Consider the following 54,028-nt stretch of genomic DNA (forward strand, 5'->3'; position numbering starts at 1 on the left):
CTGCCGATCGCCTGCGTGGAGGGGTGGTCGACGGAGAACCAGGACTGGTCCGGGGTCCGCCTCGCCGACCTCGCCGACCTGGTCGGGGTCCCAGGACCGACCGCGGTGTTCGTGGAGTCCCTCCAGCGCCGGGGCAGCTTCACCAGCGTCGGCCTGCGCGCGAACCAGGTCGGCGACCCCCGGTCGCTGCTGGCCCTGCGCGTCAACGGCGCGGACCTCTCCCTCGACCACGGCTATCCGGCCCGCGTCATCGTCCCGGCCAGCCCTGGCGTGCACAACACGAAGTGGGTCGGCCGGCTCACCTTCGGGGAGCTCCCATGACCGCACTGCGACGGTGGTACGGAGCCTCGGCCCTTCATCTCCTGCTCATGGTCGGCGCCTTCGCCCTCATCGGCTACGCGGGCGTGCGCCTCCTGGGCGGCGACGTCGTCGGCGTCGTCGTGTGGTTCGTCGGCGCCGCCGTCCTCCACGACCTGGTGTTCCTCCCGGGTTACAGCCTGGTCGACCGCGGCTGGCGGTCGGTGGCCGGGCGCCTGACGGGGCGGAGGCGCGGCGCCGGGGGAGACGACCGGGCCCGGGTCCGGCTGATCAACCACGTGCGCGTCCCCGCGGTCGTCTCCGCACTGCTGTTCCTCGTCTACTTCCCGCTGATCCTCGGCCCCTCCGAGTCCTACCTGTCCAAGAGCGGGCTCCCCGGGCACCCGTTCGCCGGACGGTGGCTGCTGGTCTGCGCGGTCCTGTTCGCCGCCTCCGCGGCGGTCGGGGCAGTCCGTTACCTGCGCGTGACCTCGGGCGGCCGCCCGGTCTGAGGCGTCACCGCGTCCGGTCCGGTGGAGCGCAGTGCCGTGAAGGGGCGTCCCCCGGCCTCCCACGACTCCGCGTGCGACCACCCCGACCGCTCCGCCAGCCGCAGGAGCGCGCACGGCCCGAGTCGGGCCCACGGAAAGGGCGCGCCGATCAGACCCCACCCGTCGGTGACGCGCACGGTCATCCGTTCGCAGACGTCCTCCCGGGAGGTCTCGACGATCAGCAGTCCGCCGGGCCGCACCAGGTCCCGCACCCGGGCGAGGAGCCTCTCGGGGGCTCCGCCGATACCGATGTTGCCGTCCACCAGCAGCGCGGTGCCCCAACGGCCCTCGTCGGGCAGGGGATCGAACGCGGACTGGCACAGCGCGCTGCCGCCCGCCGCTTGGGCGCGCGCCACGGCCAACGGGTTCAGGTCCACGCCCAGGGCGGGACGACCGCGTTCGGCCAGCGCCGCGACCAGACGACCCGGCCCGCATCCCAGGTCGAGCGTGCTGCCCTCGCAGCGGTCCAGGGCGGCGGCGTCGACCGCGTCGACGCCCCCGCACCAGCGTTGGACGTCCAACGACAGCAGCGACCCGTCGGGCCGACGCATGAACAGGGGGCCGTACCCCCTGGCCAGGGCCTCGGTGTACGGGTCGCACCGCCAGGCCGTCACGTCCGCGGGGGCGACCCCGAGTTCGGCCGCGCTCATCGCGCGCACCCGTCGGCCAGGGCCCGGACGGTCCGCGCGAACCGGCTCCAGGGCGCCTGCCGGGCGACCCGGGCGGCGTCCGCGGCGGTGTCCACGTCGACCAGGAGCGGCAGGTCGCCCACCCGAAGACCCGCGTCGGTCAGGCGTCCGCGCTGCACCCGACCGGTCCGATCCGTCGACATGGGCACACCGAGCAGGAGGGCGGGGTCGGGGTCCGCGAGGCCGAGCGCCCAGAACCCGCCGTCCTCGGACGGACCGAACCACGCGTCCGCGCGCCGCCAGGCGTCGGCCGCCAGGGCGGGCGCCAGGACGTCCGCGGTGACCTGCGGCGTGTCCATGCCGAGCAGCAGGGTGGGCCCCGAACACCCGGCGAACGCGGCGGCCAGGCGCTCGTCCAGCCCGCCCCCGGACTGTGCGACCACGTCGAACCCGCCGTCCGGCAGCCACGGACCCGGCCGCCCGTCCAGGGCCAGCACCCTCCTGCGCGCCGGAATCGACAGCACGGTGTGCAGTGTGTCCTCCAGAGCGGCGGCGGCCACACGCGCCGCCTCCCGCGGCGTGTACTCGGGAACCAGCCGGGTCTTGACCCGGCCGGGGACGGGCTCCTTGGCGATCACCAGGAGCGTCGCCGCCCCGCCCTCCCCGCGGCCGTTCACCGGTTCCCTCCCGCGGAGCGCGCCCGTGTTCGGGTGGCCGGCTCGCGCAGCACGGACGCCATGTCCCGCACGGCCGTCCACGTCCCCCGCCACGTTCCGGTCACCTTGGAGGCGCCGACGCGCGGGCGGTAGGGGACGTCCACCTCGTCGATCCGCCACCCCGCGGCCGCGGCGCGCACGACCATCTCCAGGGGGTAGCCGGAGCGGCGATCGGTCAGCCCGAGTCCGAGGAGGTCCTCCCTCCGCCCGCTGCGCATGGGTCCGATGTCGCGGATCCGCACCCCGGTGCGCCCGCGCAGCATCCCCGCGACCACCGCGTTGCCCCACCGGGCGTGGGCGGGCCAGGCGCCCCCGCCGTCGGGGCGACGACGCCCCAGGACCAGGTCGGACGTGCCCTCGCGCACGGCGTCCACCAGGTGCGGGAGCAGGGACGGGTCCAGTGAGGCGTCGCAGTCGCAAAAGCACACGATGTCGGCGGTGGCCGCGAGGAGTCCCGCGTGGCAGGCCGCCCCGAACCCCCGGCGCGGCTCGCTGACGACCAGGGCCCCCAACCGTTCGGCGAGGGCCGCGGACCCGTCCGTGGACCCGTTGTCGACCACGATCGCCCGCCACCCGGAGGGAACGCGCTCGATGACCCACGGCAGTGCCGCGGCCTCGTCGAGGCACGGCAGGATCACGTCCACCGGCGGTCGCCGGTGCTCGCGCGCCGGATCTCCGGGATCTTCCGAGGGGCGGTCCTGACACGTGGTGGAGTCATCGCTCTCACGTCGCTCATCGATCACGGTGATCACGCTACGAAGCGAAACGACTCCGATGGGGGAGGTGTGCTCCGCGACACGCGGGCGCCCCGTCACCGCGCCTGCGCGTCCGCCCCGGACCGGGCGCGCAGGCCCGCCCGCGCGAACTCCTCCACGCCCTCGGTGAAGCCGACGCGCGGACGCCAGTCGAACTCCTCGGCCAGGCGCGCGGAACAGGCCGTGATGTGCCGGACGTCGCCCAGCCGGTACTCGCCGGTGACCTCGGGATACGGCCCCCCGTGCGCCTCCGCCAGGGCCCACGCCATCTCACCGACCGTGTGCGGTGTCCCGCTGCCGGTGTTGAACGCGGACAGGACCCCCTCCGGCCGCGCGGAGAGCGCTTCCAGCACCGCCACGTTGGCGTCGGCCACGTCGCGGACGTGCACGAAGTCGCGCCGCTGGCGGCCGTCCTCGAACACGCGCGGGGCCTCGCCCCGGGCCAGGGCCGACCGGAAGAAGGACGCGACACCGGCGTACGGGGTGTCGCGCGGCATGCCGGGGCCGTAGACGTTGTGGTAGCGCAGCGACACCGCGCGCCCGCCGACGGCCCGCGCCCACGCCGCGCACAGGTGTTCCTGGGCCAGCTTGGTGGCGGCGTAGACGTTGCGCGGATCGGTCGGGGCGTCCTCGCCCACCAGTCCGGGCTCCAGCGGCGCCCCGCAGAGGGGGCACGGGGGATCGAAGCGGCGGGCGGCCAGATCGGACTCCCGACGCGGCCCGGGCCGGACGCGACCGTGCTCGGCGCAGGTGTAGGCCCCCTCGCCGTAGACCACCATGGACCCGGCCACCACGATGCGGCGGACCCCTCGGCGGGCCATCGCGGCCAGCAGCGTCGCGGTGCCCAGGTCGTTGCAGCCGACGTAGTCCGGCGCGTCGTCGAAGTCCGACCCCAGACCCACCATCGCCGCCTGGTGGCACACCGCGTCCACGCCGTCCAGCGCCCGTTCCACGGCCCGGCCGTCGCGGACGTCGCACACCAGGTCGACCCCCGTGTCCCCGCGCGGTCGCCCCGCGTGCGCCTGCGGAAGGAGGACGTCGAGCGTCACCGCCGTGTGCCCGGCGGCGCGGAGGGCCTCCGCGACGTGCGAACCGATGAACCCAGCCCCACCAGTGACGAGTACGCGCATGCGGCCAACGTTAGGCTCCGGACGCCGCGCGCGACCCCCGGGCACGCCGTCGGCCCGGGATCCGGGTGGAACCGGCCCGCGTACCCCGGCGCGACCGCGCGCGGTGACGCGGAGCCCGACCGATCCGGTCGGTCCACCGCCGTGTCTGCCCTGGTCGGGACGGCCGCCGGGGCGATACTCGGGCCATGCTCAGCGCACTACTCGAACGCATCGTTCCGGCCAGCCAACGTCGCACGGTGGACGAGATGGTGCAGGACCTCGACCTGTCGGCGGGGGACAGCAGGGCCAAGCGGTCGGCGTTCTGGACGATGCTGACGCTGTCGGCGGTCATCGCGTCGGGAGGCGTGATCACCGACTCGACCGCCACGGTGATCGGCGCGATGATCATCGCGCCCCTGGCCACGCCGATCATGGGCATCGCCCTGGGATCGGTCCAGCGGCGGCGGACCAGGTCGGTCAGCGTCGTCGTCCTCGGCTGCCTGCTGGTCATCGGCGTGGGGCTGCTGTTCTCCGTGGCCCTGCCGGACAGCTACGACCTTCTCTCCAACAGCCAGGTCTCCGGGCGGACGTCGCCGGGTCTGATGGACCTGGTGTCCGCGATCGCGACGGGCCTCGCCGGCGCCCTGGCCATGTCCCGCCGGGACGTGGCCGCGGTGCTGCCCGGGGTGGCGATCGCGATCTCCCTCGTCCCGCCCCTGGTGGTGGTCGGAGTGTGCCTCGGGCACCTCGCGTTCTGGCCCGCCGCGGGTGCGCTCGTGCTGTTCCTGTCCAACCTGTTCGGCCTGGTCTCCGCCGGGATGGCGGTCTTCGCGGCGGTCGGGTACGGGGCCGGGGGCGCCAGGCGGACGGCCCGCAGGACCCGTTTCGCCATGGCTCTGCTGTTCACGGTGGTGTTCGTCCCGCTCGTCGGCAACACCACGGTCACGCTCCTCGTCGACCTGTGGACGGCGCGGGCGCGGGAGGCCGCCGACACGTGGCTCGCCGACGTTCCCGGGGCGTCCGTCACCCGTGTGGACATGGTGTCGCGGACGATCCACGTGCACGTCCGCGCCTCGGGCGACCTCCCCCCGGCGGACGAACTGACCGAACGGCTCGACGGCCGGGTCCCCCAGGGCGTCCCGGTCGTGGTGCAGACGACCAGCGGGCAGCGGATCGACGCGGGCGTCGTCGGCGAGTGACGTTCAGACGCCGTCGTCGGCGTTGACGGCCTCCGCGCACCGGCCCAGGAGGGCGCGCAGGGTGTCGCGCTCCTCGGGGGTGAGGGCGTCCGCCATGCGTCGTTCGATCCGGACGGCACGCCGGTCGGCGACGCGCAGCCGCTCGGCGCCCGTATCGGTGATCCGGGTCTGCAGGACGTGCTGATGCCAGGGGTGCGGCACCCTCTCCACCAGCCCCTCGGCGGTCAGGGTCTTGAGCACGGCGGCCATGGCCTGGGGTGTCACCAGGCAGGCGCGGGCGAGCGCCGCGCCGGAGATCCCGGGGCTGTCCTGGAGGGCGAACAGGGCGGCGTACTGCGCGACACTCAGCCCCGTACCGCGCAGGGCCGCGCTCTTGGCCGACATCAGGACCTGTTCGGCGCGCTTGATGTCGAAGCCGAGGCGTTCTCCGGCGGGCATCTCCTCCATAGCGGCGAGCCTACCGCCGCGAATAGGTGTACAGTCATGAACATCCATCAAGTCCTTGATGCTAATTCAGAGGTGGATGCTTCATGCGAGGCAAGACCGTACTGATCACCGGCGCGTCGGCGGGCGTCGGGCGACACCTGGCGCACGATCTCGCCACCCGAGGCGCCGTCCTGCTCCTCCACGGCCGCGACCGCGACCGGTTGGAGCGCGTCGCGGACGAGGTCGCGGACCGCGCCGAGGCGGTCCGCGTCTACCAGGCCGATCTGGGGGACCTGGACCGGGTGCGAGACCTCGCCGCGCACGTCCGGCAGGACGTCCCGGCCCTGGACGTCCTGGTGAACAACGCCGCCGTCGGCGGAGGCGCCGACCCCACCGTGCGCGAGACCAACGCGCAGGGGTACGAACTGCGGCTGGCCACGAACCATCTCGCTCCGTACCTGCTCGTCCGCGAACTGCGGGGGGCTCTGGCCGCCGCGGGCTCGGCGCGGGTCGTCAACGTCGCCTCGATCGGGCAACTCCCCCTCGACCTCGACGACCCGATGTTCACCCGTGGCTACCACGGGGTCGAGGCCTACTGCCGAGCGAAGCTGGCGATGATCATGGGCACCTTCGACCTCGCCGAGGAGCTGCGGGGGCAGGGCACGGCGGTCAACGCGCTGCATCCCGCCCACCTGATGGACACGCGCATGGTGCGGCACGGCGGGCTCACCCCCGCCACCACCGTGGACGCGGGCGTCCTTCCCACGCTGAGACTGGTCGCCGACCCCGCGCTGGAGGGCGTCACCGGGCGCTACTTCGACCGCTTCGACGAGGCCCGCGCCCACGAACAGGCCTACGACCCCGAGGTACGCCGACGGTTGGCGGCGCTCACCGGCCGGCTCCTGGACGGCACACCCGCGGCTCGGACCGGCGAGGGGGCCGACCGCGCGACACGGGGCACGCTCTGAGCGCGCGGAGCCCCGGCGCGCAGCCGGTTCCGGCGTTCGGCCCGCCGGAACGGGCTATGCGTGGCCGGAGCGGCGGAGCCGGTGCCAGGCGGTCGCCCAGCGGCGGCGTTCGGCCTCGTCCTCGCCCGCGCAGGCGGTCACGAAGGCCATGAGGACGACGTAACGCGGCAGGCAGGCCCCTTCGAGGGCGGCGCGGAAGGTGGAGCTCTTGACCGCTCCCCCGCACAGGTACTCCAGCTCGACGTAGGACCAGTCGCCCGCCCAGACGAGGTAGCGGCGCATGGTCAGCAGGAACTCGGCGGCGGTGGCGGCGTGGGTGGGGTCGGGGCGCCGGTGGTATCCGGCGCGGTCGCGGACCGCGCCGGGCCGCTCGACGACGCCGCTCACGGGCGTGGCGAGAAGGCGGTCCAACCAGCCCACTCCGCTGAGGGAGTCGTTGGGACCGGTCGGTTCGAGGACGCCCGTGTTGCTCACACCGTCTCCTTTTCACCGGGCGGGACGACGACCACGATCATCGACGCGTGCTGACGCGGACAGGAACGCGCACGCGTGAGAAGTAGGGGGAACACCGATGACGGGACGTTGTGGAGAGAACCCCGACTGATCGGTTACCGAGAAATCTACCGGATGAAGACGACACACGAAAGCGCCCGACGCCCCGCCGGAGACGAGGTCTTCGTCTCCTCCGCACAGGTCCGCGGACCCCTGCGGCGACCTCTGGTGGAATTTTCCTCAAAAAGGGGGAGAAGGTGATCTCACGCACCGGAGAAAACGTCGCCAATCACAACGCGATATCCGCACCTGTTTCACCTGGTACTCCCGTAAAAACGATCTCTTTCGCCCCAGATCAGACGAACCGGAATCCTTGGTAACGGATGTCCGTAATCCGGTCACGGGGACCAGGCCCACCAGGACCTCGGGACCGTACCCCGCCACCAGGGCCAACGCCTGGTCCCAGCGGCACGCACCGACAGCCCGGGGACCGGGCGAACCACGCCATTCCGGTGGCGGCATCCGTCGTCCGGGCGCGCGGTCACGCCGTCGAGCAGCACCGCGCAGTCGGTGCTCGCGGCCGGTCGGGGCCGCGGAGCGGGCCGCCCCGCGGGGCGCCGCCGACCAGCCCCGGCCCCGACCGTCAGTACACGACGACCGTGGTGTTCACCTCCATCGTTCCGCTCTCCCACAGCCAGTCCATCGCGGCCATGCTCACCCGGGCACAGCCGTGCGAGGCGGGCTGGGCCGGGACGCTCGGGTAGCCGTGGACGGCGATCCCGCCGTTGAAGTACTTGGGCCTGTACAGCGCCCCGTACGGCCCGGGGTCCCACGCGTCGACCTCGCGGAAGACGCTGTACGTCCCGGTGGGCGTGGTGGCGATGACCTCGGTCCCGTCCCACCTCTCGTAGGGCCGCCCCGATCCGGTGGAGGTGTTGACGATCCGCTCCACCTCGCCGTCGGAGACGACGAGCAGCAGCTGGGCGTCGAGGTCGATCTCCAGCAGATCGCCGGAGCCGGTGGCGGCGGACGGGCGCACACCCTGGTCGAGGGCGTTCTCGGTGTCGGGTCCGACGACGCCGTCCCGGGCGATCCCGGCGGCCTTCTGGAGGGCGATGACGGCCTGTTCGGTGTGGTAGCCGAACTCGCCGTCCACACCGTTGGTCCAGTAACCGAGCTCGTTCAGCCGGTCCTGGAGCGCGGTCACGTCGGCGCCGGAATCACCCTCCCGCAGATCGGGTGGCAGCGTGGCGGGGACGGCGACGCTCGGCGCGGCGGCGTGCGCCGGAGCGGCGGGCAGGGCGGCGCCGGTCCCGAGCGCGCACGACGCGGCCAGGGCCAGGACGGCGGTGCGGGCGAGGGGTCGGGGGCGGCTTCGGACGGGGGGTGACAGTGGGGTTGCCATACGCGACATCTACCCACGCGCCCGGCGTTTTCCTCACCGAATCCGCGACTGTGGACGACTCCGCCGCGTCCGGCCCCCGTCGGCCTCCCGCTCACCGTGCTGGCGTCCCGCCGGAGGGCGGACCGGCTGCCCGCCCTCGGGGTCGTCCTCCTGGCGGCCGTGGTCTGGAGCGCGGGCATCGGTCCGGTGCGGGACCTCCTGGTGCCCCCGGCGCAGCCTCCACGACCACGGCCCGGCCGACCTCCCGGTCCGCTCAGCGCTGCCGCGACCGCCCGTGCAGAGAGGCCGCCACCTGCACCAGCGCCCGGCAGCGCGCGAACTCCACGGCGGTGAAGGGCACGCCCACTCTGCGGACGACGAGGACCGCCCCGTCCGGCGCGGGCAGGGTCATCGTGGTCCCGTCCGTGTCCTCCCGGCCCATCCCCTCGGGCGCCTCCTCCGCCCGTTCCACGTCCTGGGCGGAGGCCAGGGACAGCAGCGCCCCCTCCAGGGTGGTGGCGCCCTCCACCAGCGCGCTGACCAGCCTGAGCGTGCGGCTCGTCGTGTCGCTGAGTTCGTGGACGTCGGCCGGCCGGACGATGGCGTCGCGGACCCCGGCGCCCAGGACCGCCGAGTACAGCGTCTCCTCGCCCACGTGCGCGGGCGCGCTGACGAGGAACTCGTCGGTGGTCTCCTCCTCGTCCGGGTGGACCCGCACGAGCCTTATGTCGACACCCAGCGAGGCGAAGCGGGCGGTGAGCGCGGCGAGCCCGCCGGGGAGGTCGGCGAGCGTGACCCGCACGCTCCACAGCCGGTCCACGGCCTCCTCCGGCCGGTCGGGAACGGCGCCCCGGGTCTTCGGGGCGCCCTTCCGCGCGCGGCCGCCCGTCCGCGGCCGGCGGGTCGCCGCGCTCCGGTGGCGGTGCCAGCGGTGCAGTGCGGAGACGGCGAGCAGGATCACCCCCATGGTGATGAGGGCGCGGACACCGCCGTCACTGTGTCCGAGGGAGAGCACCAGTACGTGCGCCGCACCGGCGGCGAGCAGAAGTACTCCCAGGTCCAGCGCCTCGCGGCCGAGGAAGCCGGGGCGCGTGCGGTCGTCGGTTCCGTAGCTGCCTTCGGAAGCGTCCATGCCCACCACGGTGCCCACCCGACGTTGCGTCGCGTCGTCACTCTGTGAACCTCAGGTAACGACGCAGGGTGACCCGTGTCACGGAGTGCGATCGGGGCCGGTCAGCAACCAGTCGACCAGGGTGCGCAGTTCCGCGCGGGCGCGGTCGGCGTCGAAGTCGTCGTCCCCCGCCGAGAGGAAGACCGCGTCCACGAGGTGGTGGATCCAGCGGGCGGTCCGCTCCGGCGGGAAGGCGGGCGGCCTCCCGGCGTCGGCCAGGGCGCGCAGCAGGGCCGTGAGGGTCTCGACCGAGCGCTCCTCGTCCTCCCCGAGCAGACGCGCGAACTCCGGATCCCGGTTGACCTGGAACAGGGCCGCCGCCATGAGGCCCGGGACGAGCGGGTCGTCGGCGTCGGAGACGAGGTGCTCGACCAGACCGTCGATCCCCGCGCGCGGGTCGTCGGCGGCCAGGGCGCGTTCGCGGGCGCGCACGCCGCCCTCCAGGTCGTCGGCGAAGAGCGCGTGGAAGATGTCGCGCTTGGTCGGGAAGTAGTGGAACAGCGTGCCGGAGCCGATGCCCGCGCGGCGGCAGATGCTCGCCGTGGAGGTGCCGTCGAGGCCCTTCTCGGCGAACTCCTGGGCGGCGGCGGCCAGGATGGCGGCCCGCCTGCGGGCGTGCTGTTCGGGGTTGACGGTGCGCATCCCGCGCAGCATACCGGCGTCGCTCGCGGCCCCCGACCTCACCGGACTATTAATAGAGTGACTGCTCTGTTAATGTCGACGGCATGCCCACCACACCGGCCGTCCCGCGTCCACGCCTCCGCCGCCGCCTGCTCCCGGTGATCGGACTGCTCCTGCTCTCCCCCGTCTGCGCCGAGTACCTCATCGGCTACGACGCCAACGTCGGCAGACCGCTCGTCCTCCTCGGCGGGCTGCTCATCCTCGGCCCCCTGTACGGCGCGGTCGCCCTGCTCATCCGTGAGACCGCCCGCCGCACCGGGCGCGGCTGGCCGACGATCCTGCTCCTCGCGCTGGCCTTCGGCGTCGTCCAGGCAGGGCTCGTCGACCAGAGCCTGTTCGACCCCTCCTACCGGGACATCGACGGCTGGGACGGCATGCGCGGTCCCACGCTCGTCGAGGAGATCGGGGTGAGTGCCGACATGGGGCTCACCTTCCTGCTGGGCCACACGGTCTGGTCCTTCGGCGCGCCGATCGCCGTGGTCGAGGCCCTCGCCCCGCGTGACCTCGCCCGCCGCCCGTGGCTGGGCTGGTTCGGCACCGCGGCCGTGGCCGTCCTCTACCTCGCGGCGGCCTACCTCGTGTTCGACGACCACCAGTCCACCGGGGACTTCACCGCGTCCCCGGGCCAGCTCGCCGGAGCGGCGGCCGTCGCGGCGCTCCTGGTCGTGGTCGCCCTCACCCTGCCGCGCCGACCGGCGGACGGGACGGCGTCCGGGTCTGCCCGGAGGGCTCCGTCGCCCTGGATCGCCGGCGGTCTGGCCTTCCTCGCGGCCGCGGGGACGGCGTTCCTCCCGCCGACCTGGCCCGGCGTCGCGGGCAAGCTGGCCGTGCTCGCCGGACTGGCCGCCCTGCTCTGGACGTGGTCGCGGCGCGAGGACTGGTCCGGGCGGCACGTCGTCCTGGTGGCCGGGGCGCCGCTCGTCGTCTACGGACTGCTGTCGTTCGTGGTCGAGCCCCTGGGCGATCCGGTCGCGCCGCTGCTCAAGTACGGCGGCAACGCCTTCTTCGCCCTGCTGGTGATCGCCCTGGTCGCCTGGGGCCACGCCCGCTGCGCCCGTGGGGAGCGGGCGGAGCGGACCGAACCGGCCCGCCCGGCCGCGGTCTGAGCGCGCCCCGCCGGGCGCGGGTCCTCATCCCGCGGAGCGGTCACTCCAGGGCACTCCCGGGGTTCCCGAGGAGGGGACCGCGCCGGGGCCCGGAGCGGCGACTACCCCCGCCCGGCGAACGGCATCTCCCTGGCCATCACCGTGACGCGCGGAACGGACACGTCCAGCGGCAGGGAGACGATGTGGGCGACCATGTCGGCCACGTGCACCGGGTCGATCGTGGGCTCGGCGCGCGTGGACCCGTCCGCCTGCAGCGCCTCCACGCCGAAGTCGGCCACCATCGGCGTCGCCGCGTTGCCCACGTCGATCTGCGTGCACGGGATCCCGTGCGCCCGCAGGTCCAGGTTCATCGCGGCGGTCAGCCCGGTGACCGCGTGCTTGGTGACGGTGTAGGCCACGCTCAGAGGGCGCGGCACGTACGCGGACACCGACCCGTTGTTGACGACGCGGCCCCCGCTCGGCGACTGCTCCTTCATCAGGCGGACCGCCTCGCGCGCGCAGTACAGCGAGCCGGTCACGTTGGTGGCCAGCGTGCGCTCCCAGTCCTCGTCCGTGATCGCGTCCACCGACGCCCTCGGGCCGAAGACCCCCGCGTTGTTCACGAGCACGTCGACCCGGCCGAACCGCTCCCGGACCACGTCGAACAGCGCCCGCACAGAGTCCGCCGAGGTCACGTCGGCCTCAACGGCCACGGCGCCGGGGTGCCCCTCCGCCGTCTCCTCCAGCGTCGCGCGCCTGCGCCCCGCCAGGACCACGGAGTGCCCGTCGGCCAGCAGCCGCCGGGCCGTCTCGCGGCCCAGTCCCGACCCCGCCCCCGTCAGCACCACGACCTTCCGGCCGTCCCCGGTCGTCCCCGCAGTCGTCGACGTCACCAGCTGTTCCTCCCCGTCCGCTCGGCAGTCGGAGGCTATCCGGGCCGGTCCGCGCCGGTGCGGCCGGGGCCGACCTCGGCGCGCCGCCGTCCACGCGTTGACGAAAAGCCCTCGCCCGCCCCCTTCCCCTGTGCTAGCCTCACTCCCTCGCGGCGACCCGGACCTGTGCGAGATCAGGGACGTGCCGGATCCGGCCTCGCCCGCGGCGGCCCCCGCCCCGGTGCCGAGACCGGACGATCACCCCAGCACGGTCTCGATCCGCCAGGAGCCACACCCATGCGTGTCCACCGCGCGGTGTTCGCCCGAGGGCTGCGCCGCTACTCCACCTACCGGGCCGCCACGGTCGCGCACGTGCTGACCAACGCGGTCTTCGGCGTCGTCAACGCGATGGTCCTGCTCGCACTGTTCGCCGCCCGCCCCGAGATCAACGGCTACGACGCGCGCGACGCCGTCACACAGGTGTTCGTCGCCCAGGCGCTGCTCGGGGTGTCCGCCGTCATGGGTCCGCCCCTGGACCTGGAGGACCGCGTCCGCGACGGAGCGGTGGCGATCGACCTCCTGCGCCCGGTGCCGCTCCAGTCCTGGTGGCTGGCGGACGACCTCGGCCGGGCGGCCTTCCAGCTCGTCTTCCGCTCCGTCCCCACGTTCGGCGTCGGGGTCCTGCTGTTCGACCTCCGGTACCCGACCGGGTTCCTCGGATGGGCCGCCGTCCTGGCCTCCTTCGTCCTGGTCGCCGTGATCGCCTTCGCACTGCGCTACCTGTACGCGCTGGCCGGGTTCTGGCTCACCGACACCAGGGGCGTGTGGGCGGCGGCCGGGCTGCTGGGACCGGTGGCCGCCGGGACGCTGCTGCCGCTCACCCTGTTCCCGACGGCGGTGGGCGACGTGCTGCGGCTGCTGCCGTGGGCGTCGATGATCCAGATCCCCGCCGAGATCCTGCTCGGCAAGGACACCCTGCCGGGCGGGAGCGCGGTCGGCGGCCTGGCCCTCCAGGCGTTCTGGGCGGCCGTGCTCCTGGCCCTCGGCGCGCTGGCGACGTCCCGGGCGACGCGCAGGGTGGTGGTCCAGGGTGGCTGAACCGCTCACGGCCCGCGCGCTGTGGCCGCTGCGCGCCTACGCCCGCCTGGCGTGGACGTGGTGCCGCGCTCTGGCCCAGTACCCGGCCTCTCTGACCCTGCTCACCGTGTTCGTCGCCCTGGGCGCGCTCGCGGAGATGACGGCGGTGCTGATCGTCTTCGGCCACGCGGGCGAGCTCGCCGGGTTCGGCGTCCGCGAGGGGCTCCTCGTGTACGGGCTGTCCGCGACCGCGTTCGGGTGCGCCGACATGCTCATGGGATCGGTGGAGCGCCTGGGCCGGCACATCCGGTCCGGGGCCTTCGACACGATGCTGATCCGCCCGGTCCCGACGCTGGTGCTGCTGGCCACCGACCAGTTCACACCGCGTCGTCTGGGCAAGATCGTGCCCGCCGCCGGTGCGCTGACCGCCGCCCTCGCCGCGTGCGACATCGACTGGACGCCCGCACGCGTGCTGGCGCTGCCGGTGCTGCTGGTCTCCGCGACCGCCCTCTGCTGCGGCGTGTGGGTGGCGGGCGCGTGTCTCCAGTTCGTCCTCCCCGAGGCGCACGTGGCCGCCAACTCGCTCACCTACGGCGGGCAGGCGCTGACCGAGTACCCGCTCGCGATCTACGCCGGGGAGGTCGTGCGCTCGGTGACCTTCGTGGTCCCGCTGGCCTTCGTCAGCTGGCAGCCCGCCCTGTACCTGCTCGGCCGCCCCGACCCGACGGGCCTGCCGGACGCGCTCCGCCTCGCCCCGCCCGCCGCCGCCCTTCTCACGTGCGCGGTCGCCGCCCTGTGCTGGCGCGCCGGGCTGCGCCGCTACCGATCCACCGGGAGCTGACCCATGACCGCGAACCACCCGCCCGTCGTCGAGGCCGTCGGCCTGGGCCGCGACTTCGTCCTCCGCGAGGGCCCCTTCCTCCGACGGCGGAGGCGGACCGTCAGCGCCGTGCGAGACGTGACCCTCAGCGTCCAGCCGGGCGAGATCGTCGGCTACCTGGGGCCGAACGGCGCGGGCAAGAGTTCCACGATGAAGATGCTAACCGGCATCCTCACCCCGACCGCGGGCCGCGTCCGGGTCACCGGGCTGGAGCCCTCCCGCGAGCGCACCCGGCTGGCCTCGCGCATCGGCGTCGTGTTCGGCCAGCGCACCACCCTGTGGTGGGACCTGCCGCTGCGCGACAGCCTGGAGCTGACCCGGCACATGTACCGGGTCCCGGCCGCCGACCACGCGCGGCGCCTCGCCGAACTCACCGACCTGCTGGAGCTCGGCCCGTTCCTATCGACGCCCGTGCGCCAGCTCAGCCTCGGCCAGCGCATGCGCGGCGACCTGACGGCGGCGCTGCTGCACGGGCCCCGGCTGCTGGTGCTGGACGAGCCGACCATCGGGCTGGACGTGGTGAGCAAGTCCGCCATCCGCGGGTTCCTCCTCCGGCTCAACGCGGAGGAGGGGACGACGATCCTGCTCACCACGCACGATCTGGGGGACGTCGAGCGGCTGTGCCGACGGGTGGTGGTGATCGACCACGGGCGGCTGGCCTACGACGGGGACCTGCCGGGGCTGCGCGCGAGTGTGCCCACCCCCCGCGTCCTGGTCGTGGACCTGGCGGCCCCGGCCCCGCCGATCGAGGTTCCGGGCGGCCGCTGCGTACGCGTGGAGGGCCCCCGGCAGTGGGTGGAGCTGTCGGCCAACCCGGCGTCGGTGATCTCCGAGGTCACACGGCGGCACGACGTCGCCGACCTGACTCTGCGCGAGCCCGACATCGAGCACGTGGTCGCCGCCCTCTACCGCGGCGCGGCCCCCAGCCGCGACTGACCCGGGTGGCGGCGGACGCCGTCGCCGCCGCGCCCGCGTCACCCCCGGGGCCGCCCCCGTCGGCCCCGCCTCACGCCGGGTAGGGGACGGCCTCGCGCGCCGCGTGGAGCGCGCCCGCCCACCAGGCCAGTTGGTCGAACAGCTTCTTGGCGTGGCCGGACGCCTCGGGGTCGAGCGGACGGCCGTCCTCCCACGCGGCGTAGTAGTTCGGGAAGGCGAGACCGTCGCGGACGGTGACGGCGTGCAGTTCGGTCAGGACGTTCTCCAGGTGCAGCACCGCGTGCCGCCCGCCCGCCGCCCCGCCGTAGCTGACGAAGGCGACGGGCTTGGCGGTCCACTGGGTGAAGTGCCAGTCGACGGCCGCCTTCAACGACGCGGGGTAGCTGTGGTTGTACTCCGGCGTGACGACGACGATCGCGTCGGCGCCCTCCAGCGCCTCGGTCAGCGCCGCCATCCCGGCCGGCCGGGGGTAGTCGTCACCGGCGAGCAGCGGCGGCACGGCGGGCAGGGCCAGCGGGACGTCGACCTCGGCGAGGTCGACGACCGACACCTCGAAACCGCCGTGCGCGGCGGCCTGGTCGGCGACCCATGAGGCCACGGTCGGGCCGAACCGCCCCTCCCGGACGCTTCCGACGAGGATCACGAGCTTGTGTGTGTTCTCCATACCCACCACGATCGGGCCGCGCCGCCGCGGCGACCAGACCGTGGTCAGGCTGGCCCCCGTGGGGCCACCCTGAGCACTGTGCCGTCGGCGGGCGGCACCCTAGGCTCGGGGCCATGGGTTCACCGTTGGGGGATTTCGTCCGGGCCAAGCGCGACAGCGTCCAGCCGGAGTCACTGGGGCTGCCGGAACGCGGCCGCCGCCGGTCACCGGGTCTGCGGCGTTCGGATCTGGCCGCGCGGGCGGGCATCAGCGTGGAGTACCTGACCCGCATCGAGCAGGGACGCGACCGCAACCCCTCGGTGGCGGTGGTGAACGCCCTCGCCGACGCCCTGAGCCTCGATCGCGCGGAGCGCGGCCACCTGCGCTACCTCGCGAAGATCACCGGCGGCGAGTGCGTCGCCCACGCCCGCCCCGAACCGCTCAGCCGGGACGTGCGCCCGTCCGTCCTGGAGACCCTCCGCCTCCTCGAACCGGGCATCGCCATGGTGACCAACCGCCTGGGCGACGTCCTCGCGCACACCAGCGCGTTCGAGGCGGTGGCGAGCGGATCCGGGCTGCTGGACGCCGACGCCCCGAACCTCACCCGCTACGTCTTCACCGATCCCCGCGCCCGGTCCTTCTTCGCCGACTGGGACGCCGTCGCGGACGAGCAGGCGTTCGACCTGTGGCACGCGCCGTCCGTCGAGAGCTCCGAGTGGTTCAGCACGGAACTCGCGCCCGCCGCCGGAACCGAGTTCACCCGCCGCCTCAACCGGCACGTGGTCCCGGCACGCGGCGACCTCCGGCTCCACCACCCCTCCGGGTGCGGGCTCCGGTTGACCCGCGAGACGCTCGAACTCTCCTCGGACGCGCAGCAGCTGGTCGTCCTGCTCCCCGCGGACGAGGAAACGGCCCAGGCCGTCGACGGGCTCCGCGGCCGGCCCCGCGGCCGGCTCCGGGTCATCTCGTAGCCCGCTCCGGACGGCACGCGGAGCCGCGTGCCCCGGCGCCGGCCGGTAGGGGTCCGCGCACCACCGCGTGAGGGGAGCGCGCATCCTCGTACCGGGGGCCGGGGCGGACCATCCTGGGCTCATGAATCGGACTCCTCCTCGCTCCGTCCGCTGGGCCACGGCGCTGTGGGCGGTCGCCGTCGCCTCCGGCGTCGCGGAGACCGCCCTGGCCGTCGCCCCCGACCTGCCCGGCGCCGGACCCGGGCTGTGGGTGAACCTCGCGCTCCGCGTGGCGGTCTACACGTTCGCCGCCCTCCTCGTCGTGTGGTTCGCCCGGGGGCTGCGCTGGGCGCGGGCGGCCCTGACCGTGCTGCTCACCGTCGTCGGGCTGGGCACGCTCACCGTCCCGGCCGTGCTCGCCGTGGCCGAGGGGGCGACCGTCCTGGACGCCCTCGGACTGCGGGAGCACGGCCCCCTGTTCACGGGTGTCCGGGCCGCCCACGTCGTCGCGGTGCTCGCCGCCTCGGCCCTGATGTTCGCTCCGTCCGCGAACCGCTTCTTCGCCCGCCCGTCCCCGGACGGACCGCGACCGGCCACCGACGCTCCGACCAGCGGCGATCGCACGGGCTAGGGGAGGACCGACCCCGCCCGACACGGATCACCACACGGACGGAAGGATGTCCGCATGGGTATCTGGCTGGGGATCATGTTCGCGGTCCTGTCCTGCTCGGCCTACACGGCGGCGGCGGTGGCCCAGCGTCGGCTGGCCGTGCGCGTGACCGCACCGCTCACGGGCCGCCGCCAGGTGGTCGACCTGCTGCGCCACCCGCTGTGGTGGGTGTCGCTGGTGTTCAACGGGGGACGCGCGGGATTCCAGGTCGCGGCGGTCAGCTTCGCCCCCCTCACCGTGATCCAGCCGCTCGGCGTCCTCGTGCTCGTCTTCGGCATCCCGTGGTCGGCCAGGCTGGGCGGACGGCGCGTGAGCCGAGCGGAGTGGCGCGGCGCGGCGTTCACGGTCGTGGCGCTCGGCGCGCTGCTCGCGGTGTCGGTCACCAACGGCCAGGGCGGTGTGCTCGACACGCCCGGATCCGTGCTGGTCGGGGTCGGCACGACCGCTCTCCTGCTGGTCACGGCGTGGGGCGCGGGCCGGGTCCCGTCGACGGCGTGGCGCAGCTACCTGCTGGCGGGAGCCGCCGGGGTGGCCTTCGGGGTCTCGTCCGCCACCGTCAAGACGTCCGTCGCCGTCATCGCCGACACCGGGGCCGCCGGTCTGGCGCACCCCGCCACCCTGGCCACGCCCGTGATCGCGATCCTCGGCCTGTTCCTCGCCCAAGCCGCCTACCAGGGCATGGACCTCGGGGCGCCCTTGGGCATCACCACGTTGACCAACCCGGTGGCGGCCTCCGTGGTCGGGGTGGCGTTCATGGGCGAGTCCTACGCGGGCGGCTGGGCGGGCGGCGCCGTCGCTCTGGTGAGCGCCCTGCTCGCCGCGCACGGCATCCGCCTGCTCACCGTTCCCCAGGACACCGCGCGAACCGGGGCGCCCGCGGAGGCCGACCCGCGCCGGGACAGCATGCCGCGTTGAACGGGAGGCGGGACGGACCGGGCGGCGGTTCGCGGGCACGGAGCGGCCTGAGCGGGGCTGGTAGCCTGACACGCGTTCGTGTTCGGAGTGAGGAACGAGGGTGGTGGGGCCGATGACCGTGCTCACGGCCACCGTGTGCGGCACCCGGGTCCGCCCCGCGTCCCGGGCCGCGGCCTGACCCTCGTCCGCTCCGCTGGGAGCGTGAGCCCGCGGGGCACGTCCGCGAACACCACTCCAGAACGGTTCCCGACCACCCATGAACAGCACCTGGACCACGCGCGCCGAAACGCGCGCCGACATCCCCGCGATCCGTGAGGTCGTCCGCGCCGCCTTCGGCCGCGACGAGGAGTCCGACCTCGTCGACGCCCTGCGCGCCGACGCGTCCGCGTGGATCGACGGCCTGTCCCTCGTCGCCGCGGACGCGGACGGCCGCGTCGTCGGCCACGCGCTGCTGACCCGCTGCCACATCGGCGACGTCCCGGCCCTGTGCCTGGCGCCGTGCGCCGTCCTGCCCGAACTGCAGGGGACCGGCGCCGGGTCCGCGGCCGTCCGCGCCGCACTCGCGGCGGCGCGGGAGAGGGGCGAGCGCCACGTCGTCGTCCTGGGGCACCCGGCGTACTACCCCAGGTTCGGCTTCACCCGCGCCTCCGCGCACGGCATCCGCCTGAGCGTCGAGGTTCCGGACGAGGCGCTCATGGCCCTCGCCCTGGACGCCGACCACCCGCTGCCCGGCGGAACCGTCCGCTACGCGGCGCCGTTCGGCATCTGACCCTCGGCCGCGGTGCGGGGCGTCCTGGCCCCGCACCGCGGTGTCGTCCGTCGCCGCGACCGGCCTCAGGCCATCCACCGGTTGGTGATCGGCAGGCGCCGGTCCCGGCCCAGGTTGCGCCGGGTGATCTTGGGACCCGGCGGGTACTGGCGGCGTTTGTGCTCGGCCCGGTCGACCAGGCGGACGACGTGCCGCACCAGGTCGGGGGCGAACCCGGCGGCCGTCAGCGCCGCGACCCCCTGGTCGGTGCCGATGTAGGCGTCGAGCAGGCCGTCGAGCACCTCGTACTCCGGGCGCGCGGGCGCGGGGTCGAGGACCCCCCAACCGCTGACCGGCCTCCGTTCCAGGGAGGCCTCCGGGATGGGCGGCCGGCCGTCAGCCCCGGCCTCCTGGGCGTTGCGCCAGCGGGCGAGCTCCCACACCAGGGTCTTCCAGCAGTCCTTGAGCGGCGCGTAGGCCCCCACCGCGTCGCCGTAGTGGGCGCACATCCCGGTCGCGAGTTCGGTCTTGTTGCCGGTCGCCAGGACCAGGTGCCCCTCCTGGCGGGAGAGGGCGGTCAGGAGCGCGCCCCGCGCCTGGGCCAGAAGCGCGGCACGGCCCTCGTCGTCGGAGTCGAACGCCGACTCCAACGCGTCGAGCAGGCCGTCCGTCGGGTGCAGGCGCCGGATGAGGTCCTGGCGCTTGATCAGGTCCTCGGCGCGCTCCAGTGCCCCGGCGTCGGCGCCCCGCCCGGGGGTGATGAGGGCGTGGACGTGCTCCGGCCCGACGGCGTCGGCGGCGATGGCGGCGGTGAGCGCGGAGTCCGCGCCGCCGGAGACGCCCACCAGGACCGAGGTGAACCCGTTCTTGCGGACGTGGTCGCGGACCCCGGTGACGAGCGCGGAGTAGACCTCGCCCAGGTCGTTGAGCGGGTCCCTGCGCGGGGTCAGGACCGGCGGGCGCGACTCGTAGGGCGCCGCGGGCTGGTCGGAGACGGTGTACCGGACGATCCGGAAGTCGCCCGCCTGCGTCAGCTCGTCCGCCGAGTCCTCCGCCGGGGGGAGGGAGACGTCGGTGACCAGCAGTTCCTCCTCGAACTGCGCGGCCCGGGCGACGAGCTCCCCGTCGGCGTCGACGATGAGGGAGTCGCCCTCGAAGACCAGGTCGTCCTGGCCGCCGGTCATGTTGACGTAGCCGATGGCGGCGCCGATCTCGCGTGCGCGCCGCTGGCACAGTCCGAGCCGCACGTCGTCCTTGTGCCGCTCGTAGGGGGAGCCGTTGAGGGTGATGAGCATCCCGGCCCCGGCTTCGGCCGCGGCGGCGACGGGGCCGCCGTCCTGCCACAGGTCCTCGCAGATGGCGAAGGCGAAGTCGACGCCGTGCAGCCGCAGCACAGGAAGCGTGTGGCCGGGAACGAAGTAGCGGAACTCGTCGAAGACGCCGTAGTTGGGCAGGTGGTGTTTGGCGGAGACGAGTCGGACGCGGCCCCGGTGCAGGACCGCGAGGGAATTCTGCGGCGCGCCGGAGGGCTGGCCGAACCGGGCCCCGGCGCCCTCCTTGCGATTCAGGAATCCGATGACCGTCGGAAGGTGCCCGAGCCCCGCGGCGGAAAGCCGTTCGGCGAGTCGGTGGGTGGCCTTGGTGGACGCGGAGACGAAGCCGTCCCGCAGGGCGAGATCCTCGACCGAGTATCCCGTCACGACCATCTCGGGAAAAACGACGAGATGGGCTCCAGCGTCACTCGCCTCACGAGCGTAAGCGACGACGCTGTCGCAATTTCCTTCCAGGTCACCCACAACCGGGTTGACCTGGGCCAGAGCTATACGAAGTTGTACCACGGTGTGAACGGTAGCGAATGAGTTAACACGGACGCAACATGTCACATTCGTATAACTACGGTAATTCGTGGTCTTTCGGACGCGTACAGTGACCCCCTTTGCCGACTGCTCCCCCGACTGGCGCGTGACGCACGCCACGCGATCCCCGCCGGACGGGCGCACGCAGGCGACCGGGCGCCTTTCCGGCGGCATCCCGCCCCACTCCGGACGCCGCCGCCCGGACGCCGCGCCCCGGCCCCGACCGTGACCGCGGACACATCGACCGAATCACTCACCGAAGTGACGTATCTTGCACGACGGGCGTTTTTCCCTTGATCCAGTCGGGGCCCGCCACACCCCGGCGGCCCGGGCGCTTCGACCGGCGATGATCTCGACCGCGTCGTCGCACTCCGTGTCCGAGCCCCGACGGAAAGCCCCACACCGCACGCAACCTCCGCCCGACCCCCCGCGGACACGAACCGGTCGCGGAGCGAGACAACCCCGTCTCCGCCGACGACGAAGGGAACGTTCCCTGTGGAAGCCATCAGTGCTGGCGTCTCCAGCTTCAACGACGTCTTCTGGGCGTACCTGCTCATCCCCGTGCTGCTCGTCCTGAGCCTGTACTTCACAGTGCGGTCCAAGGCCGTCCAGTTCCGCCTGCTGCCCGACATGTTCCGCGCCATGCGGGGCGACCCCGGTCTCGCGGCCGACGGCGGCAAGCCCATCTCGGCCTTCCAGGCCTTCGCCGTGTCGGCCGCCGCCCGCATCGGCACCGGCAACATCGCCGGTGTGGCCACCGCGATCGCCCTCGGCGGGCCCGGCGCGGTCTTCTGGATGTGGGCCATGGCGCTGATCGTGGGGGCGGCCAGCTTCGTCGAGTCCACTCTCGCCCAGCTCTACAAGGTCGGCGGGAAGGAGGGGTACCAGGGAGGTCCCGCCTACTACATGGAGCGCGGGCTCGGGGCCAAGTGGATGGGCGTGCTCTTCGCCGTGATCATCACGGTGACCTTCAGCCTCGTGTTCAACAGCGTGCAGAGCAACACCATCTCGGCCGCCATCTCCAACACGGTCTCCACCGCCACCGGCACGGATCCCGCGCCGTGGCTGCCCTACGCGGTCGGCGCGGTGATCGCCGTGGCCACCGGCGTCATCATCTTCGGCGGGGCCCGCCGGATCGCCCAGGCCGCGACGGCGCTGGTACCGTTCATGGCCGCGGTCTACGTCCTCATGGGCCTGGCCGTGGTCGCGATGAACATCGGCCAGATCCCCGCCGTCATCGCGGAGATCGTCGCGCACGCGTTCGGCCTGCGGGAGATCGCGGCGGGCGGCATCGGCACGGCGATCGTGCAGGGCATGCGCCGCGGCATGTTCTCCAACGAGGCCGGCCTGGGCTCGGCGCCCAACGCCGCCGCCAGCGCCGCGGTCAGCCACCCGGTCAAGCAGGGCCTCGTGCAGACCCTCGGCGTCTACTTCGACACCCTCATCGTCTGCTCCACCACGGCCTTCATCATCCTGCTGTCCAACCCGACCTACGGCGCGGAGGCCGGTCCCACGCTCACCCAGAACGCGCTGGAGGCCAACCTCGGTTCCTGGGCGCTGCACCTGCTCACGCTGATCATCCTGCTGGTGGCCTTCACCTCGGTCCTCGGCAACACCTTCTACGGCGCCTCGAACATCGGCTACCTGACCCGCAACCCCTCGGTCATGATCGCCTTCCGGTTCACGGTCGTCGTGGTGACCTTCCTCGGCGCGATCGGCTCCGGCGGCCTGGTCTGGACGCTGGCGGACACGACCATGGGCATCATGGCCCTGGTCAACCTCGCCGCCCTGGCCTTCCTCGCCCCGGTTGCCTGCCGTCTGCTCGACGACTTCGTCCAGCAGCGCAAGCAGGGCAGGGACCCGGTGTTCACCAAGGACACCATGCCCGAGCTCACCGGGGTCGAGTGCTGGGACCAGGAGGACCTGGACCGGCTCCGGAAGACGTCCGGACGGGGCTGACCCCCGCCCACCCCGTCCGACCGGGCTCCGGGGCACCGGTGACCGACGTCCGGGGGGCGGTGCCGCCGCGGCACCGCCCCCTCGCGCGTCCCCGGGCGGGCGCCGCGTCCTCCGCGCCCGGGCCCGTGCCCTCCGGCACCGCGGCCCGCCTCGTGAAGATTCCCTCACGCCGGTTTCATTCTCGCGCCACGGGGCGTGCGGCATGCTCAGGCCCTATGAGATCACCGCTGCCGCTGGCGGGCGCGGCACTGGCGGCCATCCTGGTCGCGGGCGCCGTGTTCGTCTGGGCGTCGTCCACTCCAGGAACGGAGGCGCGCCCACCGGAGGAGGTCGTGGTCGGCGAATCCCCGGAGGGCGCCGCCACCCCCTCCGCCGACGACGACGTCGTCGCCCCTCCCCCTCCCGTCACCGACGAGCCCACCGCCTCCCCGCCGCCGGATCCGTCACCCCAGCCCCCACCGGTGTACACCTGCGACGATGACGACGACTGCGACGGGGACGACGACTGGGGCGTGGACGACGACTGGGGCGACGATGACGACTGACGCACGCTCCGACGCGTCCCCCTCGGCCGAGGACCCGCACCACCCGGGCGGACCCGCCTCCGACGACCCCGCGCGCACCCTCGTCCTGCGCGGCCCCCTCCCCGAGCTCCCCCAGCGCCGCCGCGTCCCCGCCCGCCTGCTGATCGTGGCCTGGGTCGTCACCCTGATGGCGGCGGTCCTGGTCCTGGTCACCACCGTCACGTGGAGCGCGCTCACCGCGAGCGCCGACGCGGGCGTCGACCGCGCGCTGACCCAGGAGACCGCCGAGTTCCGCGAGTTCGCCGCCGTGGGGGTCGACCCGACCACCGGCGAGCCCTTCACCGACGTGTCCGCGCTCATCCGCGTCCACCTTGAGCGGCAGTACCCCGACGAGGCCGAGGTCCTCTTCGGCTGGGTGGCGACGGACTCCCGGCGGATCCGCCAGGGCCAGGAGCCGCCCTTCGACGTCTCGGCCGACCCCGCCCTGGTCGCCGAGGTGCTCGACTCCCCCGACGCCCGCGGCGCCGTGGACACCCCGGCCGGGCCCATGGAGTGGGAGAAGATCCACGTCCTGCCCCCGGCCGGGCAGAACGGATCCGAGGGCTGGTTCGTGGTCGGCTACTTCACCGAACGCAACGCCGCGGAGGTCGCCGACACCACGCGCACGGTCGCGCTGGTCAGCCTCGCCGGACTGCTCGCGGCGAGTACGGCCGCCTGGTGGGTCGCCGGGCGCATCCTCACGCCCGTGCGCCTCGTCCGCCAGACCGCCGCGCAGATCACCGAGGAGGACCTCACCCGCCGGATCGAGGTGTCCGGGCGGGACGACATCGCGGCCCTGGCCGAGCAGTTCAACCACATGCTCGACCGGCTGGAGGGGGCCTTCCTCGACCAGCGCCGCTTCCTCGACGACGCCGGGCACGAGCTGCGCACCCCCATCACCATCGTCCGCGGCCACCTGGAGCTCATGGGCGACGACCCCGAGGAGCGGCGCGAGGTCGTGCGCCTGGTCACCGACGAACTCGACCGGATGGCGCGCATGGTGGAGGACCTGCTGCTGCTCGCCAAGGCCCAGCGGCCCGACTTCCTCCGCACCGAGGAAGTGTCCCTGGCCGAGCTGACCAGCGACATCGACGCCAAGACCCGGCGGCTCGGCGACCGGGACTGGCGGCTGGAGACCGTCGCGGAGGGGACCGCCGCGCTCGACCCCCAGCGGGTCACCCAGGCGGTCGTGCAACTGGCCGCCAACGCCGTCCGGCACACCGAGCCCGGCTCCGCGATCAGCGTCGGATCCTCCGTCAGCGGCTCCGACGTGCTGTTCTGGGTGTCGGACCGCGGACCGGGCGTCCCTCCCGAGGAGCACGCCCGGATCTTCGCCAGGTTCGCGCGCGGCGCCACCGCGCGCGCCGACCGGGGCTCCGGCCTGGGCCTCGCCATCGTCCGCGCCATCGCCGAGGCGCACCACGGCCGTGTGGACCTGCGCTCGGCGCCCGGAGCGGGTTCGACCTTCACCCTCGTCATCCCGGTAGGAAGGGAGCACGTGTGAGTCGCGTCCTGATCGTCGAGGACGAGGAGCGGATCGCCTCCTTCGTCCGCAAGGGGCTGGCCGCGAGCGGGTTCGCGACCACCGTCGTCGGCACGGGGTCGCAGGCCGTCGACTACGCGGTCACCGGCGGGTTCGACCTCATGCTCCTGGACCTGGGGCTGCCGGACACGGACGGGTTCGACGTGCTGCGCCGGGTGCGCGCGCTGGGCGTGGACGTCCCCGTCGTCATCCTGACCGCGCGGGACAGCGTGCGCGACACGGTGACCGGCCTGGAGATCGGCGCCGACGACTACGTCACCAAACCGTTCAGCTTCGAGGAACTGCTGGCCCGCGTACGGCTGCGCCTGCGTTCGGAGCGGCCCGCGGACACGACGGTCCTGCGCGCGGGTGGGCTCGCGCTCGACCTGCGGACACGCCGGGTGGACGTGGGCGGCACCCCCACCGACCTCACCGGACGGGAGTTCGCCCTGCTGGAGCTGCTCATGCGCCACCCCGACCAGGTGCTCTCCCGGCAGCAGATGCTCTCGCACGTGTGGGGCTACGACCACGACCCCGGGTCGAACGTGGTGGACGTGTTCGTGCGGGCGCTGCGGCGCAAGGTGGGCGCGGATCGGATCGTGACCGTACGGGGCATGGGGTACCGGTTGCGGCAGTGACGCGTGTGCCCCACTGACGGTGAGCGCCGGATGAGCGTTCCCTCATCCGGCGCTCACCCTCACGTCACGGACGGACGGGAGCGTGGTCACCATGATCTGGTTCGCTCTGGCGGTCGACCTGACCGCGATCACGCTCCTGGCCCACGTCCTCTACTTCCGCCGCCACGGACGGCGGGACCTCCTGCTCGCCTACGTCGCGCTGAACACCGGGATCTTCGGGATCGTCGCGATGCTGACACAGCGCGAGGTGGGGCTCGCGGTCGGGTTCGGGCTGTTCGGCGTGCTGTCCATCCTCCGGCTGCGCTCCGACACGATCAGCCAGGGCGAGATCGGCTACTACTTCACGGCGATCGCGCTCGGCCTGGTCAACGCGGTCGCGGCGGCGTCGCCGTGGATGCTGCTCGGACTCAACGCGCTGCTGCTCGCGGTCATGTTCGTGGTGGACAGTCCGAGACTGCTGCCCCGGGACGAGCGCCGTGTCGTCACGCTCGACGTGGTGCACGAGGACCCGGTCGCGCTGCGCCAGGACCTGGAGGCCCGGCTGCGCGGCCGGGTCCGGCGGATCGACGTCACCGAGGTCGACTACGTGCGCGACCTCATGGTGGTCGACGTCCGGTTCCGTGCCCCGGACTCCGCTCCCGCGGAACCGTCCGCGCGGACCGCCGTGTTCCCGCCGCTGGTCCGGGCGGGGCGCCGGTGACCCCGCCCCCGACCGTGCCGGAGGGGCTCGGCGACCTCCGGCCCGTCTCGTTGGAGGAGGTCAGCGCCCGCGCCGCACTCGTGGCCCGCGCCTGCCGCACCTACCTCGTGCCCACCCGCCTGGTGCACGCGGTCTTCGCCGGGGCGGCGTCCCGCTACGGCGTCCTGACCATCGGCGGACGCGAGTCCTTCCTGTACTCGTCCACCTACCTGGACACTCCCGACCTGGGGACGTTCCGGGACCACCGCCAGCGGCGGCGGCTGCGCTACAAGGTGCGGGTGCGCACCTACGTCGACACCGGCACGCGGATGTGCGAGGTGAAGCTCAGGGGCGCGCGCGGCGGCACCGACAAGCGGCGGGCCGAAGCGCCGGGCCCGCCCGACCGGCTGACCGCGCGGGACCGGGAGTTCGTGGACGGCACCCTGCGCGGCTACGGACTGGAGCCGCCCCCGGAGCTGGTCCCGAGCGCCGTCACCGACTACCGCAGGACCACGCTCGTCGCCGACTCCGGCGCCGAACGGGTCACGCTCGACACCGGTCTGCTCGGCGTCCGGCACGGCCGCACGGTGCGGATGCGCCCGGACACGGTGCTCGTGGAGGTCAAGACGCGCGGCGGGCTGACCGCGACCGAGCGCCGCCTGCACCAGGTCGGACTGCGGCCGGCGGGCTTCAGCAAGTACGCGGCGGTGCTCACCGCCCTGGAACCCGGTCTGCGCGGCAACCGCTGGCACCGCGCGATGCGGGACTGCCTGGAGCCCGCCCCGGGGTACCCGCGGGACAGCCGGGACGGGTGAACGGCCGGGGGGGGGGGGGGGGGGGGGGGGGGGGGGGGGGGGCCCCCCCCCGCCCCCCCCCCCCCCGCCCCCCCCCCCCGCGCCCGTCACGCGGAGTAGCCGACCACCCCCATCATGCCCGCCTCACCGTGGTAGACGTTGTGGCAGTGCGTCATCCACAGCCCGGGGTTGTCGGCGTCGAAGTCGAGGGACAGCGTCTGCCCGGGCAGCAGGTTCACGGTGTCCTTGCGGGGACCGTCGGCGCCCACCTGGACGTGGTGTCCGTGCAGGTGCACGGGGTGCCACATGTCCGTCGTGTTGGTCAGCGTGAGCCGGACGCGCTGCCCCTCGGCGACCTGGAAGGCCCCGCCCGCCGGGTCCTCGTGGTCGAACCGGCGGCCGTTGATCCCCCAGTCGAAGTTCGCCATTCCACCGGTCAGGTCGATCGCGTGCTCGACGTCCGGGTCTCCCGCCTCCAGGCGGGCGCCCTCCTCCGCCGTGAGGTCGGTCGCCACCACCACGCGGCCGTCCAGCTCCTCGGGGCGTACGTCGGCCTCCGGAGCCGATCCGCCGCCCGTGCGCACCACGGCGAATCCGGTCCGCTCCTTGCCCTCGGCCAGGGCCACCAGCGGGAACGCCCCGTCCTCCAACGTGACCAGCACGTCGAAGCGTTCGCCCATGCCGATCACCAGGGCGTCGGCCTCCGCGTGCTCGACCGGGTAGCCGTCGGTGTGGGTGACGGTCATGGCGTGCCCGCCGAGCGCCACCCGGAAGGCGGTGTCGCCGCCCGCGTTGACGAACCGGATGCGCACCCGCGTGCCCGGGGGCGCCTCGAAGGTGTGCGGGTCCCCCGCCGGTCGCCCGTTGACCAGGTACTCGGGGTAGTAGACGTCCCCGGCGTCGCCGCCGAGGTGGTCGCTGGTGGCGCCCATCAAGGTGGCGCCCATGCGCATCGGGCCGTCGCCGTCGCCCGACCCGTGGTCCATGCCCTGTCGGAGCTCCGCCAGGACGTCGTCCGGGGTGCCGTCCACGCCGTCGAGCCAGTCGTCGAGCACGACCACCCACTCCTCGTCGTACGACAACGGCTCGTCCGGATCCTCGACCACGAAGGGGACGTACAGACCCCGGTCGAGCTGGGTGCCCACGTGCGGGTGGAACCAGTGGGTCCCGGGGTTGGCGGCGACGAAGCGGTAGGTGAAGCGCTCGCCCGGCGCGACCGGATCCTGGGTGAGGCCGGGCACGCCGTCCATGTCGTTGCGCAGGGCCAGGCCGTGCCAGTGCACGGTCGTGGGGTCGGGCAGGTCGTTGACCAGCTCGGCGACCACGGTGTCACCCCTGCGGACGCGTACCTCCTCCCCGGGGATCGAGGAGCCGTACGCCCAGGTGGCGACGGTCGTACCGGCGAGATCGACCTCGGTCGGCGCGGGGGTGAGGGCCACCCGGTGTTCGCGGCCGGTGCTGGAGCGCGCCTCCTCGGCGGCCTGGACACGGGGGTCGTCGGGGCCGACAAGCGACGCGGTCGTCGTCTCCCCCTCCCGCGAGCAGGCGCCGAGGAGGGCGGCCCCGCCGAGGGCGACGCCCCCGCCGACGACCGTGCGGCGGGTGATTCCGGGCATGCGGGAACGGATTGCGGACATGGTGGAAGGACCTTTCTGCTGGATCTGGAGAACGCCTGTGGTCGAGGCGGCTTCTAGATCCGCAGAACCGAGAGCTCGGAGAGGTCGGGGGCGCGGGGCTGTCGATCCGACCGCCGGTGCGCACGCGCGGCCGACTGGACGGGCGGCGGGGGAAGCACGACGTCGGGAACCGGTGCCGGGGCCGGGAGATCCAGGCCGGGATGGCCGTCCCAGCAGGCGGGGGCGTCGGTCGAGCAGTCGGCGGGGCCGGCGTGGGCCTGAACGGCGTGGCCGCCGGTCGTGGGCTGGTGGTCCTCGGCGGTGCCGGACACGGGCGGCGCCGCGTGCGCGGCGGGCGCCCTCGTCTCCTCCGGAGCCGTGGGCCCCCACTCGCCGACGCCGTGGCGCGCCACGACGAGCAGGACGAGGACCGTCGCGAGCAGGGCCGACGCCCACCGCGTCATCGCGCGCACGGTCCCTCCCCCCGCGACCACCGGGGTCCGTCGCCCCGCGCTGCGGAGAACATACCACCGAGGGGTATGAGGTCGCCGCCGGGTCGGGGAATGAGCGGCGTCGCCATCCGGTACCCACCACGTCCCCCTGGAAATGGCCAACCGGGATGACCTCCCCCGACATCGGGAGTCAATGCGCCGACAGCCCCCTGACAGTGGGTGTTGGCATAATGACGAGCGGACACATACGGCGAACCGGACTCCAGCCCCATTTCGATGGGAGCACCGGTCACCGCCACGTGCAGCTCGAAGCCGAAGGGAGCGCGCCCGAATGACCACCTGGGACATCCAACCCGGCGAGGTCCTCTCCGTGTTGGAATCCGTCATGGGTCACGTGGGAGAAGAAGGTAGCGGCGAGGGCCTGATCGACTGCATCGACCGCATGGAGACCAGCCTGATCAACGCGAGCAACCATGCCAAGAGCCCAGTTGTCAGCATGGCCCTGGCGGAGTTCGCCGAGCACTACTTCTCCTTCAGCGGTGACATGGTCGCATTGACCGGAAGCGCGATCGAAGGCGCCGGGGAAGCCACCGTGCACTACAACAACGGCAACTATGAGATGGCCGCGGAGTCCCAGGCCAACGCGGGCGAGATCCCACCAACGCCCGTGAACCCCCGCGACGCCGCGCTCGCCGGTAGCGACGTCCCTTTCTAGCCAGCCCCATTCCGCGTCCGTGACCGAAACCGGCCAGTGACGCGGACCACATCCCAACACAGGCCCGCGATGGCCGCAGTCGACGCGGGCATCGGCTTTGACCTGCCCATCGGCACCCACCATCTCGCGTATGAGCGCACACCTCGGCCTTAACCGACAGCTTCGACTCCGTCACCACTCGCTGATAGGACAAAAGGTGCGCTCCACGCTTTCCTTGAATCCCTGACCCGCTCCTACCCCCACTCCCGACCTGCCCTCCCCCGCGAACTGAAGACGGGCCAGGTCCCCCGACGCGAGGTGGAACAAGCTCCGTGAGTGACCCGATCGACCCCGACGCGATCCCCATCCCGCAAACCAGAACCATCCAACTGGAGAACGAGGCCGCGCGGCTCAGGACCATCGGTGGTGACTTCTCCGACTCCGGTCACGACATCACGAGCACCTGGGCCGGATTGTCAGACTGCTATTCCGCTCCCGAGGCGGAGACCCTCTTCGCCGTCCTGAACCCCGTGACCACCAAGGGCGAGGACCTCAACGACGCCCTGACCTCGGCTGCCAGTGCGCTGGAGACCTTCGCCGCGACCGCGGCCGAGATCAAGCTGCGCATGCTGACACTCCAGCTCGAAGCGCGCCGTTTCCTGACCTCCATCGAAGGCGACGACGACTGGGACAAGGGCGGCTGGTTCGGCGGTAAGAGTGACAAGGCGGAAGAACTCGCTGCCCTCCAGGCCGACATCCGCCAGGCCACGGAAGAGTTCACCGCGGCCGAGATCGAGTGCGCCAACGCGATCACGAGCTTGCTTCCGGACGGCACGTTCTTCAGGTCGGCCGATCCCGACGGATCCACCGAGGTCGGGGAGAACGAGTTCGTCTACGGGCTCACCGAGATCCCCGCTGATATGGAAACCGCCTGGGGACCGCCCGCCACCACCGACCACCACTGGTGGGTGGACGCCACCCACGGTGCGTGGGACTGGACCATGGGCGGGGTCACCGACATCGCGGGGATGACCGGCACGTACTACGAAGGTCAGTGGGGCGTACCCATCGTCCTGTTCGCGCCCATCGCACCCTTCATCCGATCCCAGGGCAACGCCAATGCCATGAACTACCGGGAGGACATGGTCACTGGGATCGCCCGGCTGAGCGGGTTCTACCGGGGCGAGGGCCCGGCCCCGGCCACCGCTGAGGACAGCATGTTCGACCGGCCGTACGCGTGGGAGTGGGACGGCTGGTACATCCCCGAATCCCGGGAGGAATGGTGGGGCAACGTCAAGCCCGGCCTCATCGAGATGGCGCACGGTGTGTACCCCTGGACGGAGAACGAGAGGCGGCCCGGCTACGCACAGACCCAGGGGGCCATCAACGTGGCCGGTGTGTTCATGGGCGGGGCAAGCCTGATCAAGGGCGGGCTCGGGGGACTGCGAGCACTCGGCCATGGAGACTTCAACCTCAGCGCGCTGTCCCACGACGAGCTCACTGACGTGATGGGGGGCGGAACTCTGCTCCCCAACGGATCGACCGGCAACGTCCCGCGCCCGGACCTGTCGGACACGTCCGAGGCGCACTGGGACAGCGAGCAGCTGGACTCCGTGCGCGACACCCTGGACGAGCTCGCCGCCCAACAGAGCCCGCCACCACCCGAGGCTCCCTGGGTGCCGGAGGCACAGGAATCCCCCGGACGCCCACCGAACCGGGGCAGCGGCGAGGCGGCACCGACGTCGGACAGCGACGCCGAGGTTCCCGCCGCCTCTGACGCCGACACCCCCGCGCAGGACCCCACGGTGCAGGAGGTGCAGGACGCCCAGACCCTGGCGGAGATACTTCGCGAGAACCCGGAACTCGCCGAGATCATGACCCCGGAGCTGGCGGAGGAGTTCCGGGCCATGGACCCGGACTCCCCGTGGGAGACCGGCGTGGTCCGCGACCCGGAGATGGCCATGGCGGGAGGTGGGTCCGACACCACCGTCACCAACAGCTCCGGCGCCACCCCTGTCGACACCCCGACGGGAGGTTCCGCCGATTTCACGACTGGAGGAGATGGCACGATCCCAGTCGCAGATAGTGCCAACGGCGGTCGAGGCAATTCTGAGAACACGACCTTCGGTGCTGACTCCCAGGGCTCCGTCCCAGGCGATGCCGGAAACGGTAGCGGCGGCGATGGAAACCCTGGAGGAACCAGCACCTCGGCCGAGAACCCTCAGCCAGGTCCTCCAGCGCGGCCCAGCGATGGCAGTTCCGAGCAGCGAAGCCCACACTGGGGAGATGGGGGTGTCGACGGGGATCGAAATGTGGGTGCTCTTCGACCCCCCGGAGAGGTGCCGGACACAGCGGATCACGGACTTGAGCCGACCGGAAGACCAGAGACGGTTGGTTCCACCAAGGATGACATCGTCCGTTACGGCGCCCTGGGCGACGATTTCAGACCCGATATCTTCAACAATCCTCAACACCCATTTACAGACCTAGAACTGAGCCTGGCGGAGCTGAGGTTCAATGAAGGACGGCACGTCGTCGCACTGGAAGAGGGGAGGATGCAGAACGTACCCGGAGCCGATGCACTGGAGCGGTCCGGACCAAACGACCCAGGCAGGTTTGTAGAGTACAAAACGGCACTAACAGGAAGCGCCAATAACATCCAGAAGCAGATCAAGGAGGCCTTTTCCAAGTTCGATCCGAACCGCGAAGGTTTCCATCTGCATGACGCAGATATCGTGATCGATGCGCGCAGCTCCAACGTGGAGACAGTACTCAGGGCAACAAGGAGCAGACTGTCTCAGATGTACAACAGAGGCGAACTGGGAAGAATTAGCAATGTCGGACGTCTTGAAATATACACGAGAGGGACGGATGGAGAACTTGTAAATATCACCTTCCTGAATGGTAGAATATATCAGAACAATACACTTGTCGCATCGTGGGAGGGCAATTCATGGCAGTGATGAGCACTTGCTACATCAGGAGCGACAAAGGCCTGGGGGGACTGTCGGCTGAGATCGCCGTGGCCCTCCGTGCGGATTTCTTCTCCACTTCAGTCAGCAGTTCGTTTCTGAGGTCGACACTGACGCCAGATACGGGCGTCAGTGTGATCATTGAACTCACCGATTTCGCAGAGACCGGGGAACCCGGAATATGCGAGGGTACTGTGTACGAGGACTACCAGTACGATGTTTCGATTCAAGTGACGGGCCCGGGGAGAAGCTCTCCAGTTCAAGAGCTGGAAACTCTGATGATCTTCCTTGACAGGGTTCGCACTGTTGGCGAACACATGGTGCTAGTGGACCCACGCGAGCGCATTATTGCATTCGTTGACAGAGACGGAAGGGTGAACGAGTTGGCGCCCCGGCCCTCCATCCACGATGAAGAGTCGAATGCGTCCATCCGAACTGCCCTCGCAGCCGCACCAGGGACACACGGCCACACGGCCGATAGCGATGGATTCTGCGTTGTCCTTTGCACCCCTGAATCCCTATATATTGCCGGGAACAGGCCTGGAGCCAGCACCCCGCTTCTTGTTGGTGCCGTTTCGCTACACCCCACATCGGAACTGTTGATCGGGGAAACTTCTCTGGCTATCCTGGGCCTCTCTGACGGATCTTACGACATAGATGAACCAAAAGCGATGCCCTCCCCGGAACAATGGCCCTCGGTCTCCGCCTTGGACAAGCCTGAATGCATCCGCCTGATCGCATTGAAGAATTCGAATCACTACGTATCCGTCAGATCATCCCAGCTCGAAAATAATCGGTTGAGTGCAGCCCTCACTGAACTCGATTGGACAGACGAGGGGACGTTTCCAAATCCTGCCAGTGATGTTCTGGGCCAGGAAATACTTCGATTGGCTATGAGGGATGACACCTAGATCTGACACGAAGATCGACGCTCTTACCGTGTCTCCAGTCCGCGCATCTTCCTCATCAATTCTTCAAGAGTTTGACAATCCCATGGGATAATCTTCCCGGAGGGACGCCGCACCGGAAGATCGTTCCTGCCGTCAGTCTCATTGGCGACAACGAGGCAGGATGTATCGCGCTCGGCCCGATCTCTTGACCGTCGGCCGTACGCGCACCGCGCCGAGCAGCGCGGTCCACTCGACGGCGGGCAGCTCCAGGTGACCGAGGTGGCGGTGCTTCGTGTCGCGGATCGCCATGCCGACTGGCAGGTTCGCGTCCTCCACGCAGTCCTGGCCGCGACCGGTGCTGTAGCTCGACCTTCGGAAGGGGAGGTCGGCCACCTCGACGCAGTTCTGCTGCTGCGTGTAGGACGACGTGCGCCAGCCATTCAGGTCAGTCGATGAGTGCATGGCAGCCTTCCTCGCCAGGGTGCGTAGGTTCGACGTTCTCGTACCCCGGCCGAGCCACATCCCCTCTCCCTGTCCCGAACCGGCCAGGTGTACTCAGTGCCTGGCTGCAAGGCGGCCCGCCCGGTACTATCGCCTCGGGAATTGAACACGGCGGTGCCCCGGTCGGATGGCCGGGGCACCGCTGTGTGGGCTCCTTGCTACTGGCTGTGCTTCACCGTGGTCACCAGCCCTGCCCACTCCCGGGACTCGAACAGCAGGTGTCCGCGCCCGCGGTTCTGGGTGTCGCGCACTGCGGACCACCCTGGCAAGTCAGCGACCTCAACGCAGTTCTGCGGCTGAGAGTAGGTCGACTTGCGGAACTGGGTGTCGGGAATCGAACTGACGGTCATCTCAGGTGATCATTTCTCGTAGTCGGGCCAGGGTCTCCTCCGGCAACAGGGCCGCGAGGCGTAGGTGGTCGAACAGCCTCCGATACCGAGCAACCTCGGGGCCTTCCTCCAGGTAAAGGCCGTCGGTGTCGGTTTCCAGGTAGACGATCGAGGGGTCAGCGACGTCCGGGAAGTCCATGATGACGAAGGGGCCACCGGTACCGGGGTGAAGTCGGTCGTGCGGTACGAGCTGGATGGTCGTAGGGGATGCCTCGGCTGTCTGGATGAGGTGTGCGACCTGGCTACTCAGAATCTCGGGTTGTTCGCGTAGTCGCAGGAGCGCCGTTTCGTCGAAGACGAACCAGCAGTCCGGAGGACTGTCTGGGTCATCGAAGAGGACACGCTGCCGCTCGATTCGGGCGTCAACCACTCGTTGCACGTCTTTGGGGTCCCGCACCAAAGCTGTTCGTGTGATGAGTTCGGTGTACTCGGGTACCTGGAGCAAGCCTGGGACAACTGCGAGTTCCCAGTTGCAGACCATCGACGCCTCGGCCTCGAAGCCGACGAACTTGGGGCTGAGCACATCGCGGTAGCGCACCCACCAACCACGGTCACGGGACTGGCGGCACAGATTCAGGACGGCTTCGCGGGTCTCCTCGTCGGTGACCTTGTAGACGTCGAGGAGTGTGCGGATCTCCGAGACCTGGGGACGCTGGCGCTCGCCGGACTCGATGTTGCCGATCTTGCCGCGTGACCACTCAGTGGCTTCGACTACATCGTCGAGGGTCTTGCGTGCGGCATGACGCAGACGACGCAGCTCCTCAGAGAGCCGTCGGCGACGCACGGTGGGCGAGTATCGCTTGCTCATCTGCTCTGCTCCTGGGGGTCTTCCGGTGCACCTGATCGTATGACTGCGACAGCAAAAGCGGACAAACCTGTATTCCATGTTTCAGTATGGAGGCGTTCGATTCCCTCGCCGGACCTCCCATCCGGCACCCGACCCCTGGAGGTACGCCTTGCGCTACCTGCTCCTGCTCCTCCTGGCGCTGTGGCCGCTCGCCCGCGCCGTCCGCCCCGACCGGGCCGCGCACGACGCGGTTCCCGCTCGCACGCTCGTCCGCCGCGCCCTCCGCCCCCGCCGCGCGGCGCGCACCCGCCGCTACGCCCGGCCCGGACCGGCCCTGCCCGCCGTCGTCTCCGGTCCCGCCGACCTGCTGCGTCTGGTGGCCGACGCGCCGTGGCCGCCCCCGATGACCCTGTCCCCGGTGGCGACCGGTCTGACCTGGTTGAGGGCGGGGTGGCGGTGATGGACCGACCGGAGGTGCGCCGCGCCCTGGACGAACTGGTCGCGGGCCGCTGGGTCGTCTCGTACGAGATCGACGACGCCGGGGTCAAGACCTACACCGCGACCCGGCCGGTCGGCTGGTCGGGCACCGACGACCCCTTCGAGCGGCTGGAGGCCCCCGCGTACGGGGAACTCCTCTCACTCATCACCCGTCGCGCCCGACAGCCGGTGCCCCCGCCGAGGAACGGCCGGGCCCGCTGAGCGCCCCGGGACCAGAAGGCCCCCGGTCGAGGACGACTCCAGCCAAGAGCAGAACCGCCGCGCCCCGCCCCCGGGGCGCGGCCCCCGAACCCGTGGAGAACCCCAGATGAGTGACGAGACGGCCAACAAGACGACGAGGCTGCTGACGGCGGGCGAGGTCGCGGCGATGTTCCGGGTCGCGAGCGCGACGGTGAACCGGTGGGTGCGCCAGGGCCGGGTGCGGTGCGTGCGCACCCCGGGCGGCGGCCAGCGGTTCGACGAGGCAGAGATCCGCCGCGTGTTCGGCGACCGGACCGGCGGTCAGCCGTGAGGGCCCGGCGGGACTGCCGCGAGCCGTCCGAGGACCGCCCCCTGACGGCCGAGGAGGAGCGGGCGGTGGAGATCCAGGGCCGGTGGGTCGCCCTGCGGATCGCCTGGGAGGAACGGCTCAGGGCTCGCGGCGAACGGGTGCCGGGCCCGTTCGAGAACGTCGAGTGGGGCGACTGAGGGCCTACCCCCCGTGCGCCGGGTCGGCGTCCAATAGCCCGTCGAGCAGGACCGACGCGATCGTCCTCAGCTCCTCCTCACCCAGCGGAGCGGCGGCGCCGACCCCGGCGAGGGAGTCGAACAGCATCCCCTCGATCCACGCGAGGAACGCCCGCGTGTGCCGCCGGGGCGTCGCGGAACCCAAGCCGGAGAACAGCTCGTCGAGCATCGTGCGGAACCGCTCGCCCAGCCGGTCGTAGATCTCCCGCAGCTCGGGGTTGCGTCCGGCCTCCAACGCCAGCTCGTACCGCGCCAGCGACCGCTTCCGGTCACGCGTGGCGGAGACCCGTAGGAACCGGGCCGCCAACCGCGCCGCCTCCGCCCGGTCGGCCCTGATCTGGCTGAGCAGGGACATCGTGTCCCTCTCCTCCTGGTCGACCAGCCAGGTCAGCGCGGTCTCGATCAGCCGCAGCCGGGTCCGCGCGTGGTACGAGGTCGATCCCGGCGGGAGCCCGGCCGCCTCGTCCACCGCGCGGTGCGTGAGCCCGCGCAGCCCCCGGTCGGCGATCAGCTCCACCGCGGTGGCGGCGATCAGCTCCACCCGCTCGTTCGGGTTCGGCACGTGCCGTCCCCCCTCCACCCGTCGTCTCTACACCTGTAGAGTAATGGCTCTACAGGTGTAGAGACTGCGACCACGGGGAGCTGACATGGCAAGAGCGGTCGTCATCGGGGGCGGCATCGGCGGGTTGGCCACGGCCCAGGCCCTCCAGGCACGCGGATGGGCGGTCGACGTCCTGGAGGAGCGCGACCTCGCGCCGGTCGGCGCGGGCCTGGCGGTCGCGCCCAACGCCCTGCGCGCACTGGACACCGTCGGACTCGGCGACGCGGTGCGCGAACGGGCCGCGATCGGCACCGGCGGCATCCGCACCTGGCGCGGACGCTGGATCATGCCGACCGACGTCGACGAGATGCGCCGGCGGTTCGGCGACACCATCGCGATCGTGCCCCGGGCGGAGCTGATGGAGATCCTGTCCGGCGGAGCGGTCGCCCCGGCGATCCACACGCGGACCCGCGCGGTGCTCACCGACGCGGGCGATCGGGACCGGCCCGCCCGGATCACCGCCGACGACGGCCGTGAGTGGGAGGCCGATCTGGTGGTGGCCGCCGACGGCATCCGCTCGCACACCCGGGAGACGCTGTTCCCCGGGCACCCGGGCCCCGTCCACTCCGGCTTCACCACCTGGCGCCTGATCACCGAGGGCGTCGACGCCTCGGTGTCCGCGGAGTCGTGGGGTCCGGACGGGTCGGTCGGGATCATGCCGCTCGCCGACGGCCGCGTGTACCTGTACGCCATGAGCCGGGTGCCCGCGCACACACCGGCGGGTGACGAGCGCGCCGGGCTCCTCCGCCGCTTCGGCCGCTGGCACGACCCGATCCCGCAGGTCATCGACCGAGCGGACCCCGGCGCGGTGCTGCGCAACGACGTCTGGCACATGGCCACGCCGTTGCCCGCCCACCACCGCGGCCGGGTGGCGGTAGTCGGCGACGCCGCGCACGCCATGACGCCCAACCTCGGACAGGGCGCCTGCCAGGCGATCGAGGACGCCGTCGTGCTGGCCCACGCGGTCGGGAAGGGCGACGCGGTACCGGAGCGACTGCCCGCCTACACCGCCGCCCGGCTCCCCCGCACCTCAGCCATCGTCCGCCGCTCCGCGGCCGTCGGACGGATGTCCCTCGTGCGCAACCCGCTGGGCAGGGCGCTGCGCGACAACGGGACGGTGCTCACCCTCCGGCTCCTGCCGAGCCTGTTCTTCGGCCCCGTGGAGGAGACCCTGGGCTGGCGCCCGCCGACGGACGGATCCCGCCCCGAGCGGTCCGCCCGGTACGGGGCCTGACGCGTCCGCGGCGGTGTGCGCGCCGACCGCGCATGGCAGCGGCGCCCACCGGAGGGGGTCCGGCGGGCGCCGCGCACCGTGGAGGGGGCTCAGGAGCCGGTCTCGACCGGCGCCTCGCGCCCGTACCAGGGCCACCACTCGACCGTGCGGCCGTGCGGGAACATCCGGTCCAGGCGGATGGTGACCCGGAGCGCGAACCCGCCCGCGACCATGCCGGCCAGCAGGTCCGTGAACCAGTGGAAGTGCAGGTAGACGGAGACGGTCGACTGCAGCAGGGCGATGCCCACGATGCAGAACCCCAGCCGCCGGATGATGTGCGGCCGGGCCGCGGCGAAGCGGATGATGAGGAACAGCACCAGTCCGTAGATGAGGATCGCGTTGGCCCCGTGCCCGGAGGGGAAGGCCACGTTGCCCATCCCCTGGAAGAAGTCCGGGTCGAAGTCCTTGGCGTGCCCCCGGTTGATCGCCAGCTTCATCACCGACACCAGGGACATCATGCCGACCACCCCGACCGCGCTCAGCACGATCGGCCGCCAGCTGCGGTGCCAGTAGGCGAGCTGGATCGCGGTCACCAGGAGGACGGGGAGCGCCACCGCACGCGAGGCCACCGTGTCCGGCCAGAAGATGAGCGGTTCGCGCAGCAGGTCCCAGTAGGGCCGCGGCAGCTCGTTGAGGAACACGTCGACGGGGTGCAGCGGCCCGGCGGCCAGCATCGTCACCACGAGGAGCGCGACCGCGAGGATGATGGCGGCCCGGTCCGAGGCCAGTCCCCACGCGATCTCGCTCACACTGGGCCACGTGACGGCGCGCACGACGGGGACCCCCGGGGCCGTGCCCGAGGTGCGCACCACCGGAATGGGACCGCTGTACGGCCCCGGTGCGGGGGACCGCTGCTGTCTGTCGTGTGCCTTCGTCACGTGGATGGACCGTGCGTGCCGGGTCCGCGAAGAGTGCGTCATGTGCTCAGTGCTGTCTCTCGGGGGCTCGCCTTGGCGCTCCCGTGAGCGCGGGGGACGGGCTAGCCGCGGTTGCTGGTACTGATCCTGACGTCCTCAGGGCCGACTCGGGGATCGTCGTTACAGGACGGGAACGATCCCCGTCACCCCGTTCGACGGCCGGGCCTTGGAACCGGTTCACGACATCGTGTCCGGTCACGGGCAGGTCCGGCGTCCAAGGAACAAACTGGACGGCGGCGGCGCCCCTGGGGTGCGCCGCGCCTCGCGAATATGGTCGTCAGCGCGGGTCTGGGCGCTCTCGTCGGGTCCTTTGCCGTGGCATGGGCCACTCCTCGCCGAAGCAGGGGTGAACATTGCCGACAGATGAGCCTACCTGGACACTTCCACCCAAGAGCGTCCCGGCGGGTCAACCGTGATCCTTCCACCTGGGACTTTGCCCCATGCCCCGGTACTCGTCGGGCGTGGTTCACTCCGGGGAGACGCGTTCGTGACGTTTCCGTTAGGCGTTCGACGCACGCGGTCCGGTCGACCCGCGCCGGTGTGGCACCCTTCAAGGAGCTTGTACGTCGCTGAGCGGACGGGCTCGCGCGGGGTGCGCGCGAGCCGTGGAACGGAAGGGCCGTGGATGGTCGACCTCCCGCAGTTGCCGGATGATCCCTCGAAGCTGGCCCGGGAGCCGCTTCGGGAGCAGATCCGGCAGGTACTGGTCGAGGGCCTGCTGTCCGGGCGGTGGAAGCCCGGCGAACGGATCGTCGAACGCCGCGTCGCCACGGAGCTCAGGGTCAGCCAGGCGCCCGTCCGCGAGGCGCTGCGCGAGCTGGAGACGCTGCGGCTGATCGAGACCGTGCCGAACAAGGGCGCCCGCGTGCGCGCCTTCGGGGTCCAGGACATGGCGGAGATCTACCCCGTGCGCGCGGGCCTGGAGCTCGTCGCCGCCCGGCTCGCGGCGCCCCGGCTGGCCGCGGACCCCTCCCCGCTGGAGCGGGAGGTCGAGGCGCTCAAGCGGGCCACCGCCCAGGGCGACGTCTCCGAGCAGATCCGGCACAGCGTCGAGTTCCACCGCGAGATCGTGCGCGCCGCCGACAACAGCGTGCTGCTGCACACCTGGGAGTCGCTGGGCGTCGAGGTCTGGACCGCCCTGTCCGTGCGCTGGCTGGACATGGAGCTGCACGCCAAGGCCGCGGACCACGACCAGATCACACGGGCCTTCCGCGCGGGCGATCCCGCGGTGGGCCAGATGGTCAGCGACCACGTCCTCAACTACGTCGAGGCCGCCCTCCGGACGCACGGACAGGCCGCGCACCACTGACGCGGTCCGGGGACCACGCTCCGGCCGGTCCCGGGACGATCTCCGAGCGAATCAGGGGTGACCTGCCCTTTCGCACCAAACTTCGGAGATCTACCGTAAAGTCGTATTGATCGATCATCGATCAGTCCGTAGAGTGTGCGCGACGCACGTCACACGCACGTGTCCCACGGGATCACGGTGTCGTTCATCCGGCCGGTGGACGAACCCGGGTGACCGGAGACCGCCGCGCCGACCGCACGGGATGCATAGGGCACCCCAGACCGGGAAGCAATGCGGTCAAGGGTCCGGGCGACAACTGCACACGAGACCCCATCATCGCTTCGCGTCCGGGGAGCAACGAGCCACAGGCCCCGAGACGCGCCCCGCGACAGCCACAAGAGCGCCACCGCCGAATGAGCCCGGCGGCGGCGCACGCCACGGTCACGCCCGACAGCGGGCCACGGCGGGCCTCGCGCTCCGGCCCACAGGCCCGGGCGACAGGCCTTCTCGTACGTAGAAAGGCACACCATGGCTGACACGGCCAAGCCGAAGGGCGGCGCCGCCAGGTCCTCCGGGGCCCGGCGGCGGACCCGTAAGGACACCTCCCCGAGCCTCAGCAACGAGAGCCCCGACACCCTCCTCGACTACTACCGCCGGATGCTCTTCATCCGCCGCTTCGAGGAGCGCACCGCGCAGGCGTACACCCAGGCCAGGGTCGGGGGCTACTGTCACCTGAACCTGGGCGAGGAGGCCACGGTCGTCGGCCTGATGACCGCCCTGAAGGAGACCGACTACCTCTTCACGAACTACCGCGACCACGGGTACGCGATCGAGAAGGGGATGGACCCCAAGCGGGTCATGGCCGAGCTCTACGGACGCTCCGACGGCGTGTCCAAGGGCTGGGGCGGCTCGATGCACATGTACGACACCGAGTCCCGCATGCTCGGCGGCTACGGCATCGTCGGCGGTCAGCTCCCGCTGGCCACGGGTGCGGCGCTGGCCGTCTCCTACAAGGGCGGCGACGAGGTCGTCATGTGCCAGATGGGCGACGGCACCACCAACATCGGCGCCTGGCACGAGTCCCTCAACATCGCCAAGCTGTGGAACCTGCCGATCGTCTTCGTGGTGATCAACAACTTCACCGGCATGGGCACCACCGTCGAGATGTCCTCGGCCGAGCCCGAGCTGTACAAGCGCGGCGCCGCCTTCCGCATCGAGGGTGAGCGCGTGGACGGCCGCGACGTCCTGGCCGTGCGCGACACCGCCGCCCGCCTCGTGGAGCGCGCCCGCGAGGAGCAGACCCCGTTCCTGCTGGAGGCGTGGAGCCACCGGCAGAAGGGCCACTCGGTCGTCGACCCGGCCAAGTACCGCACCGACGAGCAGCGCGACACGGCGCGGGCCGACGAGAACGACCCGATCCGGCTGTTCGACGACAGGCTCGCCAAGGCGGGCGTCCTGACCGACGAGATCCGCGACGAGATCGCCGCCGCGGTCAAGGCCGAGGTCGCCGAGGCCGCCGACTTCGCCGAGAACAGCCCCAAGCCCGACGTCTCCACGCTCTTCGACTACACGTACGCCACCCCGGTTCCCAACGAGTCGCGGCGCATGCCCGCCGACCCGGTGTTCGCGGAGTAGGGAAGGAACCAGCACATGTCTGTGATCACCTACCGCCAGGCTCTGCGGGACACCCTGCGCGCGGAGATGCTCCGTGACGAGAACGTCTTCGTCATGGGCGAGGAGATCGGCGTCTTCGAGGGGTCCTACAAGATCACCGAGGGCCTGCTCAAGGAGTTCGGCCCCCGCCGGGTCAAGGACACCCCGATCGCCGAGGAGGGCTTCGTCGGCGCCGCCATCGGCGCCGCCATGCTGGGTCTGCGCCCGGTCGTCGAGCTCATGACGATCAACTTCTCGCTGATCGCCATCGACCAGATCATCAACCACGCCGCCAAGATCTACGGGATGTTCGGCGGCCAGACCAGCGTGCCCATGGTCATCCGCACCCCCGGTGGCGGCGGCCAGCAGCTCGGTGCGACGCACTCGCAGAACATCGAACTGTTCTACTCCTTCATCCCGGGCCTGAAGGTGCTCGCGCCGAGCACCCCCGCGGAGGCCTCCTCGATGCTCCGCGCGGCCATCCGCGACGACGACCCGGTCCTCTTCCTGGAGAACCTGGGCCTGTACAACTCCAAGGGCGAGGTGCCCGAGGACTACGCCGAGGCCGACAACGACAACGTCGCCCCGATCGGCCGTGCCGCGGTCACCCGCGAGGGCTCCGACATCACGCTCATCGGGTACTCCCGCATGGCGACGGTGGCGAGCCAGGTCGCCGAGAAGCTGGCCCAGGAGGACATCAGCGTCGAGGTGGTCGACCTGCGCAGCCTGCGCCCGCTGGACCGCCAGACGTTCGTGGACTCGGTGAAGAAGACCGGCGCCGCGGTGATCTGCGAGGACGACTGGCTGACCTACGGGATCGGCGCGGAGATCGCCGCGTCGATCCAGGAGGGCGCCTTCGACTACCTGGACGCCCCGGTCCGACGCGTGGCCATGGCGGAGGTGCCGATGCCCTACGCCAAGCCGCTGGAGACGGCGGCCCTGCCCTCCGTCGAGTCGATCAGCACCGCCATCAAGGAGACCCTGAGCGCCGTCGGCAAGCGGGTCGGGTAGAGGAGTTTTTCCAGTCATGAGCGAAATCCACATGCCACGCCTCTCCGACACCATGGAGGAAGGCGTCATCAGCACCTGGGTCAAGAAGGTGGGCGACAAGGTCGCCTCCGGTGACGTCCTGGTCGAGATCGAGACCGACAAGGCCGTCATGGAGTACGAGGCCTACGAGGACGGCTTCCTGGTGAAGCAGTCCGTGGCCGAGGGTGACACGGTGCCGATCGGCGAGGTCATCGGTGTGATCGGGGACAGCCCCGACGCCGTGCCCGAGGAGTCCGCTCCGGCCGCCCCGGCCCCCGCCGCCGAGGAGGAGCAGGCCGAGGAGAAGGAGGCCGCGGAGAAGGAGGCCGAGGCTCCGGCGCCCGTCGCCGAGGAGTCCGCTCCGGCCGCCCCCTCCGTCGACGGTGAGCGTCCGCGCACCTCCCCGCTGGCCCGCCGGCTGGCCAAGGAGTACGGCCTGGACATCACCAGGATCAAGGGCTCCGGTCCCAAGGGCCGGATCGTGCGCGCCGACATCGAGGCCGCCGCCAAGGCCGGTGTCCCCGAGGCCCCGGCCGCCGCTCCCGCTCCGGCCGCCCCGGCCGCCGCGCCGCAGGCCCCGGCCTTCGACGACGGCCGCGCCTCGGAGGAGCTCAAGGTCGGCAACATCCGCAAGGTGATCGCGCGCCGCCTGACCGAGAGCAAGCAGCAGGTGCCGCACTTCTACCTGCGCCGCACGATCGACGCCGAGGCCCTCAAGGCCTTCCGCGCCCAGATCAACGAGCAGCTGGCGAGCACGGGCGTGAAGGTCAGCTTCAACGACCTCATCGTCAAGGCGTGCGCGACCACGCTGAAGCTGCACCCGGCCGTGAACACCTCCTGGGTGGACGACAAGCTGCTCCAGCACCACCGGGTCAACGTCGGCGTGGCCGTGGCCGTGGAGGCGGGCCTGGTGGTCCCGGTCCTGCACGACACGGACAAGGCGACGCTGTCGGAGATCTCCACCCGCACGCGTGAGCTCGCGGGCAAGGCGCGCGACAACAAGCTCAAGCCGCAGGAGATGAGCGGCGGCACGTTCAGCGTGTCCAACCTGGGCATGTTCGGCGTGGACAGCTTCTCCGCCGTGATCAACCCGCCGGAGGCGGCGATCCTCGCGGTCGGCGCGATGCGCCAGGAGGCCGTGGTCGTGGACGGCGAGGTCGCCGTGCGCAACCGCATCGCCCTGGAGCTGTCGGTGGACCACCGCGCGGTGGACGGCGCCGTGGGCGCGGCCTTCCTCAAGGACCTCGCGGAGATCCTGGAAGAGCCCATGCGGATCATCCTGTAGCACCGCACGAGCGCCCCGCGTTCGAGGACGCCCCGGCCGGAACCCAGCCTCCGGCCGGGGCGGCCGTCGTCCACAGCCTGTGGACGACGGCCGCCCCGACTCACCCTCAGGCGGCCTCCAGGTCGACCTTCACCGCGAGAACGGGGATCGGCGCGTCCAGGAGCAGCCGCTGGCTGACGCTTCCGAGGAGGGCCTTACCCACCGTCGAACGGCGCTTGACCCCGATGACGAGCCGCTGCGCGCCGTACTGTTCGACGGCGTCGAGCACCGCGTCCACCGGGTCGCGGTCGGACCTGCCGTGGCGGTCCAGGACCGTGGTCACCACCCCGTCCGGGAGGAACGAGGCGTCCAGCTGTCGCAGCGCGAGATTGACCACCACGAGGTCGGCGCCGAGGCGCTCCGCCTCGCTCCGGGCCGCCGCGAGGGCGGCGAAACCCTCCGGACTGTCGGGGACGGCGACGAGCACTGTCATCGTGAGGACCTTCCTTCCTTGCTGTGCGCCGCCTTGAACGAGTCCTCGAACTCCTCCAGGGTGACGCCGCGGGTCTCGGGGACGGACGTGGCGATGAAGATGAGGGCGAACACCCCGAGCCCGGCGAAGACGAAGAACGTCGGCGCGATACCCACCGCGCTGACCAGCGGCGGGAACCCGAACGCGACCCCCGCGTTGGCGATCCAGAGGGCGAAGACGCACACGCCCATGGCGAAGCTGCGGATCTTGAGGGGGAAGATCTCCGCCAGCAGCAGCCAGACGAGCGGACCGATCGTGCCCTGCATGGAGAAGACGAAGAGGACGACGAAGGCCAGAATGACGTAGGGCTTGACCGGACCGTCGGGCAGCAGGAGCGCCGAGGCTCCCACGAGCAGGTGGAACAGCGTCGTGAGGGCGAACCCGCCGAGCAGCATGGCACGGCGGTCGAGCTTGTTCATGAGGATCAGCCCGACGGTGACGCCGAGCACGCTGAACAGGCCGTTCGCGGTGTTGGCGATGATCGCCCCCGACGCGGAGAAGCCCGCGTCCTCCAGCAGCTGCGACCCGTAGTACATGATCGAGTTGATCCCGGTGAGCTGCTGGAAGACGCCCAGTCCGACACCGATGAGGAGCAGGCGCCGGATCCACGGCACCGACAGGTCCTTCCACCCGCCGGTCTGCGACTCCTTCTCCTCGTCCGCCAGCGCGCGGACCTCGGCCATCTCGGCCTCGGCGCGCTCGGGGGAGCGGATCTGGCGGAGCACGCCCAGCGCCTGCTCGTCCTGCCCCTGGGAGGAGAGCCAGCGGGGGCTCTCGGGCATCCGCAGCATGCCGATGAACAGGGCGAACGCCGGAAGGACGGCGACCACCAGCATGTAGCGCCACACGGACTCGTGCTCGCCCCAGATGTTGAAGATGACCGCGTTGACCACGAAGGCCGCGAACTGGCCCGCGACGATCATGACCTCGTTGCGGGTGACCAGGGTGCCGCGCCGCTCGTACGGCGAGACCTCGGCGAGGTAGACCGGCACGGTCGTCGAGGCGCCGCCCACCGCGAGGCCGAGGACGAACCGGAAGAGGGCCAGGATCTCCCAGTTCGGGGCGAGGACGCAGCCCAACGTGCCCACGACGAAGATCCCCGCGAGCATCAGGATGTTGTGGCGGCGCCCGTAGCGGTCGGACAGGCGGCCGCCGACGATCGCGCCGACGGCGGCGCCGAAGATGAGGACGCTGACGACGAGGCCCTCGGTGAAGGCGGTGAGCCCGAGGTCCGCCTGCATCGGGGCCAGGGCGCCGTTGATCACGCCGGTGTCGTAGCCGAAGAGCAGACCGCCGAACGTCGCGATGACCGCGATCAGGCCGAGGCGCCTGGAGTGCGGGCCGGGTGCGTCCGGTGGCAGGGATTCGGTGGTCGAACTGGCCACGGGCGTGTGGGCCATCGGGGTTCCTCCATGTCGCTGTGTGCCCAGCGCGGGCGGGCACTCCGTCAGCCGGACCCGCGGCGGGTGAGCGCGGGACCCCGGCGACCGGCGGCGTTGGCGGGCGGGGTTCGACCTGGCGTCGGAGTGCGTCTCCGGGACCGCCGGAGCGCTGGCGCTCCGCTGTGCGAATCCTCATACGGAACGTGATGGAGACGCTAATCACATGACATTAGTATGTCAAGACATAAGGACAAAAACTCCCAGACACCCGTGCGTAACCCCCGGTGGGCCACGGAGCGCCCACGGCCGCGCGCGGGCTTCCCCCGACAGGCGGCGGAGGGCACAACGGGGGACGTGGGGATGGCGCACGAGGACACTGGATCCGGTGCGTCCACGAGGGTTCCCGCCAGCGTGACCTGGGGGCCGCTCGGCGCGTGGATCGTCCACGACGCCGAGGAACCGGTGACGGCCCCCGGCTGGTCGCGACGTGCGCGCCCTCGACTGGAGCGCGCTCCTCCCGGGGCGCCCGGCCGGGTCTGGGACCGGCTCGACCTCCGGCCGGGGCGCGTCGCGACCGCCGTCGGCCCGAGGGGGGCGGTCATGGCGGCGGCCGCCGCGGACGGCGCCAGGACCGGCGGCCGGAGCTGCCTCTACCAGGCCACGCTGGTCGGCTTCGGGCTTCACTCGGCCGCGCACGCCGCCCGGTCCCTGGCCACCCGGGGCCACACTCCGGGGGCGGTCACCGCTCCCCTGGTGGTGGCGCCGTCCTCACTCTGGGCGTGGCGACGGCTGCGCCGGGCCGGAGTGACGGCGCGGACGCCGGTCGGACCCGCACTGCTGTTCCTCCCGGCCGCGCTGGCCGGGGTGCACGGGCTGGCCCGCCTGGTCGACCGGAGGGGCCGCCGCGCGGATCAGGCGTGACCGAGGCCGTTCTGGTTGTCGGGGACGTCGCTGTGCTGGCCGACGCTGGGGGGAGCGGAGTGGCGGGAGCGGTTCTTGGCGATGCCGAGGATGCGGTTCAGGTGGCCCTTGCGGCCGACGACGAACCAGGCCACGGGACCGAGCAGGGGGTACCCGATCTCGAAGATGATCCACAGGAGCTTGCCCCCGCCGGTCGTGTCCGAGTCGAGCAGCGTGGAGACGACCGCGGCGACCAACAGGACCAACAGCGCCAGGGCGAGGACGAGGACGATGACCCCCGCGATCCCGGCCGTCAGGGCGACCTCGGGATCGGTGGTGTCGGCGAGGTGCGTGAACATGACTCTCCCCACATGCGGTGCTGCCACTACCACGTAGGGTAATGACAGATCGTGTTCACTCCCTGACATTCCGTGGCTTTCGGGCGTTTCCCGTGTGCACGGCGTCGTTCCGAATCCACGCCCTCCGGCCGACCGGAAACCACTACTTTCGGGTAGCGGCCCCCACCTGCGCTTTCCACTGCTTTACTGGGCACATGGGCGAGCTTCGGCGAACTGGCAGGTCCACCCCCTCCACCCGGCCCGACGCGGGCCCCCACCCACCCGTCCGCCCCACCGTTCCCCCCTGGGAGCCCAGAGCGGACGCGGTCACGGAGGGTCCGGCGACCGTGGCCGGGTGACCGTGGTCAGGCAGCCCCGGTACCTCTGGCTGGCCGAGCAGCTGCGCGAACCGATCCTGCGCGGCGAGATCTCCCCCGGCACCAGATTGCCCTCGCGCACCCGGCTGGCACGCGCCTACCGCGTCAGCGAACAGATCTCCCGTACCGCGCTCCGCCTCCTGGTCACCGAGGGCCTGGTCGAAGCCAGACCCGGCTCCGGCTACTTCGTCCGCGACGTCCCCGAGGTGTTCCGGCTGTGCCGCACGGACGCCGCCTCCGGTTCGGGTCTCGGCCGACTCAGCCGCGAGCGGTTCGGCACCGAGCAGGAGCCCTGCGTGTCCCCCCTGAGCTCCCGCCTGCGCCTGCGCGACGGTGACCCGGTGTACCGGACCACCCAGCGCGGCCTCTCCGCGCGGGTGCCCATCGCCCTCCACCTCTCCTGGGAGCCCGCCTCCCTCACGGCGGGCACACTGCGCACCCCCTTCGACGCCGCGGTCGACCTCGGGCTGCTCGACCGGCTCAGCGCCGCGGGCCACCCCGTCGACCGGGTGGTCGAGGAGGTGTGCGTCCGGTCGCTCCGCGACGCGGAGGCCACCCTCCTCGGAGCCGCTCCGGGCATGTCGGTGCTGGTCGTGGAACGCACGCACTACAGCGGCGGCCGTCCCGTGGAGACCTCCGACCTGATCGGCGCGGCGGAGCAGTGCCGACTCCTCTACAAGCTCTCCCTCGCCCGACCGCGCCGCTCCGGAGATCCGCGCGGGCGGAGCTGACCCCGCGCCACGACGGCGGTGGCCCGTTCCCGCGCACGGGAACGGGCCACCGCCGTCGTCGGGGCCGGAGGCGTCAGCCGGTGAACTCCTCGGCGACGACCTCGGCGATCTGCGCCGTGTTCAGCGCGGCGCCCTTGCGCAGGTTGTCGCCGCACAGGAACAGGTCGAGGGACTTCGGGTCGTCCAGCGACCGGCGAATACGGCCGACCCAGGTCGGGTCGGTGCCCACGACGTCGGCCGGGGTCGGGAACTCGCCCTTGGCCGGGTCGTCCTGGACCACGACGCCCTCGGCGGAGCGGAGCAGCTCGCGGGCGGCGTCGGCGGTGACCTCCTCGGCGAAGGTCGCGTGCACGGCCAGCGAGTGGGTCGTGATCACCGGGACACGCACACAGGTCGCGGAGACGCGCAGGTCGGGCAGGCCCAGGATCTTGCGGGACTCGTTGCGGACCTTCAGCTCCTCCGACGCCCAGCCGTCCTCCTTGAGCGAACCCGCCCACGGCACGACGTTGTAGGCCAGCGGCGCCGGGAACGGGCCCAGCTCGCCGACGGCGGCGCGCACGTCGCCGGCCTTCTCGGCGATCCCCCGGTCCGCGCTGACCTTGGCCATCTGGTCGCGCAGGGTGTCGATGCCCTCCTGGCCGGCGCCGGAGGCGGCCTGGTAGGAGGCGACCACCAGGTCGGTGACGCCGAAGGCGCGGTGCAGCGCGCCGATCGCGACGATCATCGACAGCGTGGTGCAGTTGGGGTTGCTGATGATGCCGCGCGGGCGGTTGCGGACCTGGTCCGCGTTGACCTCGGGCACCACGAGCGGAACGTCGGCGTCCATCCGGAAGGCGCCGGAGTTGTCCACGGCGACCGCGCCGCGGGCGGCGGCGATCGGCGCCCACTCCTTGGACACCTCGTCCGGGACGTCGAACATGGCCACGTCGACGCCGTCGAAGACCTCGGGCGCCAGAGCCTGCACGACGACGTCCTCGCCGCGCACACGCAGCACCTTGCCCGCACTGCGCGCGGAGGCGATCAGACGGATCTCGCCCCAGACGTTCTCCCGCTGGGTGAGGATGTCGAGCATGACGGTGCCGACGGCGCCGGTGGCCCCGACGACGGCCAGGGTGGGAAGACGGTTGCTCATCGGCCGGTACCTCCGTAGACGACAGCCTCGACCTGCTCGGCGTCGAGCTGGAACTCACTGTGGGCGGCCTGCACGGCCGCGTCGATCTGGGACTCCTCGACGATGACCGAGATGCGGATCTCCGAGGTGGAGATCATCTCGATGTTGGTGCCGGAGCCCGCCACCGCGTCGAAGAACCGCGCGGTGACACCGGGGTAGGAACGCATCCCGGCGCCGATCAGCGACACCTTGCCGACCTTGTCGTCGTAGCGCAGGGACTCGAAGCCGACCTTCTCCTGCACCTTCTTCAGCGAGGAGACGGCGACCTTGCCCGAGTCCTTCGGCACCGTGAAGGAGATGTCGGTGCGGGACGTGGAGACCGCCGACACGTTCTGGACGATCATGTCGATGTTGATCTCGGCGTCCGCGAGCGCCTTGAAGATCGTGGCGGCCTCGCCGACCTTGTCCGGCACGCCGACGACGGTGATCTTGGCTTCGCTCCGGTCGTGGGAGATTCCGGAGATGATCGGCTGTTCCATGCCTTCGCTTTCCTCGACTTCCGAAACGACCCAGGTCCCGGGCTTCTGGCTGAACGATGAGCGGACGTGCAGGGGGATGTTGTACCGCCGCGCGTACTCCACGCACCGCAGGTGCAGGATCTTGGTCCCGCAGGCGGCCATCTCCAGCATCTCCTCGTAGGAGATCTGCGGGATCCGCCGGGCGGAGGGGACGATGCGGGGGTCGGCGGTGAACACCCCGTCGACGTCGCTGTAGATCTCGCAGGCGTCGGCCCGCAGGGCCGCGGCCAGGGCGACCGCCGTGGTGTCCGAACCGCCGCGCCCCAGGGAGGTGATGTCCTTGGTGTCCTGGGAGACGCCCTGGAATCCGGCGACGATGCAGATCGCGCCCTCGTCCACGGCCTCCTGGATGCGGCCCGGCGTCACGTCGATGATCTTCGCGTTGCCGTGCAGCGACGTGGTGATGACACCGGCCTGCGAACCGGTGAAGGACCGGGCCTCGTACCCGAGGTTCTCGATGGCCATCGCCACGAGGGCCATGGACATGCGCTCACCCGCGGTCACGAGCATGTCGAGCTCGCGCGCCGGCGGCATCGGCGTGACCTGGGCGGCTAGGTCCAGCAGCTCGTCGGTCGTGTCGCCCATGGCAGACACGACGACGACGACGTCATATCCCGCCTTTTTCTGAGCGACGATCCGCTGGGCTACTCGCTTGATGGCTTCCGCGTCAGCCACGGAAGACCCACCGTACTTCTGCACGATTAGGGCCACGATCGATGCTCCTGAGGAGTTGGGATCAAGTCAACAGACAATTGGAGTGTAGCCAGCCGCGTTCGGCAAACCCCGTCCGACCTGGGACGGGAGCGCGCGGCGACGTGACACGCCAGCACTCGGGCCTACCCCGAGAACCGGAGGTTACTCGTGTTTCGGTCGGATTACGGCACAGTGTGAGCTAGAACTCGAGGCTGCGACGGCCCTCGAAGGCACGTCCCAGCGTCACCTCGTCGGCGTACTCGAGGTCGCCGCCGACCGGAAGGCCACTGGCCAGGCGCGTCACTTTCAGACCCATCGGTTTGACCAGCCGCGCCAGATAGGTCGCGGTGGCCTCCCCTTCCAGATTGGGGTCGGTCGCCAGGATCAGTTCGGTGACCTGGCCGTCCGCCAGACGGGTCATGAGTTCCTTGACGCGCAGGTCGTCGGGGCCGATGCCCTCGATGGGGCTGATCGCGCCGCCGAGCACGTGGTAGCGGCCGCGGAACTCGCGGGTGCGCTCGATGGCGACGACGTCCTTGGACTCCTCGACGACGCAGATGACGGCGCTGTCACGGCGCGCGTCACGGCAGATACGGCACTGCTCCTCCTCGGCGACGTTGCCGCACACGGAGCAGAAGCGCACCTTCTCCTTCACCTCGACCAACGCGTTGGCGAGGCGTCGGACGTCCGCGTTCTCCGCGGACAGCACGTGGAAGGCGATGCGCTGCGCGCTTTTCGGACCGACGCCGGGCAACCGCCCGAGCTCGTCGATCAGATTCTGCACCGCGCCTTCGTACATCGCCTACCCATTCGGTCGGACCGCGTTCCGGGGGGCGGTCCGTCACCCCGTAGGACCACCGTATCCGGAGCGGCGACCCGCCGCGTACACGGCGGTGCCGCCCTCCGGGCGTCCCGGTGGCCGGGAGACGGCCGTGCGGGGGTGTGCCGTCCGGGCCGAAGCGGAGCGCGGGCCCGAAGGAACTCCGCCTAGAAGCCCGGCAGTCCGGGGATGCCGCCGCCCCCGGGCATCCCGCCCATGCCCTGGGCGAGCGGGCCCATCTTCTCCTGCTGGAGCCGCTCGACCTGGGCCTCGGCGTCGCGGATGGCCGCGAGCACGAGGTCGGCGATGGTCTGGGCGGTCTCCTCGGCGTCGTCCGGGTCCACGGCCTTGGGGTCGACGGTGATGTCCTCGACCTGCCCGCGCCCGTTCAGCTTGACCTGGACCAGGCCGCCGCCGGACGTCCCCTCGACCTCGGCCTCGTCGAGCGCCTGCTGCGCCTCGACCAACTGCTGCTGCATCTGCTGGGCCTGCTGCAGCAGGGCCTGCATGTCCATTCCGCCAGGGTTCACGGCCGCCTCCTCGTCGCACTCGTGGTGCGGGACTTCGCTTGTCGTGTCGCTCTCGCTGTGAGACTAACCGGTCGTCCCGCGCCGCGGGGCGTCCCCGGCCCGGCCGCGGACCGCTCCGGGGCGCCGTCGCGGCGGGCCCCGTCGATGACCGTGTCGAGCGCCGTGAGGCTCCGCTGGAGCCGGTCGATCGAGACCGCGATGCGCTCGCGCTCCTCGCACAGGTTGTCGATGAGGTCGGGCGCCGGGTCACCGCGCTCCCGGGCGTAGAGGCAGGGCAGCAGATTGTGGATGGTGCCGCTGCTCAGGCCCGCGGCGAACAGGCACTGGATGCGATCGACGCGCTCGGGCGCGAGCGGCCCGTACTCGCGGTGCCCGCCGGGCGTGCGGGTGGACGCCAGCAACCCCTGCTCCTCGTAGTACCGCAGCGACCTGGGGCTGACCCCCGTGAGCCGTGCGAGTTCACCGATCCGCATCACACCTCCACCGCGTGATGTGCGCCACAGACACTTGAATCTAACATCAATGTCAAATTCTAGCCTCGTCCCATGACCACGACGACGACGGCCGACGCCGCCACCGCGCACCTGCCCACGACGACCGCCCACCCGCTGCTCACCCCGTACGCGCTGCCCTCGCTGACCCTGCCGAACCGGGTCGTCATGGCGCCGATGACACGGCTGCGCGCCGACCGGAGCGGCGTCCCCCAACCGCTCATGGCGACCTACTACACCCAGCGCGCCGGCGCGGGGCTCATCGTCTCCGAGGGCATCGCCCCGAGCCTCACCGGCCAGCAGTACCTCACCCAGCCGGGACTGTTCACCGAGGAGCAGGCGGCCGGGTGGCGGGCGGTCACCGACGCCTTCCATGCGGGATCCGGCGGAGACCGGACCGCGCCCGAGGGGTCCGGCGGCCCGACCCGCGGCGCGAAGCGCACCCGGGGGCGACCGGGCGGGCGGATGTTCGCCCAGATCATGCACGCCGGACGCAACGGGCACCCCCTCAACCGGCCGGACGGAGGCGTCCCGCTGGCGCCCTCCGCGGTGCCGACCACGGAGCCGGTGCACACGGTCGACGGCAAGGCCGCACCGGTCGCACCGCGCGCGATGACCCTCGACGAGGTGCGCGCCGCCGTCACCGACCACGCCGAGGCCGCCCGCGCGGCGATCCGCGCCGGGTTCGACGGCGTGGAGATCCACGGCGCCAACAGCTACCTGCCGCACCAGTTCCTCGCCGACAACACCAACCTGCGCACCGACCGCTACGGCGGCGGCGCCACCGGGCGCATCCGGTTCGCGGTCGAGGTCGTCGAGGCAGTGGCGGA

General features: G+C 71.7%; 60 protein-coding genes (2 of these 60 only partly in view). 33 read left to right on the forward strand and 27 right to left on the reverse strand.

Annotated features, from left to right (window positions below; all coding sequences use genetic code 11):
• Positions 1-321: the 3' end of a molybdopterin-dependent oxidoreductase gene (locus ACIBFB_RS13540; protein WP_397229724.1), read on the forward strand. It extends 1,026 nt beyond the left edge of the window; only the last 321 of its 1,347 coding nucleotides appear in the window; the start codon falls outside the window, past its left edge; its stop codon occupies positions 319-321.
• On the forward strand, positions 318-809 hold the full coding sequence (locus ACIBFB_RS13545; RefSeq protein WP_397229726.1) for a hypothetical protein: 492 nt from the start codon (positions 318-320) through the stop codon (positions 807-809). Before ACIBFB_RS13540 ends, ACIBFB_RS13545 begins: the two co-directional genes overlap by 4 nt.
• Here the strand turns inward: ACIBFB_RS13545 and ACIBFB_RS13550 are convergent.
• From ACIBFB_RS13550 to ACIBFB_RS13565, 4 genes are all read right to left on the reverse strand, one after another.
• Entirely contained in the window at positions 773-1,498 is a 726-nt protein-coding gene (locus ACIBFB_RS13550; RefSeq protein ID WP_397229728.1) for a methyltransferase domain-containing protein, read from the reverse strand. The two genes, ACIBFB_RS13545 and ACIBFB_RS13550, sit on opposite strands and share 37 nt — an antisense overlap.
• Positions 1,495-2,154: a DUF2064 domain-containing protein gene (locus ACIBFB_RS13555; RefSeq protein WP_397229730.1), complete on the reverse strand. Its 660-nt coding sequence runs from the start codon at positions 2,152-2,154 to the stop codon at positions 1,495-1,497. Before ACIBFB_RS13555 ends, ACIBFB_RS13550 begins: the two co-directional genes overlap by 4 nt.
• Positions 2,151-2,936: a glycosyltransferase family 2 protein gene (locus tag ACIBFB_RS13560; protein ID WP_397229732.1), complete on the reverse strand. Its 786-nt coding sequence runs from the start codon at positions 2,934-2,936 to the stop codon at positions 2,151-2,153. Before ACIBFB_RS13560 ends, ACIBFB_RS13555 begins: the two co-directional genes overlap by 4 nt.
• 68 nt (positions 2,937-3,004) lie before the next feature.
• A complete protein-coding gene (locus ACIBFB_RS13565) occupies positions 3,005-4,078 on the reverse strand; it encodes an NAD-dependent epimerase/dehydratase family protein (protein ID WP_397229734.1) in 1,074 nt (357 codons plus the stop codon).
• Between the two features lie 185 nt (positions 4,079-4,263).
• On the opposite strand from ACIBFB_RS13565, the gene ACIBFB_RS13570 reads away from it, so the two are divergent.
• Positions 4,264-5,256 (forward strand): DUF389 domain-containing protein, encoded by a 993-nt coding sequence (locus tag ACIBFB_RS13570; protein ID WP_397229736.1) that lies wholly within the window; start codon positions 4,264-4,266, stop codon positions 5,254-5,256.
• A gap of 3 nt (positions 5,257-5,259) precedes the next feature.
• On the opposite strand, the gene ACIBFB_RS13575 is transcribed toward ACIBFB_RS13570, so the two are convergent.
• Complete coding sequence (locus ACIBFB_RS13575; RefSeq protein WP_397229737.1) at positions 5,260-5,703, reverse strand: MarR family winged helix-turn-helix transcriptional regulator; 444 nt, start codon at positions 5,701-5,703, stop codon at positions 5,260-5,262.
• 83 nt (positions 5,704-5,786) lie between these two features.
• Here ACIBFB_RS13575 and ACIBFB_RS13580 point away from each other — a divergent pair, with 83 nt between their 5' ends.
• Positions 5,787-6,650 carry an SDR family NAD(P)-dependent oxidoreductase gene (locus tag ACIBFB_RS13580; RefSeq protein WP_397229739.1) on the forward strand — a complete coding sequence of 288 codons (864 nt, stop codon included), beginning with the start codon at positions 5,787-5,789 and terminating at the stop codon, positions 6,648-6,650.
• A 54-nt stretch (positions 6,651-6,704) separates the two neighbouring features.
• Here the strand turns inward: ACIBFB_RS13580 and ACIBFB_RS13585 are convergent, their stop codons facing one another.
• The 4 genes from ACIBFB_RS13585 to ACIBFB_RS13600 all read right to left on the reverse strand — a co-directional run bounded on the left by ACIBFB_RS13585 (position 6,705) and on the right by ACIBFB_RS13600 (position 10,339).
• The gene (locus ACIBFB_RS13585; RefSeq protein ID WP_397229741.1) at positions 6,705-7,124 is read right to left on the reverse strand and encodes a hypothetical protein; all 420 of its coding nucleotides are present in this window, start codon (positions 7,122-7,124) and stop codon (positions 6,705-6,707) included.
• 661 nt (positions 7,125-7,785) lie between these two features.
• Positions 7,786-8,547, reverse strand: coding sequence for a peptidoglycan-binding protein (locus tag ACIBFB_RS13590; RefSeq protein ID WP_397229743.1), 762 nt, complete (start codon positions 8,545-8,547; stop codon positions 7,786-7,788).
• A gap of 253 nt (positions 8,548-8,800) precedes the next feature.
• Positions 8,801-9,658: an ACT domain-containing protein gene (locus ACIBFB_RS13595; protein WP_397229745.1), complete on the reverse strand. Its 858-nt coding sequence runs from the start codon at positions 9,656-9,658 to the stop codon at positions 8,801-8,803.
• Between the two features lie 78 nt (positions 9,659-9,736).
• Positions 9,737-10,339, reverse strand: coding sequence for a TetR/AcrR family transcriptional regulator (locus tag ACIBFB_RS13600; protein ID WP_397229747.1), 603 nt, complete (start codon positions 10,337-10,339; stop codon positions 9,737-9,739).
• 83 nt (positions 10,340-10,422) lie between these two features.
• On the opposite strand from ACIBFB_RS13600, the gene ACIBFB_RS13605 reads away from it, so the two are divergent.
• On the forward strand, positions 10,423-11,484 hold the full coding sequence (locus ACIBFB_RS13605; RefSeq protein ID WP_397229749.1) for a hypothetical protein: 1,062 nt from the start codon (positions 10,423-10,425) through the stop codon (positions 11,482-11,484).
• Between the two features lie 101 nt (positions 11,485-11,585).
• Here the strand turns inward: ACIBFB_RS13605 and ACIBFB_RS13610 are convergent, their stop codons facing one another.
• Positions 11,586-12,356, reverse strand: a complete 771-nt coding sequence (locus ACIBFB_RS13610) for an SDR family oxidoreductase (RefSeq protein ID WP_397229751.1) — start codon at positions 12,354-12,356, stop codon at positions 11,586-11,588.
• Between the two features lie 276 nt (positions 12,357-12,632).
• On the opposite strand from ACIBFB_RS13610, the gene ACIBFB_RS13615 reads away from it, so the two are divergent.
• From ACIBFB_RS13615 to ACIBFB_RS13625, 3 genes are read left to right on the forward strand one after another with little or no spacing between them, the layout of a single operon-like run.
• Complete coding sequence (locus ACIBFB_RS13615; RefSeq protein WP_397229753.1) at positions 12,633-13,433, forward strand: ABC transporter permease; 801 nt, start codon at positions 12,633-12,635, stop codon at positions 13,431-13,433.
• Positions 13,426-14,253 (forward strand): ABC transporter permease, encoded by an 828-nt coding sequence (locus ACIBFB_RS13620; RefSeq protein WP_397229755.1) that lies wholly within the window; start codon positions 13,426-13,428, stop codon positions 14,251-14,253. Before ACIBFB_RS13615 ends, ACIBFB_RS13620 begins: the two co-directional genes overlap by 8 nt.
• Before the next feature lie 3 nt (positions 14,254-14,256).
• The gene (locus ACIBFB_RS13625; RefSeq protein WP_397229757.1) at positions 14,257-15,228 is read left to right on the forward strand and encodes an ATP-binding cassette domain-containing protein; all 972 of its coding nucleotides are present in this window, start codon (positions 14,257-14,259) and stop codon (positions 15,226-15,228) included.
• 70 nt (positions 15,229-15,298) lie between these two features.
• Here the strand turns inward: ACIBFB_RS13625 and ACIBFB_RS13630 are convergent, their stop codons facing one another.
• The gene (locus tag ACIBFB_RS13630) at positions 15,299-15,892 is read right to left on the reverse strand and encodes an NADPH-dependent FMN reductase (protein WP_397229759.1); all 594 of its coding nucleotides are present in this window, start codon (positions 15,890-15,892) and stop codon (positions 15,299-15,301) included.
• A 113-nt stretch (positions 15,893-16,005) separates the two neighbouring features.
• On the opposite strand from ACIBFB_RS13630, the gene ACIBFB_RS13635 reads away from it, so the two are divergent.
• The 4 genes from ACIBFB_RS13635 (at position 16,006) to ACIBFB_RS13650 (ending at position 19,175) form a co-directional block, all read left to right on the forward strand.
• The gene (locus ACIBFB_RS13635; RefSeq protein ID WP_397229761.1) at positions 16,006-16,842 is read left to right on the forward strand and encodes a helix-turn-helix domain-containing protein; all 837 of its coding nucleotides are present in this window, start codon (positions 16,006-16,008) and stop codon (positions 16,840-16,842) included.
• Positions 16,843-16,963: 121 nt separating this feature from the next.
• Positions 16,964-17,452, forward strand: coding sequence for a hypothetical protein (locus ACIBFB_RS13640; protein WP_397229763.1), 489 nt, complete (start codon positions 16,964-16,966; stop codon positions 17,450-17,452).
• Positions 17,453-17,506: 54 nt separating this feature from the next.
• Positions 17,507-18,406: a DMT family transporter gene (locus tag ACIBFB_RS13645; RefSeq protein ID WP_397229765.1), complete on the forward strand. Its 900-nt coding sequence runs from the start codon at positions 17,507-17,509 to the stop codon at positions 18,404-18,406.
• A gap of 256 nt (positions 18,407-18,662) precedes the next feature.
• A complete protein-coding gene (locus tag ACIBFB_RS13650; RefSeq protein WP_397229767.1) occupies positions 18,663-19,175 on the forward strand; it encodes a GNAT family N-acetyltransferase in 513 nt (170 codons plus the stop codon).
• Positions 19,176-19,240: 65 nt separating this feature from the next.
• Here ACIBFB_RS13650 and ACIBFB_RS13655 read toward each other — a convergent pair whose 3' ends face one another.
• Positions 19,241-20,992, reverse strand: coding sequence for an NAD+ synthase (locus ACIBFB_RS13655; RefSeq protein WP_397229769.1), 1,752 nt, complete (start codon positions 20,990-20,992; stop codon positions 19,241-19,243).
• Positions 20,993-21,505: 513 nt separating this feature from the next.
• On the opposite strand from ACIBFB_RS13655, the gene ACIBFB_RS13660 reads away from it, so the two are divergent.
• From ACIBFB_RS13660 to ACIBFB_RS13685, 6 genes are all read left to right on the forward strand, one after another.
• Complete coding sequence (locus ACIBFB_RS13660; protein WP_397229771.1) at positions 21,506-22,969, forward strand: alanine/glycine:cation symporter family protein; 1,464 nt, start codon at positions 21,506-21,508, stop codon at positions 22,967-22,969.
• 215 nt (positions 22,970-23,184) lie between these two features.
• Positions 23,185-23,514 carry a hypothetical protein gene (locus ACIBFB_RS13665; RefSeq protein WP_397229773.1) on the forward strand — a complete coding sequence of 110 codons (330 nt, stop codon included), beginning with the start codon at positions 23,185-23,187 and terminating at the stop codon, positions 23,512-23,514.
• Positions 23,504-25,036, forward strand: a complete 1,533-nt coding sequence (locus ACIBFB_RS13670; RefSeq protein ID WP_397229775.1) for a sensor histidine kinase — start codon at positions 23,504-23,506, stop codon at positions 25,034-25,036. Before ACIBFB_RS13665 ends, ACIBFB_RS13670 begins: the two co-directional genes overlap by 11 nt.
• On the forward strand, positions 25,033-25,692 hold the full coding sequence (locus ACIBFB_RS13675) for a response regulator transcription factor (protein WP_397229777.1): 660 nt from the start codon (positions 25,033-25,035) through the stop codon (positions 25,690-25,692). The genes ACIBFB_RS13670 and ACIBFB_RS13675 overlap by 4 nt, the downstream gene beginning before the upstream one ends.
• Before the next feature lie 91 nt (positions 25,693-25,783).
• Positions 25,784-26,392, forward strand: a complete 609-nt coding sequence (locus tag ACIBFB_RS13680; protein WP_397229779.1) for a DUF4956 domain-containing protein — start codon at positions 25,784-25,786, stop codon at positions 26,390-26,392.
• Positions 26,389-27,186: a polyphosphate polymerase domain-containing protein gene (locus ACIBFB_RS13685; protein ID WP_397229781.1), complete on the forward strand. Its 798-nt coding sequence runs from the start codon at positions 26,389-26,391 to the stop codon at positions 27,184-27,186. The genes ACIBFB_RS13680 and ACIBFB_RS13685 overlap by 4 nt, the downstream gene beginning before the upstream one ends.
• An 86-nt stretch (positions 27,187-27,272) precedes the next feature.
• Here the strand turns inward: ACIBFB_RS13685 and ACIBFB_RS13690 are convergent, their stop codons facing one another.
• Positions 27,273-28,781: a multicopper oxidase family protein gene (locus tag ACIBFB_RS13690; protein ID WP_397229962.1), complete on the reverse strand. Its 1,509-nt coding sequence runs from the start codon at positions 28,779-28,781 to the stop codon at positions 27,273-27,275.
• A gap of 74 nt (positions 28,782-28,855) precedes the next feature.
• Complete coding sequence (locus tag ACIBFB_RS13695; RefSeq protein ID WP_397229964.1) at positions 28,856-29,245, reverse strand: DUF6153 family protein; 390 nt, start codon at positions 29,243-29,245, stop codon at positions 28,856-28,858.
• A 319-nt stretch (positions 29,246-29,564) separates the two neighbouring features.
• Here ACIBFB_RS13695 and ACIBFB_RS13700 point away from each other — a divergent pair, with 319 nt between their 5' ends.
• The 3 genes from ACIBFB_RS13700 (at position 29,565) to ACIBFB_RS13710 (ending at position 33,810) form a co-directional block, all read left to right on the forward strand.
• The gene (locus tag ACIBFB_RS13700; RefSeq protein ID WP_397229783.1) at positions 29,565-29,948 is read left to right on the forward strand and encodes a DUF6507 family protein; all 384 of its coding nucleotides are present in this window, start codon (positions 29,565-29,567) and stop codon (positions 29,946-29,948) included.
• Between the two features lie 311 nt (positions 29,949-30,259).
• On the forward strand, positions 30,260-32,890 hold the full coding sequence (locus tag ACIBFB_RS13705; RefSeq protein WP_397229785.1) for a hypothetical protein: 2,631 nt from the start codon (positions 30,260-30,262) through the stop codon (positions 32,888-32,890).
• Positions 32,881-33,810 carry a hypothetical protein gene (locus tag ACIBFB_RS13710; protein WP_397229787.1) on the forward strand — a complete coding sequence of 310 codons (930 nt, stop codon included), beginning with the start codon at positions 32,881-32,883 and terminating at the stop codon, positions 33,808-33,810. Before ACIBFB_RS13705 ends, ACIBFB_RS13710 begins: the two co-directional genes overlap by 10 nt.
• A gap of 138 nt (positions 33,811-33,948) precedes the next feature.
• On the opposite strand, the gene ACIBFB_RS13715 is transcribed toward ACIBFB_RS13710, so the two are convergent.
• From ACIBFB_RS13715 to ACIBFB_RS13725, 3 genes are all read right to left on the reverse strand, one after another.
• Positions 33,949-34,251, reverse strand: a complete 303-nt coding sequence (locus ACIBFB_RS13715; protein ID WP_397229789.1) for a DUF397 domain-containing protein — start codon at positions 34,249-34,251, stop codon at positions 33,949-33,951.
• A 197-nt stretch (positions 34,252-34,448) separates the two neighbouring features.
• Positions 34,449-34,640: a DUF397 domain-containing protein gene (locus ACIBFB_RS13720; RefSeq protein ID WP_397229791.1), complete on the reverse strand. Its 192-nt coding sequence runs from the start codon at positions 34,638-34,640 to the stop codon at positions 34,449-34,451.
• A 1-nt stretch (position 34,641) separates the two neighbouring features.
• Positions 34,642-35,487, reverse strand: coding sequence for a helix-turn-helix domain-containing protein (locus ACIBFB_RS13725; protein WP_397229793.1), 846 nt, complete (start codon positions 35,485-35,487; stop codon positions 34,642-34,644).
• A 148-nt stretch (positions 35,488-35,635) separates the two neighbouring features.
• On the opposite strand from ACIBFB_RS13725, the gene ACIBFB_RS13730 reads away from it, so the two are divergent.
• The 4 genes from ACIBFB_RS13730 (at position 35,636) to ACIBFB_RS13745 (ending at position 36,651) form a co-directional block, all read left to right on the forward strand.
• The gene (locus tag ACIBFB_RS13730; RefSeq protein ID WP_397229795.1) at positions 35,636-35,926 is read left to right on the forward strand and encodes a hypothetical protein; all 291 of its coding nucleotides are present in this window, start codon (positions 35,636-35,638) and stop codon (positions 35,924-35,926) included.
• A complete protein-coding gene (locus ACIBFB_RS13735) occupies positions 35,926-36,165 on the forward strand; it encodes a hypothetical protein (protein ID WP_397229797.1) in 240 nt (79 codons plus the stop codon). Before ACIBFB_RS13730 ends, ACIBFB_RS13735 begins: the two co-directional genes overlap by 1 nt.
• A 106-nt stretch (positions 36,166-36,271) precedes the next feature.
• The gene (locus tag ACIBFB_RS13740) at positions 36,272-36,475 is read left to right on the forward strand and encodes a helix-turn-helix domain-containing protein (RefSeq protein ID WP_397229799.1); all 204 of its coding nucleotides are present in this window, start codon (positions 36,272-36,274) and stop codon (positions 36,473-36,475) included.
• Entirely contained in the window at positions 36,472-36,651 is a 180-nt protein-coding gene (locus ACIBFB_RS13745; protein WP_397229801.1) for a hypothetical protein, read from the forward strand. Before ACIBFB_RS13740 ends, ACIBFB_RS13745 begins: the two co-directional genes overlap by 4 nt.
• Before the next feature lie 4 nt (positions 36,652-36,655).
• Here ACIBFB_RS13745 and ACIBFB_RS13750 read toward each other — a convergent pair whose 3' ends face one another.
• The gene (locus ACIBFB_RS13750; protein WP_397229803.1) at positions 36,656-37,252 is read right to left on the reverse strand and encodes a TetR/AcrR family transcriptional regulator; all 597 of its coding nucleotides are present in this window, start codon (positions 37,250-37,252) and stop codon (positions 36,656-36,658) included.
• Between the two features lie 85 nt (positions 37,253-37,337).
• Between ACIBFB_RS13750 and ACIBFB_RS13755 the strand changes: the two genes are divergently transcribed.
• Positions 37,338-38,525: an FAD-dependent monooxygenase gene (locus ACIBFB_RS13755; RefSeq protein WP_397229805.1), complete on the forward strand. Its 1,188-nt coding sequence runs from the start codon at positions 37,338-37,340 to the stop codon at positions 38,523-38,525.
• Positions 38,526-38,614: 89 nt separating this feature from the next.
• Here ACIBFB_RS13755 and ACIBFB_RS13760 read toward each other — a convergent pair whose 3' ends face one another.
• On the reverse strand, positions 38,615-39,376 hold the full coding sequence (locus ACIBFB_RS13760; RefSeq protein ID WP_397229966.1) for a phosphatase PAP2 family protein: 762 nt from the start codon (positions 39,374-39,376) through the stop codon (positions 38,615-38,617).
• Between the two features lie 730 nt (positions 39,377-40,106).
• Here ACIBFB_RS13760 and ACIBFB_RS13765 point away from each other — a divergent pair.
• From ACIBFB_RS13765 to ACIBFB_RS13780, 4 genes are all read left to right on the forward strand, one after another.
• Entirely contained in the window at positions 40,107-40,790 is a 684-nt protein-coding gene (locus ACIBFB_RS13765) for a GntR family transcriptional regulator (protein WP_397229807.1), read from the forward strand.
• 507 nt (positions 40,791-41,297) lie between these two features.
• Positions 41,298-42,404 carry a pyruvate dehydrogenase (acetyl-transferring) E1 component subunit alpha gene (pdhA, locus tag ACIBFB_RS13770; RefSeq protein ID WP_397229809.1) on the forward strand — a complete coding sequence of 369 codons (1,107 nt, stop codon included), beginning with the start codon at positions 41,298-41,300 and terminating at the stop codon, positions 42,402-42,404.
• A 15-nt stretch (positions 42,405-42,419) separates the two neighbouring features.
• Positions 42,420-43,433, forward strand: a complete 1,014-nt coding sequence (locus ACIBFB_RS13775; RefSeq protein WP_397229811.1) for an alpha-ketoacid dehydrogenase subunit beta — start codon at positions 42,420-42,422, stop codon at positions 43,431-43,433.
• Between the two features lie 16 nt (positions 43,434-43,449).
• On the forward strand, positions 43,450-44,736 hold the full coding sequence (locus ACIBFB_RS13780) for a dihydrolipoamide acetyltransferase family protein (RefSeq protein ID WP_397229813.1): 1,287 nt from the start codon (positions 43,450-43,452) through the stop codon (positions 44,734-44,736).
• Between the two features lie 106 nt (positions 44,737-44,842).
• Here ACIBFB_RS13780 and ACIBFB_RS13785 read toward each other — a convergent pair whose 3' ends face one another.
• Positions 44,843-45,208 (reverse strand): universal stress protein, encoded by a 366-nt coding sequence (locus tag ACIBFB_RS13785; protein ID WP_397229815.1) that lies wholly within the window; start codon positions 45,206-45,208, stop codon positions 44,843-44,845.
• Positions 45,205-46,647: a sugar porter family MFS transporter gene (locus tag ACIBFB_RS13790; RefSeq protein WP_397229817.1), complete on the reverse strand. Its 1,443-nt coding sequence runs from the start codon at positions 46,645-46,647 to the stop codon at positions 45,205-45,207. Before ACIBFB_RS13790 ends, ACIBFB_RS13785 begins: the two co-directional genes overlap by 4 nt.
• Before the next feature lie 342 nt (positions 46,648-46,989).
• Here ACIBFB_RS13790 and ACIBFB_RS13795 point away from each other — a divergent pair, with 342 nt between their 5' ends.
• Positions 46,990-47,550: an HXXEE domain-containing protein gene (locus ACIBFB_RS13795; RefSeq protein ID WP_397229819.1), complete on the forward strand. Its 561-nt coding sequence runs from the start codon at positions 46,990-46,992 to the stop codon at positions 47,548-47,550.
• Here ACIBFB_RS13795 and ACIBFB_RS13800 read toward each other — a convergent pair.
• Entirely contained in the window at positions 47,541-47,888 is a 348-nt protein-coding gene (locus tag ACIBFB_RS13800) for a PLD nuclease N-terminal domain-containing protein (RefSeq protein WP_397229821.1), read from the reverse strand. The two genes, ACIBFB_RS13795 and ACIBFB_RS13800, sit on opposite strands and share 10 nt — an antisense overlap.
• Positions 47,889-48,228: 340 nt before the next feature.
• Between ACIBFB_RS13800 and ACIBFB_RS13805 the strand changes: the two genes are divergently transcribed.
• Positions 48,229-48,975: a GntR family transcriptional regulator gene (locus ACIBFB_RS13805; RefSeq protein WP_397229968.1), complete on the forward strand. Its 747-nt coding sequence runs from the start codon at positions 48,229-48,231 to the stop codon at positions 48,973-48,975.
• Positions 48,976-49,048: 73 nt separating this feature from the next.
• Here ACIBFB_RS13805 and ACIBFB_RS13810 read toward each other — a convergent pair whose 3' ends face one another.
• The 5 genes from ACIBFB_RS13810 to ACIBFB_RS13830 form a co-directional block, all read right to left on the reverse strand.
• Positions 49,049-50,107, reverse strand: a complete 1,059-nt coding sequence (locus tag ACIBFB_RS13810; RefSeq protein ID WP_397229824.1) for an aspartate-semialdehyde dehydrogenase — start codon at positions 50,105-50,107, stop codon at positions 49,049-49,051.
• A complete protein-coding gene (locus tag ACIBFB_RS13815; RefSeq protein ID WP_397229826.1) occupies positions 50,104-51,375 on the reverse strand; it encodes an aspartate kinase in 1,272 nt (423 codons plus the stop codon). The genes ACIBFB_RS13810 and ACIBFB_RS13815 overlap by 4 nt, the downstream gene beginning before the upstream one ends.
• 181 nt (positions 51,376-51,556) lie before the next feature.
• On the reverse strand, positions 51,557-52,156 hold the full coding sequence (recR, locus tag ACIBFB_RS13820) for a recombination mediator RecR (RefSeq protein ID WP_397229828.1): 600 nt from the start codon (positions 52,154-52,156) through the stop codon (positions 51,557-51,559).
• Between the two features lie 188 nt (positions 52,157-52,344).
• A complete protein-coding gene (locus tag ACIBFB_RS13825; protein ID WP_397229970.1) occupies positions 52,345-52,692 on the reverse strand; it encodes a YbaB/EbfC family nucleoid-associated protein in 348 nt (115 codons plus the stop codon).
• A gap of 11 nt (positions 52,693-52,703) precedes the next feature.
• Complete coding sequence (locus ACIBFB_RS13830) at positions 52,704-53,180, reverse strand: MerR family transcriptional regulator (protein ID WP_397229830.1); 477 nt, start codon at positions 53,178-53,180, stop codon at positions 52,704-52,706.
• Between the two features lie 72 nt (positions 53,181-53,252).
• On the opposite strand from ACIBFB_RS13830, the gene ACIBFB_RS13835 reads away from it, so the two are divergent.
• Positions 53,253-54,028: the 5' portion of an alkene reductase gene (locus ACIBFB_RS13835; RefSeq protein ID WP_397229832.1), read on the forward strand. It continues 463 nt past the right edge of the window; 776 of the gene's 1,239 nt are visible here — the first part of the coding sequence; the start codon lies at positions 53,253-53,255; the stop codon falls past the right edge of the window.

Source organism: Nocardiopsis sp. NPDC050513 (assembly GCF_044457925.1).
Taxonomy (GTDB): Bacteria; Actinomycetota; Actinomycetes; order Streptosporangiales; family Streptosporangiaceae; genus Nocardiopsis.

Bases quoted from the DNA above. Each gene is read 5' to 3' on its own strand.
- ACIBFB_RS13545 (WP_397229726.1), top strand. From the start codon at position 318: ATGACCGCACTGCGACGGTGGTACGGAGCCTCGGCCCTTCATCTCCTG.
- ACIBFB_RS13550 (WP_397229728.1), bottom strand. From the start codon at position 1,498: ATGAGCGCGGCCGAACTCGGGGTCGCCCCCGCGGACGTGACGGCCTGG.
- ACIBFB_RS13565 (WP_397229734.1), bottom strand. From the start codon at position 4,078: ATGCGCGTACTCGTCACTGGTGGGGCTGGGTTCATCGGTTCGCACGTC.
- ACIBFB_RS13570 (WP_397229736.1), top strand. From the start codon at position 4,264: ATGCTCAGCGCACTACTCGAACGCATCGTTCCGGCCAGCCAACGTCGC.
- ACIBFB_RS13575 (WP_397229737.1), bottom strand. From the start codon at position 5,703: ATGGAGGAGATGCCCGCCGGAGAACGCCTCGGCTTCGACATCAAGCGC.
- ACIBFB_RS13580 (WP_397229739.1), top strand. From the start codon at position 5,787: ATGCGAGGCAAGACCGTACTGATCACCGGCGCGTCGGCGGGCGTCGGG.
- ACIBFB_RS13590 (WP_397229743.1), bottom strand. From the start codon at position 8,547: ATGGCAACCCCACTGTCACCCCCCGTCCGAAGCCGCCCCCGACCCCTC.
- ACIBFB_RS13595 (WP_397229745.1), bottom strand. From the start codon at position 9,658: ATGGACGCTTCCGAAGGCAGCTACGGAACCGACGACCGCACGCGCCCC.
- ACIBFB_RS13600 (WP_397229747.1), bottom strand. From the start codon at position 10,339: ATGCGCACCGTCAACCCCGAACAGCACGCCCGCAGGCGGGCCGCCATC.
- ACIBFB_RS13605 (WP_397229749.1), top strand. From the start codon at position 10,423: ATGCCCACCACACCGGCCGTCCCGCGTCCACGCCTCCGCCGCCGCCTG.
- ACIBFB_RS13615 (WP_397229753.1), top strand. From the start codon at position 12,633: ATGCGTGTCCACCGCGCGGTGTTCGCCCGAGGGCTGCGCCGCTACTCC.
- ACIBFB_RS13625 (WP_397229757.1), top strand. From the start codon at position 14,257: ATGACCGCGAACCACCCGCCCGTCGTCGAGGCCGTCGGCCTGGGCCGC.
- ACIBFB_RS13630 (WP_397229759.1), bottom strand. From the start codon at position 15,892: ATGGAGAACACACACAAGCTCGTGATCCTCGTCGGAAGCGTCCGGGAG.
- ACIBFB_RS13635 (WP_397229761.1), top strand. From the start codon at position 16,006: ATGGGTTCACCGTTGGGGGATTTCGTCCGGGCCAAGCGCGACAGCGTC.
- ACIBFB_RS13640 (WP_397229763.1), top strand. From the start codon at position 16,964: ATGAATCGGACTCCTCCTCGCTCCGTCCGCTGGGCCACGGCGCTGTGG.
- ACIBFB_RS13645 (WP_397229765.1), top strand. From the start codon at position 17,507: ATGGGTATCTGGCTGGGGATCATGTTCGCGGTCCTGTCCTGCTCGGCC.
- ACIBFB_RS13650 (WP_397229767.1), top strand. From the start codon at position 18,663: ATGAACAGCACCTGGACCACGCGCGCCGAAACGCGCGCCGACATCCCC.
- ACIBFB_RS13665 (WP_397229773.1), top strand. From the start codon at position 23,185: ATGAGATCACCGCTGCCGCTGGCGGGCGCGGCACTGGCGGCCATCCTG.
- ACIBFB_RS13670 (WP_397229775.1), top strand. From the start codon at position 23,504: ATGACGACTGACGCACGCTCCGACGCGTCCCCCTCGGCCGAGGACCCG.
- ACIBFB_RS13680 (WP_397229779.1), top strand. From the start codon at position 25,784: ATGATCTGGTTCGCTCTGGCGGTCGACCTGACCGCGATCACGCTCCTG.
- ACIBFB_RS13690 (WP_397229962.1), bottom strand. From the start codon at position 28,781: ATGCCCGGAATCACCCGCCGCACGGTCGTCGGCGGGGGCGTCGCCCTC.
- ACIBFB_RS13695 (WP_397229964.1), bottom strand. From the start codon at position 29,245: ATGACGCGGTGGGCGTCGGCCCTGCTCGCGACGGTCCTCGTCCTGCTC.
- ACIBFB_RS13700 (WP_397229783.1), top strand. From the start codon at position 29,565: ATGACCACCTGGGACATCCAACCCGGCGAGGTCCTCTCCGTGTTGGAA.
- ACIBFB_RS13710 (WP_397229787.1), top strand. From the start codon at position 32,881: ATGGCAGTGATGAGCACTTGCTACATCAGGAGCGACAAAGGCCTGGGG.
- ACIBFB_RS13715 (WP_397229789.1), bottom strand. From the start codon at position 34,251: ATGCACTCATCGACTGACCTGAATGGCTGGCGCACGTCGTCCTACACG.
- ACIBFB_RS13720 (WP_397229791.1), bottom strand. From the start codon at position 34,640: ATGACCGTCAGTTCGATTCCCGACACCCAGTTCCGCAAGTCGACCTAC.
- ACIBFB_RS13725 (WP_397229793.1), bottom strand. From the start codon at position 35,487: ATGAGCAAGCGATACTCGCCCACCGTGCGTCGCCGACGGCTCTCTGAG.
- ACIBFB_RS13735 (WP_397229797.1), top strand. From the start codon at position 35,926: ATGGACCGACCGGAGGTGCGCCGCGCCCTGGACGAACTGGTCGCGGGC.
- ACIBFB_RS13740 (WP_397229799.1), top strand. From the start codon at position 36,272: ATGAGTGACGAGACGGCCAACAAGACGACGAGGCTGCTGACGGCGGGC.
- ACIBFB_RS13755 (WP_397229805.1), top strand. From the start codon at position 37,338: ATGGCAAGAGCGGTCGTCATCGGGGGCGGCATCGGCGGGTTGGCCACG.
- ACIBFB_RS13765 (WP_397229807.1), top strand. From the start codon at position 40,107: ATGGTCGACCTCCCGCAGTTGCCGGATGATCCCTCGAAGCTGGCCCGG.
- pdhA (WP_397229809.1), top strand. From the start codon at position 41,298: ATGGCTGACACGGCCAAGCCGAAGGGCGGCGCCGCCAGGTCCTCCGGG.
- ACIBFB_RS13775 (WP_397229811.1), top strand. From the start codon at position 42,420: ATGTCTGTGATCACCTACCGCCAGGCTCTGCGGGACACCCTGCGCGCG.
- ACIBFB_RS13780 (WP_397229813.1), top strand. From the start codon at position 43,450: ATGAGCGAAATCCACATGCCACGCCTCTCCGACACCATGGAGGAAGGC.
- ACIBFB_RS13785 (WP_397229815.1), bottom strand. From the start codon at position 45,208: ATGACAGTGCTCGTCGCCGTCCCCGACAGTCCGGAGGGTTTCGCCGCC.
- ACIBFB_RS13790 (WP_397229817.1), bottom strand. From the start codon at position 46,647: ATGGCCCACACGCCCGTGGCCAGTTCGACCACCGAATCCCTGCCACCG.
- ACIBFB_RS13795 (WP_397229819.1), top strand. From the start codon at position 46,990: ATGGCGCACGAGGACACTGGATCCGGTGCGTCCACGAGGGTTCCCGCC.
- ACIBFB_RS13800 (WP_397229821.1), bottom strand. From the start codon at position 47,888: ATGTTCACGCACCTCGCCGACACCACCGATCCCGAGGTCGCCCTGACG.
- ACIBFB_RS13810 (WP_397229824.1), bottom strand. From the start codon at position 50,107: ATGAGCAACCGTCTTCCCACCCTGGCCGTCGTCGGGGCCACCGGCGCC.
- recR (WP_397229828.1), bottom strand. From the start codon at position 52,156: ATGTACGAAGGCGCGGTGCAGAATCTGATCGACGAGCTCGGGCGGTTG.
- ACIBFB_RS13825 (WP_397229970.1), bottom strand. From the start codon at position 52,692: ATGGACATGCAGGCCCTGCTGCAGCAGGCCCAGCAGATGCAGCAGCAG.
- ACIBFB_RS13830 (WP_397229830.1), bottom strand. From the start codon at position 53,180: ATGCGGATCGGTGAACTCGCACGGCTCACGGGGGTCAGCCCCAGGTCG.